This window comes from Halobellus captivus (assembly GCF_003697845.1).
Lineage (GTDB): Archaea > Halobacteriota > Halobacteria > Halobacteriales > Haloferacaceae > Halorubrum > Halorubrum glutamatedens.
Map to the genome: position 1 here is coordinate 166581 of NZ_RDQE01000004.1, position 55215 is coordinate 221795.

Genomic DNA, 55215 nt, shown 5'->3' on the forward strand with positions numbered 1-55215 from the left:
TCCCGCGAGCAGGCCGGCCGTCGGGAGGATCGGGGCGATCGTCCCGTCGCCGATCGAGTAACCGAAGACGACGACCCCGAACAGCGCGAGCGGCAGGTACCCGACGGCGACGAGGCTCCCGGCGAGAGCGCCCTCGGTCGGCTCAGCGGTCGACGCGAGCCGCCCCGCGAGGAGGCCGGCGGCGAGCAGGAGAACCGGCGGAACGAGGTACATCGCCGTCAGCGACCCGGCGTCCGCCTCGGCGACGAAGTTCACCACTCGGGTTCCGCCGAGCGGGGCCGGCACCTCCGTGGCGACGAGGTGTGCGTTGTAGAACACCCACCCGACCGCCTTCCACGCAGGGATCGGGTCGCCGCCGAAGAGGTCGGCGAAGACGTTGAAACCCCGGAGCTGCTCGCCGACGCGGCCCCGCTGGGTCGCGTACACGACCAGGTAGCCGAGGACGTACGCCGCGAGTCCGCTCGCCGCACCGACGAGGAGACGCCGCATCGTATCCGAACGCTCGGTGGTGGACATGGTCGCGAGTCGTCGCGGACGCGGTAAGTGCTTGGTGGACCGACGGCGTCGATGACCGGGATCAGTGACGTCGGCGACCGGGGTCGGCGTCGTCGACGAGCGAGGTCAGTCGCCGGTCGCCACCGTCTCCGAGGGGTCGACGACGGAGCCGCCGAACTCGTCGACGCCCACCCGGTCGCACAGGTCGTACAGCGGACACGCCTCCGGGTCGTCGAGACAGGCGGGATCGCGCGCGGAGCAGTACTCCCGGCCGAACTGGATCATCGCGGTGTGTCCGAAGCCACACTTCTCCGGTGGCACCTCGGCCTCGATGGCCTCGCGGACCGCCTCGTGGTCGGCGTCGGGCGGGGCCAACCCCATCCGTCGGGCGATCCGGTGAACGTGAGTGTCGACGGGAAAGACGCCGCCGCGGCCGCCCGCGAAGAGCAGGACGCAGTCGGCCGTCTTCGGGCCGACCCCGTCGACGGACAGCAGCGTCTCACGCACCTCGCCCGGGTCACCCTCGGCGACGAACCGGTCGAACGATCCGGTGGAGTCGAACTCCCGGAGCACCCACGCGGCCGCCTCCCCGATGACCGTCGACTTCCGGTTGTACAGTCCGGCGGACGCGATCGTCTCGGCGAGCTCGTCCCGGTCGGCGTCCGCGAGCGTCCCGGCCAGCCGCTCGGCGGGACCGTACCGTTCCATCAGCGAGTCGTGTGCGGGCTGGCTCGCCTTGTCGGACGTATTCTGTGAGAGGATCGTCCGGACGAGACACTCGAACCCGTCACGGCCGCCGTACGCCTTCCGCCAGTACAGCTCGCCGAGTTCGTCGACGACGGCCTCGGCACGGGAGTCGCCGTCGCCGGGCTCGAACTCGTCTATCTCGCCCCCGCCGCCCGGGCCGCCGCTGATGTTCTCGACCGGTTCGTCGGGCATGGTCGTCGGTTGTGCGTGATCGGGCAAAAGGCTCGCGTCCGTGCCGGACCGGAGATCCGGGATCCGTCCCGGGCTCCGATTCAGGATCCGGCTCGCGATCCGCCCCTCCGGCAGGTTGAAACCGATCGCCCCGTAACGGAAACCATGAGCGTCGAACAGGCCCCCATCGAGGAGCTCGGACGAGAACTCGGCGAGCGGATCGCGGCGACCCCCGAGTACGAGCGCTTCGAGGAGGCACGCGAGGCGGTCCAGCACGACGAGGACGTCCAGGAACGGATCGACGAGTTCGAGCGGATCCGCGCCGAGTTCATGCAGGCGCGCCAGACCGGTGACGCGACGCAGTCCGACCTCCACCGCGTCCAGAACACCCAGGAGGAGCTCCACTCGATGCCCGCGATGAGCGAGTTCCTCGACGCACAGGACGACCTCTCCGACCGGCTCGAGTCGGTCAACGAGGCGATCTCGGAGCCGCTCGCCGTCGACTTCGGCGGCGAGGCCGGCGGCTGCTGTCAGGACTAGCCTCCCGGCCGACCGCTTCTCCGACCGTCCCTTTATCTCCCATAGCGACCCAGCCCGTCGCGTGATAGCCGTCGCCGGCGGAAAGGGTGGAAGCGGAAAGACGACGACGACCGTGGGACTCGCGCGGGCGTTCTCGCGACGCGGCGCTCCGGTGGTCGCCGCGGACGCCGACTGGGACCTCCCGAACCTCGCGGAGCTGGCGGACGAGACCGGAACGCCGGTCGCGACGCCGGAGTCTGCTCGTTCCGGAGCGGTCGAGTCCGAAACGCTCGAGGCGGAGCCCGTCGGGAGGGAACCGGTCGGGTCGGGGAAACACCTGACGGTCACGCGGGTCGCCCGCGGGAAGCGGCCGGTCCCGGTCGATCGTCGCGAACCGGTCGTGCTCGACGCACCGGATCGGCCGCGGGAGCACGACGCGGCCGTCGTCCTCGCCGATCTCGACGACGTGGTTCCCGAGGACGCCCCGCTCCTCCTCGACTGTCCGGCGGGAGCGTCACCGGACGTGGCGGCACCGCTGCGCGCGGCCGACCGGTGCGTGCTGGTGACGCCGCTTCGCCGGCCCGCGCTTCGGGACGCCGCGAAGACCGCGGCGATAGCTCGACGGCTCGAGTGTCCGCCCCTCGGGATCGTCGTCACCCGTACGCGATCGGTCCCGGACGCGGTCTCGGAGCTGTTCCGCTGTCCGGTTCTCGGCCGGATCCCGGCGAAGTCGCCCGTACCGCTCGAGGACGCGGCGGTCGAGGCGGCGTACGACTCGGCCGCGGAGACGCTCGTCGAGACGTACGGTCGCGACCGGTGGCGGATAGCGTGAACCGACGGCGGAGCGTCGAGTCGGGTCGTCGTCGGGTCCGGGTCACCGACAGAGCCAAACGTCCGGGCGAGTCAGTTGCGCGCATGGAGCGGCTGCCGACCGGGATCCCGGTCCTGGACAGGGAACTCGACGGCGGGCTCCCCGCCGGGAGCGTGGTGACGTTGAAGGCCGACCCGGCCAGCCAGTCCGAGCTGTTCTTGAACACCTTCGCGGGCGTCCGGGAGAGCCTGTATCTGACGACCGTCCGGTCGGCCGGGGCGGTCGAGAGCGGCCTCTCCGCGTCGTCCGTCGAGACCGGCGACCCGGTCGTCGAGACCGTCGACGGCGAGGATCCGATCGAGAGCGTGCGCACGTACCTGCCGTCGATCCCGGACGACGGAACGGTGATCGTCGACTCCACGGAGCCGCTCGAGAACGCGGACCCGGTCCGGTATCGGTCGCTACTGACGGACCTCGGTGATCGAGTGGTCGAGACGGAGGCGACGGCCGTACTCCACGCGCTCAAGAGGGGCGGCGAACGGTCTCGAAACCGGCTCGCGACCGAACAGGTCGCGGACGTCGTCTTCGACCTCCGGACGGTCGTCACGGGGACCGCCATCGAGAACCGCCTCGCGGTGCCGAAGTTCCGTGGCGGGGCGGCACTCGAGGAACCGGTCAAACTCAAGCTCACCGACACGGTCTCCGTCGACACGAGCCGCGACATCGCCTGAGCGACCGGTGGGGACGGGGACGAGGGACGGCCGCGCGGTCGATCTCTACAGAAGGCCGACCACGAGCACGACGACCCCGACGCCGAGTGCGGCCGCCGCCCAGTTGCGCGGTGTGTCCCCCGGCCCGTACGGCCCGCCCTTCCGCGAGAAGAGGTACGCGGCGTACACTCCGAGCGGCGCGAGCGACGGTAGCGTGCCGACCGCTATCCCCGACACGACGCTCGAGAGGACGGCGACGACGATCGTCGCGGCACCCGCGGCGGCGGCGACGACGAGGTCCTCGCGTGCCCGTTCGATCTCCATACTCGCGAGTGACGGTCAGGGTACCCAAAAGGATCGGTTCGATTCGACGAGCGCGCGACTCGGCGGACGCTTACTCTTCGTCGAGTTCGTCGTCCAGTTCCTCGGCGATCTCGTCGGCGTCGACGTCGATGTCCTCCAACGCCTCCTCGATGTCGCCGGCACCGGCGCCGCCCATGCCGCCCATCATGCCGCCGAGGCCGCCCATGCCGCCGCCCTCGATGACCTCCTCGACGACGACGCGGTCGAGGTCGAGACGGCCCATGAGGTCCTGGGCGATCTGCTGTTTCTGGAACATCCACTGCTGGTTCATCTGCATCGCCTGGGTCGCCGTGACGTAGAGCACGTCCTTTTCGACCTCCTCGGTCTCGACGACCTCCTCGCCGTCGTCGTCCTCGGTGACGGTCTCTTCCTCCTCGGTAACGGTCTCGATCCGGACCTCGGGGGCGTCCTGGAGGTACATCCCGAGCATGCCGGCGGCCTTCTCCTCGCGGTCCTCGATGACCTCGAGCACCTCGTACTCGTACTCGAGGTCCTCGCCGGCCAGCGGGTGGTTGAAGTCGACGCGGGCGCGGCCGCCGATGATCGTCTCGAGGTGGCCCTGGCGGTTGTCGATCTGGACCTGCGCGCCGGGGTATCGGCTGTCCTCCGGGATCTTGTCCGCCTTGACCGTCTCGACCTCGTCGGGGTCGTACTCGCCGAAGGCGTCCTCGGCGGGCACGTCGACGGTCCCCTCGTCGCCGACGGACTTGCCGATCAGTTCCTCCTCGACGGACGGGAAGACGTGGCCGGCACCGAGCGCGACGATTCGAGGCTCGAAGTCGTACTCGTCGGTGTCGATCTCGGCCTCCTCGGCGACGTCCTCGTCGGTCGTGTCGATGACGTCGCCGTCGTCGGCCGTCCGGATGGTGTAGGCGAGTCGGACGAAGTCGCCGTCGGCGAGTCCGGCGTCCTCGGTCTCCGGTTCGGCGTCCGATTCGGCGTCGGCCTCTTCGGCGCTCTCGGCCGCGTCCGCCTGCTCCTGATCGCTCATAGCGGAACATCACCCGTTACACTCTTAAGGCGCACGGTTCGGGTCGGAACCGTCCCGTCGACCTTTTCACGGCCCCCGGCGACGCGGACGTATGTACGAGGTCGAGATCAAGGTCCCGGCGTCCCTCGAAACCGTCCGGGACCGGCTCCGCGAGGTCGACGCCGACCCCGTCGAGATCCGCCGGCAGCGGGACGTCTACTACGACGCGCCCCACCGCGACTTCGCCGAGACCGACGAGGCGCTACGGATCCGACGGGAGACGGCTCTCGAGGGACGGAACGGAACGGGTGAGGGATCCGGCGGCGGGGAGTCCGTCCGTCTCACCTACAAGGGGCCGTTGGTGGACGACGGGTCGAAGACCCGATCGGAACACGAGACCGGAGTCGACGACGGCGAGGAGCTCGCGGGCGTCCTCGACGGGCTCGGATTCGAGCCCGCGGCGACCGTCGAGAAGCGCCGTGAGTACTGGCGCTTCCGGGGGTTCACCGTCGCGCTCGATTCCGTCGAGCGGGTCGGCGAGTTCGTGGAGATCGAACGGGAGGTCGAGGCCGCGGACGCCATCGATCCGACTCGGGAGGCCGCGGTAGAGACACTTTCGACGCTCGGACTCGACGCGGAAGACCAGGTCCGGACCTCGTACCTCGGGCTGCTGCTCGCGGAAGACTAGGCGCCCGCCTCGTCGTCCTCGGGTCGCTTCAGCGAGAGGGCGGTCCGCTCGAACGAACAGACGAGTACGTCGTCGTCGTCTCCACCGTCGTCCTCGACGTCGCCGTCGTCGCCAGCGTTTGCGACTTTGAACGCCTCGACGCGCATGGTGACGATCCCACGGTCGCCGTCGCTCGTCTCGCGTTTGTCGGTCACCGTCGATCGCGCCCGGATCGTGTCGCCGTGGAAGACGGGGTTCGGGTGTTCGACGTCGTCGTACGAGAGGTTGGCGACGATCGTTCCGTCCGTCGTCTCGGGGATCGAGACGCCGACCGCGAGCGACATGGTGTAGAGGCCGTTGACGAGCCGTTCGCCGAACTGCGTGTCGGCCGCGAACGCCGCGTCGAGATGGAGCGGCTGCTGGTTCATCGTCATGTCACAGAACCGCTGGTTGTCGGCCTCGCTCACCGTCCGCCGCCGTCGGTGTTCGATCGTCTCGCCGACCTCGAACTCCTCGTAGTAGCGTCCCGTCATACCGAATTCCTCCACGGGCGGTCACATATCGCTGTCGACCGCGCCGGTCGTCTACCATCGAATCGGTGACCGCCGGTCCCGCGATCGATTTATTGTCCGACCGTGAGGAGGCACCGACATGTCTCGACGGAGTCTCCTGTTCTCGCCGGGCGACCGACCGGATCTGATGCGGAAGGCCCCCGAAACGGACGCGGACGTGCTGTGTTTCGACCTGGAGGACGCGGTCGCGCCAGCGCGCAAGGACGACGCCCGCGAGGCGGTCCGCTCGGTCCTCTCGGATCCCGCCTTCGATCCCGACGCGGAGGTATGCGTGCGTCTGAGCGCGGGCGAGCCCGACACCGATCTCGACGCGCTCGTCGATCCGAACGGGACGGACGGCGGGAGCGGTCGGGACGGCGGGGGCGGCGGCTCCGAGACGGGGGACGATCTCCGACTCGACGCGGTCATGCTCCCGAAGGTCGAGGCCGCCGCGGCGGTCGATCGGGTCGCCGATTCGTGTGCCGACCGCGGGATCGATCCCGTCGTCTTCGCGCTCGTCGAGACCGCGGAGGGAGTCCTCGCCGCCGGAGACATCGCGAGTGCCGCGGCGACGACGGCCCTCGTCTTCGGCGCCGAGGACCTCGCCGCCGACCTCGGCGCGACGCGGACCGCGGAGGGAACGGAGATGCTCTACGCCCGCGAACACGTCGTCCTCGCGGCCAGCGCCGGGGACGTCGACGCGCTCGACACCGTTCACACCGACTTCACCGACGAGGCGGGGCTCCGCGAGGAGGCCGAGTTCGCGGCCACGCTCGGATACGACGGCAAACTGGCGATCCATCCGGACCAGATCGACCCGATCAACGGGGCGTTCACGCCGTCCCCCGATGAGATCGCGTGGGCCGAGGCGGTCCTCGACGCCCGAGACGCCGCGGACCGGGCGGATCGGGGGGTGTTCGCGGTCGACGGCGAGATGATCGACGCGCCCCTCGTCGTCCAGGCGGAGCGCGTGCTCGAGCGCGCCGCAGCCGCCGGGATCCGAGGGGACGACGGGGATGGGTGACGGACCGTGATCGGGGCGGCGTCCGCAGCCGCCACCGTTAACTCACGCGGTTGGGATGGTCCGGTATGAGCGAGGAGGCGAACCCGTACGAGAGCCTGAAAGAACAGATCGATGACGCCGCGGCGTACCTCGACGCCGACGAGGGTGTCATCGAGCGGCTGAAGAACCCCGAACGGGTGCTGGAGACCAACCTGACGTTCGAACACGACGACGGCTCGCTGGAGACGGTCCGTGCGTACCGCTCGCAGTTCAACGGCGACCGCGGCCCCTACAAGGGCGGGATCCGGTATCACCCCGGCGTCACCCGCGACGAGGTGAAGGCGCTCTCCGGCTGGATGGTGTACAAGTGCGCGGTCGTCGACGTCCCGTACGGCGGCGGGAAGGGCGGGATCGCGATCGACCCGGCCGACTACTCGACCGACGAGCTCGAGCGGCTCACGCGGAGCTTCGCGACGGAGCTCCGGCCGCTGATCGGCGAGGACCGTGACGTCCCCGCACCGGACGTGAACACCGGCCAGCGGGAGATGAACTGGATCAAGGACACCTACGAGACGTTGGAGAACACGACCGCGCCGGGCGTGATCACCGGGAAGGCGCTCGATTCGGGCGGAAGCGAGGGACGGGTCGAGGCGACCGGTCGGTCGACGATGCTCGCGGCCCGCGAGACGTTCGACTGGCTCGACCGCGACATCGAGAACGCGACCGTCGCGGTTCAGGGATACGGCAACGCCGGCTCGGTCGCGGCCGCCCTCATCGAGGACCTCGGCGCGACCGTGGTCGCCGTCTCGGACTCGAGCGGCGGGATCTACGACGCCGACGGCCTCGACGCACGCGGGGTCAAAGACCACAAGGCCGAGACGGGGTCGGTCTCGGGGTACGGCGACGCCGAGCCGATCACCAACGAGGAGCTGTTGACGCTCGACGTCGACGTCCTCGTGCCCGCCGCCCTGGAGAACGCCGTCGACGCCGACCTCGCGACGGACCTCGAGGCGGACGTCGTCGTCGAGGCGGCGAACGGACCCCTCACGCCCGGCGCGGACGACGTGCTCACCGAGCGCGGGACCTGGGTCGTCCCCGACGTGTTCGCGAACGCGGGCGGCGTCACAGTCTCGTACTTCGAGTGGGTTCAGAACCGACAACGGTTCCACTGGACCGAGTCGCGCGTCAACGAGGAACTCGAGCGCACCATCACCGATGCGTTCGACGGGATCGTCGAGGCCTACGAGCGTGAGGAACTCCCGAACCTCCGGACCGCCGCGTACGTCGTCGCGCTCCGGCGGGTCGTGAACGCCTACGAGCAGGGCGGCAACTGGCCCTGATCCGGACGCCGGACGCGCCGCAGCGTTCGCTCAGACGTCGAACAGCCGCTCGGCGTCCGCCGACTGGCGGCGGTAGATACCCCGTCCCTTCAGCCTGGGGACCGGGTGCGTGTGGAGTTCCTCGGCGTTCGTGTCGTATACCAGCGGGAACACGTTCGTCCGCCGCTCGGCGACGGTGTACGACGTCGCCGTCGACACGACCGCGTCGTCGGGGGAGCCGACGGCGAAGGCGACGTAGCCGATCGGGGTGGTGCCGTCCCGTTCGCCGAGCCGGGAGAGGATCTCGTCCCGGAATCGGTCGGCCACCTCGACGACGTCGTCGGGGTCGTAGTCGTCCGCGTCCGCGACGGCCGCGAAAAGGGAGACGCTCCCGACCGTCGGGTCCTCCTCGCGCGTTCGCCAGAGTCCGTCGAGCCCGGAGACGTCGCCGTCGATGAGGTCGAACCCGTGTTTCCGTCGGTTCGCAGCGACCGCCTCACGGTACCGATCGAAGTCCATGTCACCGACGAAGGGCCTACGTGGTAAAAAACGACATACATGGTGGCAGGACTCCCGTGTCGGAGTCGTGTGACCCGCGGCCGGTGTCCGGTCAGACCAGCTCGGCGTCCGTCACCTCGACGTGGCCGCGGTCGCCCTCCCAGACCGTCCGGTACGAGAGGTCGATCCGGCGGTTCATGTGGGGTCCGCCGACCACGAACGTCTCGAACTCCCCGCCCTCGCCGAGCGGATGGACGCCGTACTCCTCTCGAAGGTCGAGCAGCTCGTCGAGGGCGTCGGCGTCGTAACGCCGCCCGAGCCACGACTCGTCGAGGCCGTAGGCCGCCACCTGGACGATCCGGATCTCGAAGCCCGCCTCGAACATCGCCTCGGCGAGCGCGACGGGGTCTTTCCCCCAGAGCGGCGCGAAGAGGTCGATCCCGAGCCGGTCACACATCGCGCGGATCCGGCTGGTCTGGAACTCGCTCTCGACGGCCCCGGCGGTGACGCCCGCCAGACCGAACCCGTCGGTCGCGGCCAGCTCGCGGAGGGCGACCTCCATCGGCTCCAGCTCGGCGTCGCCCTGGGCGCCCGCGTCGTCGACGTCGTCGGCTCCGAAGTCGTCCGGTTCGACCTCCACGAGGTCGATCCCGACGCTCTCGGCGGCGAGTTCGGCCAGGTGCGTCGCCGGCGTGTGGTACATGTAGGAGTCGCCGGCGGGGTGAACGGTGAGGAGTCGCGAGACGTTCAGTCCCTCCTCGAGCGCTCGATACAGCGCCCACGAGGAGTCCTTTCCGCCCGAAAAGAGGCTCACCCAATGGTCGGTCATACCGTCGGTAGGGCGGGCGACGCTTAAAACGTCGAGGAAACGCGAGCACGCGGGCAGAACGGACGAGATACACGAGAGAACGGACGAGAAAACCGAACGCGGGAGACGGCTCGCCTCAGTCGGCCGGCCGTGGCGTGTCGCCGCCCCAGACGCCCGCGGTGAAGTCGACCGCGCCGTTCCACTTCGCGACGACCGTCGTCACCGCGAGGTCGCCGGAGATGTTCGTCATCGTCCGCAGCCGGTCGAGGATCGGGTCGACGCCGGCGACGAAGCCGACGACCTCGAGCGGGAGTCCGAGCTGGGTCAACACGAGCGTCAGCATGATGAGCCCCGTGCCGGGAACGCCGGCCGACCCGATGCTCGCGAGAACGGCGATGAGGACCACGGTCAACTGCTCGACGAGCCCGAGCTGGACGCCGACCAGGTTCGCGGCGAACACCGCGACGACGCCCTGGTACAGCGCGGTCCCGTCCATGTTCACCGTCGCGCCGAGCGGCAGCGAGAAGCTGTAGACGCTCTCGTCGATCTTCAGGTACTCGTCGGCGTTCGACATCGTCACCGGGAGCGTCCCGCTCGACGACCGGATGCTCAACGCGGTCACGAGCGCGTCACGACCGCCGACGAGGAAGTCGACCGGCGACTGCCGGGAGAGGAGGACGATCAGGATCCCGAGATGTACCACCGCGATGTGGATCGCGACGGCGAGCACCAGCGTGAGGATCAACAGCGCGAAGGGGACGATCGCGTCGACGCCCGCCTGGCCGAAGACCGCGGCCATCAGCGCGAACACGCCGAGAACCCCGAACTCGAGGACGCCCCAGACGATCTTGAACATCGCCTCCGCGCCCGCCTCCGCGAGGTTGAAGAAGGACTCGACGCCCTCGGCAACGTTCTCGCTCACGTCCGACTCCTGGACGACCGCGAGCGCGTACGCGAACACGATGACGAAGAAGATCAGCGGGAGGATGTTCCCCTCGGCCATGGCGGCGAAGGGGTTCTCCGGAACGATCCCGAGGATCACTTCGACGGGGTCCGGCGCGTCGGCCGGGTCCACCTCGGCGTCGCCCAGCGTCAGGCCCGTGCCCGGATCGATCAGGTTCGACACCGCGAGCCCGATGAACACGGACAGCGTCGACGTGAGAGCGAAGAGCCCGACGGTCTGTCCGCCGACCCGTCCGAGCTTGCTCGGCGTGAGCCGGCGGGCACCCATCAGCAGGGTGAACACCACGATGGGAACGATGAGCATGCTCAACAGTCTGACGAAGAGATCGCCGAGAGGACGAAGCGCCGTCGCCGGCTCGCCGAGACCCAGCCCCAAGAGCGAGCCGAGAAGGAACGCGACTCCGATCCGATACACGATCGGGACCGACCGGTACCTCGACCACGCGTCCGAAACGAGACTCATTTCGTCGGTACTCCGAGAAGGGGATAATAAAGTCTGTTCGTGTGGCGTCGGGAGGAAAACAGCGCGCCGTCGCGTCGTCTCGATCGCGTCGTGGACTCAGTCCGAGATGAACTCGTTGTCGCGCCAGTTCACGCCGCCGTCGCCGTCGCCAGCGCCCTGCGGGCTCTCGACGACCTCGATGCTCGCGGGGCGGGACTCGCCCTCGACGATCCGGGTCGCCTCGAGATCGCCGTCGGCCTCCGTGATGGCCGTGAGCGTCCCCTTCTCCGCGCGGGTGGCGATCTCACGGAGCACGAGGAACATCGGGTACTGGAGCGCGGTGTTCTGGAGGACGGTCTCGCGGTCACCCTTGAAACACGCGAACTCGACGAGCTCGGAGGGGATCTCCTCCTCCTCGTCGTCCATCCACTGGGGGCCGCCCGCTCGCGGGGGCTCCTCCTCGTACACCCGGGTCTCCGTGACCGACGCCTTCAGCTGGGCCGTCGGGGTGTACTTGCTGATGCTCTCGTCGTCGGACAGGGCCTTGATGATGAGGGTGTTGTTTCGACGCGTGATGTCGATGTCGTCGATCTCCGCGGGGAGGTCGGGGTCTTCGTCGAAGTACGCCTCTACGTCTTCGAGTGGCAGTTCGAGCGTCGAATGAAGTCGGAACACGCGGCCTGTCATTGTTTGGGTGGGTGTGGGTCGGACCGGTCGTCGCGACGCGGGCGGTAAGCGACTGCACCTACTCCGCCTAGGTGACGTAGGCTTATATGGGCTACTCTTCGGGTGGCACGGACGAGGCCGGGTCGGTTTCGACCGACAGCGCGGCTACTCGGCTCCGAGCTCGGCGGCCAGCTCGCCGCGCTCCTCGAGCTCCGCGAGCACGTCGCTGCCGCCGACGAACTCCCCGTCGACGAACGTCTGTGGGATCGTCTCCCACCCGCTGTGGTCCGCGAGCGCCTCGCGGTAGGCCGGCAGCGCGGGCAGCACGTCGACCGTCTCGAACTCCTCGACGTGCCCGCTTATCAGCTCGATGGCACGCTGTGAGTAGCCACACTGCGGCATCAGCCGGTTCCCCTTCATGAAGAGCACCACGTCGTTGTCGGCTATCGCCTCGTCGACGCGCTCGCGCACCGCGTCCTCGTCGATGTCGCTTTCGGGCTGGAACGTCATGAGGACCGTTAGGCGGCGACGAGGCAAAGGGGTTCCGGCCGTCCACCGCGAGGGCGACTCGCTCGCGACTCCCCCGCGGTGGACTGGCTCACTCCCCCGCTCACGGCTCGCTCACTTCCTCCACCTGCGGTTCACTCACTCGCGGTCGACGCTGACGACGTCGACCAGCGAGTGGACCGGAACGCCGTCGAGCTCGTCGTAGCCGACCTTGTCGACGAGCACGACGCACGCGACCGGCTCGCCGCCGTGTTCGCGGATCGCGTCGATCGATTCGCGCATCGTCGTCCCCGAAGTGACGATGTCGTCGACGACGTAGCAGTCGCGGTCGCGGATCGCGGCGAAGTTTCTGGAGAATCCCCCGCCGTGGTCGGCGATGTCACCCTCCTCCCACTGGTGTTTCGCCGGGGCGTACGTCCCGAGATCGGTGTCGAGCTCGCGAGCGACCGCGGTCGCGAGGGGCGCGCCGGCCTTCTCGATGCCGACGGTGAGGTCGACGGACTCGCCCTCCTTCGTGAGGAGGTCGGCCATCGCCCTCGCGGCGTAGGTGAGCCGCGTGGAGTCGCGGCCGAGCGCCGACCAGTCCACGTGGATGTCGGCGGTCGTTCCCGCGTCCGTCTCCGGTGCCCCCCCGTCGTTTCCGCCGGCGCGCTCGACGAGCCAGCTCGCCGTCTCCCGCGAGACGTTCAGCTCGTCGGCGATCTCGCCCTTCGAAAGCCCGTGTTCGGCGAGCTCGGCCGCGCTGTCGATCAGGTCGTCAACGTTCTTCATATGCGGCGAATTCGACCGCCGTTTTAATAGTCGTGTCGTCATCCACGAAGGCCGCCTCGAACGACTCGAGCGGGTGGACCCCGGTGACCAGATCCGAGAGAAACGGCTCCGAGAGCCCCGAGAGCGACTCGACGGCGGCCTCGAAGTGTTCGTATCCGGAGTTGACGCTGCCCACGAGCGCCTTGTTGTGTAAGACGAGCTCACGGTGGAGCCGGCCGCCGTCGACCTCGAACGTCCAGTCGTCGGGCACGCCGAGCAGCGCCGCGACCCCGTTCGGCGCGAGCGCCTCGATCGTCTCGAAGGCGTGGGGCGCGTACCCCGTCGCCTCGTAGACGAGGTCCATCGGCTCGTGGACGTCCGGAACGTCCGGGACCGACGTGTCGTTCGAGTTCACGTACGTCGCCCCGAGCGACTCGATCACGTCGATCGTCGGGTCGGGACGCTCCCGGCGGCCGAGACAGTAGACCCGGTCGAGGTCCGCGTCCAGCATCGCGACGGTGAGCAGTCCGAGCGACCCGTTCCCCAACACGAGCGCCGAGTCGGGCTCCCAGTGGAACGCGGACCGGCTCGCGAACGCGTGTTCGAGCGCCTTCTCCGTGATCGACGCGGGCTCGACGAGGAAGCCCCACTCGGCGAGTTCGGGCGGGATCTCGACGAGGAACTCCGCGGGGCTCGTGAAGTACTCGGCCATGAAGCCGTGCGCGCCCACGATCCCCCGCTCGTGGTACTCGCCGTCGGGGGCCATGTCCGGCTCGCCGCGCGCGAAGTACTCGTTCGCGCCGTTCGGGGGCCGGCGGACCGTCGGGACGACCACGTCGCCGACCTCGAACGGCGTGTCGTTCGGCTCCTCGACGACCCCGACCGCCTCGTGACCGAGGACGAGATGGTCCTCGCCTTCGGGCTGGCCGCCGTGGCTGCCGGCGATGACCTCGTGGTCGGTCCCGTCGACGCCGACGCGCAGCGTGCGGACCAGCGCCTCACCGGCCTCGGGCTCCGGACGTGGTTTCTCGATCACGACCGGCTCGGTTCCGTCCTCGTACACGGCGATCGCTTTCATACTCGGACCGAGAACCCCAGTGAACAAAAGATTTCTTTTATCGCGAGTAAACGTATGTTCCCGGCGGGCCGCGTCGGCGTCGGCCTTTTCACCCGGCCCGCCCCACTCGGAATCGTGTGCACGCTCACGCTCGCCTGGCGGGTCTTCCCGGAGGTCCCGGTGGCGCTGGCCGCCAACCGCGACGAGTCGCTCGGGCGCGCCTCGGAGCCTCCTTCCGTCCGGGGAGACGACCGGCGGTTCATCGCGCCGCGCGACGCCGAGGCCGGCGGCACCTGGATCGGAACCAACGACGCCGGCGTCGTCGTCGCCGTCACGAACCGCTGGCTCGAGGTCGACCGCGAGGGAGACCGCTCGCGGGGGCTGCTCGTCGAGGACTGCATGCGGGAGCCGTCCGCGGAGTCGGCGGTTCGAGCGGTCGAACGGGAGGTCGCCGACCGCGACTACGACGGTTTCAACCTCGTCCTCGCCGACGGCGCGGCGGCCTTCCTCTGCTCGTACGACGGCGGGCTGGCGGTTACCCGCCTCGATCCGGGAGTTCACGTCGTCGGCAACGTCGGCGGCGTGTTGAACGGCGAGGCCCGGTTCGCGATACCCGATCGTCGCGAGGAGGTCGGCAGGGAGCGCGCGGAGAGCGTCCGCCGGATCACGGACGCGCTCGTCCCGGAACCGGGGGAGTCCGGCGAGGCGTGGCTCGATCGCGCGAGCGACGTCCTCGCCGACCACGCGTACGGCGCGTGTATCCACGGCGACGGCTATGGAACGCGCTCGTTCACCCGGATCCGGACTGGCCCCGAGCCGGCGATGGCGTTCGCCGACGGTCCCCCCTGTGAGACGGCGGCCGAACCGATCGCGATTCCGGCGGGCTTCCGGACGGAAAGCCAGTTTTAAGCGACTCGCCGGCGGCTGTGTGGGTATGAGCGTTTCCGAACTCGAGTCCGAGCTGTCGGCGGACGAGCTCGCCGGCCTCGAGCTCATCCGCGAGACCGGCGGGATCCACCAGAGCGACTTCTGGAAGGAACTCGACGTCTCCTCGCGAAAGGGGAGCCGAATCGCGGAGGCCTTACAGGAGTCCGGGCTGATCCAGCGCGAGAACACGGTGTACGACGGCCACAACACCTACTACCTGGAGCCGGCCCCACGCGACCTCGACTTCTCGCTGCTGATGGCCGGAGACATGCTCTCGCCGTTCATCGGCGAGGAGGAGATCGACCCGCAGTCCGACGCGTTCTCGCAGTGGCTGATGAACCTCGCGTACGAGGAGTACTGAGCCGATCCTTCCGAGACCACTGAGCCGATCCCTCCGGCTGCGTCGTTTCTCTCCCGCATTCGGGCCCGTTCCCCCGACCCCTCGCTCCGGGTCTATCCTCGCCGATCGTCGACGATCGCCCGCGCGACCCGCACGGCGTTCGCGAGCCCGACCTCCACTCCCGTCTCGGTGAGCGACGTCTCGAACGACTCGCGCGAGGAGGTTCCCGGCTCCGGCCGGTCGTGGTTCGAGACGCCGCGGACGCTGAGGTACCGGTCCCCGAGGCCGAACCGTCGGAGCGCCGCGGCCGTGCCGTAATCCTCCATCTCGGTCGCCCGGTACGGCCCCCGTCCGACCGCCTCGACGAACCACGACACGTGCTCGGCGACGGTCCGGCCGTGCCACAGCTCGTCCGCACAGACGTTGGTCCCGACGACGACGGTCGGATCGCTCCCCTCCGCGGCGTCCTCGAGGTCGGCGTGGGTCGTCAGATCGACCGCGTCGTCCGCCGCTTCGGTCGCAGTCGAGACGAGGTCGGGATCGAGATCGAAGACCCCCTGCCCCTCCGTGTAGGGGTCCGGCGCGACCGGCACGCCGCCGGTCCCGTCCTCGTCGTCCGGATCGAACCGGCACTTGTCGTCCCAGTCGACTATCGCGTCCGCGATCACGACCGATCCGACCGGGAGGTCGGGTGGCGCGCCGGCGATCCCGACCGAGAGGACGAGCGCGTCCGTCAGGTCGACCGCGTCGCCGGCGCGGAGTGCGGCGGTCGTCGTCGCCGCCGCGGTCTTGCCGATCCCCGTCGGGACGACCCCGAGTCCGTCGCCGTCGTGACGCAACGGGGCGGGAACCCCCGGGACGTCGATCCGCTCCGTGAGGTCGTAGGCGTCCTCCCACGGACCAACCTCGCCCGCCGACGGCAGCGGGTCGAGCTCCTCGAACGCCGGCAACACGAGCGCGTCCAGCGCGACCGACATGCGAATCCGGTCACCCCAGAAGCAACGCGAAGAGCGTGACGGCCGCCGTGAGCGTCAAGAACAGCACGCTCCGGCCGATCCCGGCTCGAATCTCGGCGTCGACGCCGGCGTTCGCGAGCAGCTGCCGCGGGTTCATCGCGACCCACTTCGCGCCCGCGACGAACCGCATCGTCGCGCGGTCGACGGCGGCCCATCCCTCGGTCACGCCCCACACCGACCACCGCCCGGCGTAGAAGGCGGCCGGGAACAGGACGGCGTCGACGTCGCGCATGTGGTGGGCGAGCCACCCCAGCGGCCGCTTCAGCGCGAAGAAGCCGACGAAGCCGGCGACGAGCAGCGCGGCGCTCTCGGTCAGGTGGCTCGTGCTGTACGGGTTGAAGTAGACCTCGTCGCTGCGGATGATCTCGGTGAACGGCATCAGCTCGATCAGCTGTCCGTAGAAGACGCCGAAGAAGACGCACGCCCCCGCGGCCAGCAGCATGCCGGCGGTCTGGAAAGCGGTGGCGTCGTCCGGCGACAGCGTCGCCGACCCGTGGAAGAACACGTAGTAGCCGAGCTTGATGAACGACATGAACGTGCCGACGCCGCCGAGGACGAGCAGCCACCAGAGCAGCCCGCCGTCCAGGAGGAGCACGTAGTTGTGCACCTCGTGGGCGGAGTCGAGCACCATCCCCTTCGAGATGAACCCGTTGAACCCGGGAACGGCGGTGATCGAGGCCGCCCCGACGACGTACACGAGGAAGGTGACCGGCATCACCCGCCAGAGCCCGCCCATCTCCCTGATGTCCTCGAGGCCCGTCCGATAGATCACGACGCCGACCGCCATGAACAGCAGGCTCTTGTAGAGCACGTTGTTGAACAGGTGCGCGAAGCCGCCGGTGACGGCGAACTCGCCGACGGCGGTCGCGAGCCCGAGCCCCGCGAGCATGTAGCCGACCTGCGCCTGGATGTGGTACGACAGCAGGCGTCGCGGGTCGTACTGGAGCAGCGCGAAGAACGCGCCGTAGACCGCCATGAAGCCGCCGAGGTACGCGAGCCACATGCCCCCCTCGGGGAACGCGCGGTACATCACGTACACCGCGGTCTTCGTCGTGAACACGGAGAGGAACACCGACGCCGCCACGTGCGGGCGCGGGTAGGTGTCGGGCAGCCAGGAGTGGAGGAAGATGAACCCGCAGTTGATCCCGATCCCGATCGCGGCCAGGAGGGTCGCGGCCGGGTGGATCCCGGTCGTCGCCGAGAACAGGAACGTCCCGGCGTTCGCGAAGTGGACGACGACCGCGGCGAGCAGGACCGTCCCGCCCGTGCCGTGAAAGAGCGCGTAGCGGTAGCCGGCCCGCACCGCCGCGCCGCCGTACTGCCACACGAGGAGCGTGCTGGTGACCGCCATCAGCTCCCAGAAGAAGATCAAGGTGAGCCAGTCGCCGGCGTAGATCGTCCCGATCGTGGTGGCGACGTAGATCAGCGCCAGCGACGTGACCCACTTCGGCGCGTCGCTGCCGTAGGCGTACAGCACCGCCGCCGTCGCGAGGAAGCCGACGACGACGCCCATCAGGAGCGAGAACGGGTCGACGTTGAAGAGGACCACGTCGAAGCCGAGGAACTCCGTCGCCAGGTGCGCGCCCGTTCCGCCGTCGCCGAGCAGGACCGCCTGTGCGAAGACGAACGCGGTCGCCAGCGCGCCGAGGCCGTGCCCGACCGCGCGCGGGAGCGCGAGCACGAGCAGCGAGGCCACGGCGACGACGAGATACGGCGGGATCGCGGTCAACGCGGCGGTCGCGCCCGTCATGGGCGAGCCACCTCCTCGGGGAGCCGCGTGTCGACGATGAGCTCGATCAGCTCCAGGAAGCCCATCTCGTAGGGGATCACGCCGAGCAGGACGGCGAGCGTCATCGCCGTGAGGATCGGCGCGAGCGTGAACCACGTGGACTCGCGGCCCCGGAGGGCCTCGAGCCCGCGCAGGTGCTCCCAGCCGCCCGGCGGCGGACCGCCGTGGTGGCCGTCGTGGTCGTCGTGATGGTCCTCGTCGTGGTGTACGTCATCGTGGTGCTCGTCGTCGTGATCGTCTCCGCCGGCGTCGACCACGTGGTCGTCGTCGGCCGTGTGATCGTCGTCGCCGTCGGCGGCGTCAGCGTCCGGGCCCTCCCGACCGACGCCGAACGGGACGTCGACGTCCGAGGGACGCTGGTCGACCGCGTAATCGCCGGTGTCGACCCGGTCGGCGGGCTCCGAGAAGTCGCGTTCGCTCGTGTTGAAGTCCGGTCGGACGACGCCCTCCTCGTCGGTCGGGAGATCGTCCATCTCCGCGTCCGGGATCGCGGACTCGTCCGTACCCTCGGCGGTCCCGGCGTCGACCTCGCCGTCGGATCCGTCGGCGTCCTCGACGATATCGTCGACGTCGACCGCGTCCTCGTCGGATGCGTCGTCATCGTCCTCGGGACGGCCCCCGTCGGTCGCGACGTCGTCGCCTGCGCCGCGACCAGCGGTCGTCGCCAGCGTCGACCGCCGCTCCCCGCCCATTCGGAAGTCGACGAGCGGCTTCGCGTCGTGGTCGTCCTCCGCCTCGAAGAAGGCGGTGTAGATCACCGGCCAGAAGTACGCGACGTTGAGGACGCCGGAGAGGAGCAGCGCGCCGACGAGGTAGTAGGCGACGGGGGTCAGTTCCATCCCCATCCGGACCCCGCCGATCAGCATGTAGTACTTGCTCACGAAGCCGGCGAGAAGCGGGATCCCGGCCATCCCGAGCGAGGCGACGGTGAACGCGCCCATCGTCAGCGGCATCCGCTTTCCGATCCCCGCCATCTCCGAGATGTAGTCGGTGTGCGTCGAGACGTGGAGGTTCCCGGCACAGAAGAACAGGGTGAGCTTCATGAACGCGTGCGCCGGGATGTGGAGCAGCGCCCCGACGAGCCCGTACCAGCCGAACAGGCCGAGCCCGAGCACGATGTAGCTCAGCTGGCTCACCGTCGAGTAGGCGAGCCGCTGTTTCAGGTGGTCCTTCCGCAGGGCGATGAGCGAGGCCGCAGTCAGCGTGATCGCGCCGATCGTCGAGAGCATCAGCCCGGCGGAGAAGCCGAACGGCAGCGAGAGGTCGAAGACGAGCTCCGGACCGAACACGTCGAGGACGACCCGCGAGACGCCGAACGCGCCGGACTTGACGACCGCGACCGCGTGGAGCAGTCCGGAGACGGGCGTCGGGGCGACCATCGCCTCGGGGAGCCACTGGTGCAGCGGCATGATCCCGGCCTTCACGCCGAAGCCGACCGCGAGCAGGAAGAAGGCGAGCATCGCCAACCCGGGGTCGGCGTTCGCCAGCTCCTCGATGCCGCCGGCGGTGAACGCGACGGTCCCCGTCAGCCAGTACACCATGACGGTCCCGGCGAGCACTAACACGCCGCCGCCGAACATCGTGTACGCGAGGTACTTCCGGCCGGCGGAGCGCGCCTCGGGCGTCTCGTCGTGAGCGACGAGCGGGTACGTCGCGATCGACAGCAGCTCGTAGAAGACGAAGATCGTCACGAGGTTGCCCGCGAACGCGATCCCCATCGTCGCCGACAGCGACACGGCGAAGGCGGCGAAGTACCGGGTCTGGTTCGCCTCGTCGAGGCCGCGCATGTACCCGATGCTGTAAAACGAGGTGACGATCCAGAGGCCGGACGCGAGGAACGCGAACAGCATCCCGAGCGCGTCCGCGCGGAGCACGAACGCGATGTCGGGAAGGAGCTCGACGACGGTCCACTCGAAGACGGCTCCCTCGAGCACGCGCGGGAGCATCGAGGCGACGATCCCGAACTTCGCGACCGCCGCGAGGATCGTCCACCCCTCGCGGACGTTCGGCGAGCGGTACGACGCGACGACGAGGACGGCCGCGACGAGCGAGACGAGGACGGCGAGCAGTGGACGTGGGTCCTGTACGATGGCTTCTGTCATGCGAACACCTCCGAGAGGTACGGGTCGAGGAGCGTCTCGAACCCGGCCCCCGCGAAGCCGAGTCCGACCGTGACGAGCGCGGCGACGACGAGCACGACGAGCGGCGCGGTCGGAACCGTTCCGGGAACCGCGGCGTCCACGCCGTCTCCGGCGTTTCCGCCGTCTCCCCCGTCGGCGACCGCGCTGCCGGCGTCACGGTCCGTTCCGTCGCCGGGACCGCCACGGTCGCCGGGGGCGGTCACACCGTGTGCCGCGGCCTCGCGGTCGACGCCCGCGAAGTACAGCTGTTCTATCACCCGGGCGACGTACGCCAGCGTGAACAGCGTGCTGGCGAGGATCACCGCCGCGAGCCCGATCCCGACGACCCCGCCGGTCGCGCCGGCGGAGCGGACCGCCCCGAGCGCGATGTACCACTTGCCGAGGAACCCGACCGACGGGGGGATCCCGACCAACGAGAGGCCGAGGACGGCGAGCGCGCCGGCGGCGAACGGGGCGTCACGCGCGAGGCTCGCGAGGTCCTCGACGCGGCGCGCGCCGTAGCCCGCGGCGAGGAGGGCGAGCCCACAGAAGAGCCCGAACTTCATCAGGCCGTGGCCGACCAGGTGAACGACCCCCCCCAGTAACGCCGTCTCGTCGGCGATCCCGACGGCGGCGGCGATCATCCCGAACTGCGCGACCGAGGAGTACGCGAACATCCGTTTGAGGTCCGACTGCATGACCGCGAGCGCGGATCCCGCGAGTATCGAGACGCCGGAGACGACGAGGATCCCCGTCGTGATCGCGTCGTTGGCGGCGAGGAAGTCGACGGTGAACACGGAGTAGCTCACCCGTATCAGCGCGTAGGCGCTGACCGTCGACACGAGCGCGGCGACGAGCGTCGTCACCGCGTCTGGCGCGCGCTGGTAGGCGTCCGGCTGCCAGGAGTGGACCGGGAACAGCGCGATCTTCAGCGCGAAGCCGACCACGATGAAGGCGTACCCCGCCCGGATCAGCGGGTCGGTATAGCTCGCCTGTTCGACGATCTGGGTGCTCACGTCGGCCATGTTCAGCGTCCCCGTCGCGAGGAAGACGTAGCCGACGCCGACGAGGTACAGCGACGCGCCGACGGTGCCCACGACGAGGTACTTCAGGGAGGCGTACGCGCTCGCGCCCGAGCGGTCGGCCGCGATGAGCGCGTACGTGGTGAGCCCGACGATCTCGAGGAAGACGAACAGGTTGAACAGGTCGCCCGTGAGCGCGACGCCGACCAGCCCGCCCGTCAGAAGCAGGTAGGCGCTGTGGAAGGCGTTCCCGCGCGGACCGATCGCCCGCGAGAGGACGAGCGTGGCCGCCGAGACGAGCGCGACGAGGAGGAACACCGCCGCCGACAGCTCGTCGGCGACGAGCTCGATCCCGATCGGCGGCGCGAACCCGCCCAACTCGTGGTCGAACGGCCCGGCCGTGTACACCTCGAGCGCGACCGCGGCGGCCGACCCGACCACGCCGAGGGTCGTGACCGCCGCGACCGGCCAGCCGACGTCGTCGTACCGGAGCCCCAGCGCGAGCGGCAGCGTCGCCGCCACGATGGGAACCGCGATCGAGAGCGGCAACAACACGTCAGTCATCGCGCTCACCTCGCTCGCGGCCCGTCGCGGACTCCGAGCCCGAGCGTCCCGACTCCGATCCCGGAAGCCCCGGGCCCGCGGGCAGCGATCCCTCCTCGCGCAGCAGCTCCCGAAGGGTGTCGACCCGGAGCGTGCCGTACTCGTCGTAGATCCGGATGCACAGCGCGAGCGCCACCGCGGTGAGGCTCACGCCGACGACGATGGCGGTGAGCACGATCACGTGCGGGAGCGGGCTGACGTACGGGCCTCCCCCGTCCGAGTGAACGATCGGGATCGACCCGCCCTCGACGTACGCCGAGGCGATGAAAAGCAGGAATATCGCGGTCTGGAACAGGTTGAGGCCGATGACCTTCTTCACCAGGTTGGGGTTGGCGATCATCATGTAGAGTCCGATACAGAGCAGCAGCGCGAACGTCACGTACGCGTGACGCGTTCCGAGCACGTCGAGTGTCGAACCGGCGGCGACCGACGACCCGGCGAGCAGTTCGACCGCGGACCGCGCGGCGGATCCGACCGAAGGCGCAGTCATCGCTCACCCCCGTCGGTGGCGACGCCGTCGCCGTCCTCCGGAGGCTCCCCGTCGGCGAACGGGCCACCCTCGCCGACGGACGCCCCCGAGTCGTCGCCGTTGAAGCCGCGGGCGAGCACGAAGAACAGCCCCATGAGCACGCCGCTCACGATGGCGGCGATGCCGACGATCTCCACGGCCTCCATCCCGTACTTCACGGGGTCGAGGATCGGCAGCGGCAGCAGGTCGTACTGGAGGAAGGCGCCGCCGAGCGCGACCGGGATCAGCCCGATCGCGGCGAACGCGAGGGTTCCGCCGACCGCGAGCGCGACGACGACCGTGTTGGCGAGCCACTGCCGGGTCGCCTCGATGCCGAACGCGAAGGCGATCATGAACACGACCGCCGCCATGATCGCGCCGCCCTGGAAGCCCCCGCCGGGCGAGCCGCCGCCGTGGAACGTGACGAACAATCCGTAGGTGAACGCGAACGGCGAGACGACCTTCACGGTCGACATGATGACCTGGCTCTCCGTGTACGGCGTTCCCTGCCTCGTCTCCGAGTCGAGCCGTCCGGTCCGTCGGGGCGGCTCGGCCGATCCGGATCGGTCGTCGTCTCCGCCGTCCCCGTCGTCGCGTCCGCCGCCCTCGTCGTCGCGTCCGCCCGCGTCGACGTCGGGAGCGTCACTCATGCGAACACCTCCCGTCGGAGGACGATGAGGGCGGCGATCCCGGCCGCGAAGACGACGACCGCCTCGCCGAAGGTGTCGAACCCGCGGAACGCGGCCAACACCGCCATCACGGTGTTCTCGACGCCGGTCTCGGCGTACGTCTCCGCGAGGTACCACTGGGTGACGTCGGGGTTGCTCCACACCGGCGCGTCCGGCGAGCCGACCGCCGGAACGTCGACCATGGTGATCGCGAGCCCGGCGAACAGCAGCCCGGCCGCGCCGGCCGCCGGGTAGTTCAGCGACTCGAAGACGGCCTCGTGGTCGATCCGGGTCGTCTTCGCGAGCGTGAGAAGCAGGAGAACGGTCGTTACACCGGCGGAGATCGCCGCCTCCGTCATCGCGACGTCGGGCGCGCGGTAGAAGGTGTACAGCGCGGCCATTCCGAGGCTGTACGCCCCGAAGACGATGACCGCGGCGAGCACGTCGCGCGCGAACGCGGTCGCGAGCGCCGTGAGCACCACGAAGACGAAGAGGCTCGCCTCGATCGCGGTGACCTGTGCGACGGCGGGCGAGAGGGCTCCCGTCATCGGCGCTCGTCCCCCTCCGTCCACGGCACGTTCCCCTGCTCGAAGGCCGCCCGCGCGATGGCGTGGGCCGCCGTCGGGTTCGTCACGAAGATGAAGAAGACCAGGAGTACGGACTTGAACCCCACGCCCTGCCAGCCGGCCGCGAGCGCGACCGCCGCGAGCGTGAAGCCGGCCCCCAGCGTGTCCGCCTGCGAGGCGGTGTGCGCTCGCGAGTAGACGTCCGGCAGCCGGATGACGCCGGTCATCGAGACGAAGGTGAAGAACAGCCCGAGCAGGCTGAACGCGACGATCAGCGCGAGCCGCGCAGGACCGATCGCGTCGATCACAGCACACCACCCCGCTCGACGGTGAACTTCGAGATGGCGATCGCCATCAGGAAGTTCAACAGCGCGTACACCAACGCGATGTCGAGGAACGTCGGCTCCGAGAGCGCGGCCCCGAGGAGCGCGAGGATGACCACGGTGTTCGTCCCGAGCACGTTGACCGCGAGCACGCGGTCCTGCATCGTCGGCCCCTTCACCGCCCGGTAGAGCATCCCGATCGCGAGGACGACGAAGCCGGCGGCCACGACGAGCAGGAAGTCGCCCACGGCGTAGCCGCCCGCGAGCGTCGCGTCGACGACGCTCATTCCGGCGTCACCCCCTCGTCGGCGTCGGCTGCGTTCGGTTCGACCGCCTCAGCGGTCGAGCCGTCCGCACCGGCGTCACTCTCCCCGCGTGTTCCGCCGTCCGAGCGCGCGCCGGGGTACTCCTCGGTCGCGTCCGGTCCCTGGAAGATCCCGACGTCGTCGCGCTCGCGGGGAGTCGGCAGCCGGGCCGCCTCCCGTCCGTAGAAGACGAACCGGGTCCAGCGCTCCAGCGAGCCGTCGAAGAGGCCCTCGCGGGCCCACGGGATGAGCGAGTGGACGTAGAGGTTCCCGTCGCGGGCGCGGACCGTCAGCGTTCCCGGCGTGAGCGTGATCGAGTTCGCGAGCGTCGTGATCGGGAGCCCGCTGCCGACGATCACGCGGACCCGGTTCAGCGTCGGGTCGATGGGCAGCCGCGGGTCGAGTATCACCCGCGCCACGACGAGGTTCGACATGAGGATCTCGTACAACAACGCGGGGACGTACACCGCACCGCGGAGCAGCCGGATCGGCGTCCGCGAGATCGACGGGTTCGCGTCGAGGCTGATCCGCGAGAGCGTGATCGCGACGATCGCCGCGCTCGCGACGCCGCTCGCGAGGTCGAACGGGTAGAGCGGGTCGCCGAGCGCGAGGTAGAAGGCGAGCGACAGCCCGAACGTCGCGGCGAACCGGATCCCCGTCGCCTCCTTGCGGAGACGCTCGCGGCGGGTCGGGCGGGTGACCGGGGCCTCCCTGACGGCCAGGTGGGTGTTCGAGAGCGCGAACTCGAGCGGCTGGAGCAGCGTCGTGTTGCCGACCGGCGTGTACTCCGGGTCCAACACCACGGTCTCCGCGCCGTGATCGTCGGCGTACGCCGCCAACTCGCGGACGTAGTCGTCCGCGCCGAAGAGGTACTCGTCGGCGCCGACGACCGCGGTGACGACCTCCACGTCGTCGACGTCCGCGTCGTCGACGTCGGCGAGGTCGGCCTCAGCCCACGTCGAGACGCGCTCGAGCAGCCGGTCGACGGCCGCCTCCCGGCCGGCCGTGTCCGGGTCGTCGCGACGCCACGTGGCGAAGACGACGAAGTGGATCGACGAGAACTCGCCGTCGGCCGCCGATTCGATGAGATGTGTGACCGTCGCGCGCAACGTCGGGGTCGACTCGACGGGCACGACGACCGAACCGCGCTTCGGGGCGGAGTCTCCGGCGTCAGCCACCCGATTCACCTCCCACGGGGTCGGGGATGGCCGTCTGGCTACACATGGGTATGTCTACCCGAGGCGTGGCCCTACCGCCCCAAAACAGTTTGTATCCCGGTCGGCTCGGCGTCGGCCGCGTCGGCCGATCCGGGAGCGTCGGATCGCTTGCGACCGGTCCGGCGAGGGGTCGGAGGAAGGTCGGCGAGGGGTCGGCATCGTCAGTCGTCGCGTTCCAGGGCCGTCGCCAGCCGGTCCGCGATCCGACCGGCGACGACGTCCTTCGATCCCGAGACGGGCTCGGCCTCGGTGCCCGCCTCCCCGACGAGCAGGACGCGGGTCCGGTCGTCGCCCATCACGCTCGCGTCGTTGGCGACGACGAACGCGAGCCCGACCCGGTCGCGGATGCGTTCCGCCTCCGCGACCATCGACGCGTCGTCGCCGGACGTCTCCGCCTTGAACCCGACGAGCGGAAGGTCCGGGTGCGCCTCTCGGACGGAGTCGAGCAGCTTCGGCGTCGGCCGAAGGTCGACCGACAGCGGCGATCCGGACCGGATCTTCTCGTCGACGGCGTCGGCGGTGAAATCGGAGATGGCCGCCGCCGAGACCAGCGCGTCCGCGGTCACGGCCGCCTCCCGACAGGCGTCGATCATCTCGTCCGCGGTCTCGACGGCGACGACGTCGGCGTAGGGGACCTCGGGACCGTCCTGGACGAGCGTCACGTGCGCCCCGCGGACGTAACACGCGCGGGCGACCGCCCGTCCCGTCTTGCCGGACGCCCGGTTCGTCAGGATCCGGATCGGGTCGATCCGCTCCTTGGTCGCACCGGCCGTGACGACGACGTGGTCACCGGCGAGCGTGTCCGGCGTCGTCGCGCGGGCGACCTCACTGAGGATCGTCGACTCCGCGGCGATCTTCGCCTTCCCCTCCTCGATCCGCGGGTCGGCGAACGTCACCCCCCACGCCGAGAGCGTGTCGAGCGCGGCGAGCACGCCCGGGTGGTCGTACATCGGCTCGTGCATCGCCGGCGCCATCACGACGGGCACGTCCGCGCCGAGCGCCGTGGTCGCACACGTGGTCACCGGCGTGTCGTCGACGGCGGCCGCGACCTTTCCGGCGGTGTTCGCGGTCGCGGGCGCGAGCAACAGCACGTCCGCCCAGCCGTCGCGACCGCAGAGTTCGACGTGCTCGACGTCGCCGGTTATCTCCGTGACGACGGGCTCGTCGGTGGCGAAATCGACCGCCCACGGGTGGACGATGTCCGTCGCGGCCGGCGTCATCACCGCGCGGACGCTCGCGCCGTGGCGGCGCAGCTCGTGGGCGAGTTCGACAACCTTCACCGCCGCGATGCTGCCCGAGACGCCCAACGCGACGTTGACCCCCGTTAACATTGTCGGCCGTTCCAGCCCCGGCGGCTTATATCACGCCCATCTCGTCGAGCCGCTCCGGGAGGTAGGTGTCGGTGACGAAGTCGAGCCCGCGGCTCGCGAGCGACTGCTGTTCCGACTTCTTGCCGATGTCGAGCTGGAGCTCGATCTGTTCCTCCCAGTAGTCGGTCTGGAACCGCGGATCCTCGAGCTCCGACTCGAGAGCGTTGACGTCGGAGTCCGCGAGCGGGTCCGACGGGAGGTCGTACTCCACGATGTCCGCCGGCTGGATCCCGATGAACCGTGCCTCCGGCGTCGCGAGGTACTTCGAGAGGTGCGCGGACTTGATCGACCCGTACGCGACGGAGCCGTAGATCCGGTAGGACCAGGGGTCGCCGTCGGTGAACACCACCACGGGGAGGTCGAGCTCGTCGCGGAATCGCTTCGTCAGCCTGCGCGTGGCGCGCGCGGGCTGTCCCCCCAGGTGGACGATCAGCGCGTCGTGTGCCTCGTCGAAGCCGTTCTCGACGAGCCGGTCGCGCATCCCGCCGGTCTCGACGCAGAGGACGAACTCCGCGTCGTTGTCGAGGAACTCGATGGTGTCGGGGTTGTTGGGGATCTGATAGCCGCCCTGCCCGACATCGAGCTGGCAGTGGATCTCGCGGTCGCCGCGGTTGGTCTGCTCGCGGAGCCGTAGCGGCCCCATCACCTTCGCGCCCGACTCCTCCGGGCGCATGTGGAAGTCCTCGCGGGTGACGCCCGTGACGATCTCGAGGTCCTCCACGAGGTCGTTCGACTCGTCCTGGCTGTTGAACTGTGCCTCGTCGTTGTCCCACGACTCGGAGAGGTAGTACAGCTCACGCAGCGTCGAGGAGCGGTCCTCGTCGAGCTGGTCCGCGAGGAACTCGATGGTGAACGCCGCCTTCAACAGCTTCCGTGCGCCGTTGACTGAGTTGGCGCTCCGGACCGACGTGCGGTCGCCGTACGTCCACACCCCGCTCTCCTCGTCGTACTCGATGTTGCTCTTCGTCCGGGTGGGCAGCTCCATCTCCGGGATCCGCCCGGCGGCGAACTGGTCGTAGAAGTCCGCGGCCAGGTCGATCAGCTCGTCTCGTGCGTCGCTTTCGGTCGTCATTGGGCGTTCTCCGTCGTCATTTACGCGTTCACCGTGAGTTTCTCCGTCTCGACGCCGCCGACGCTGACCTCGAAGTCGGCCTCGCCGTCGACGCTGTACGTCAGCTCTCGCTCGTCGCCCGAGGCGACCTCGGGCTTCCACTGGACGAACCACTCGCCGTCCATGTCCACGACGGTGCCGTCGGAGACGTCCGTCGGCTCGGTCGAGACGATGTCCGTGATCTCCAGCCGCTCGTTCACGTCCGAGTGGTTCTCGACGACGAGCCGAACCGTGCCGTCGTCGACCTCGCGCTCGAGGCTGACGTTGTTCATGATCCGCGCCAGCGCGCCGTCGATGTCGGGTCGCGGCCGGCCGGTCACCTCCGAGACCTTGTCGGCCATCTCCGGGAGGATCCGGCCGAGAACGTCCTGTTTCTCCCGGCGCTGTTGCATCGAGCGCCGCTTGTTGAGGTACGACTTCAGCTCGCGGGCCGCCTCGCGGACCGCGAGCTCTATCTCGTCCTCGATCGCGGGCACGTTCGCGATCGCGTCCTTCGACTCGCTCGTGAACGGCACGTTCGTCGACGCGACGTGGATGCTGATGACGGCCGGGCCGTTCGGCATTCCCGAGCCCCCGGGCTGGTCGAGTCCGTAGTTGCGCCAGCCGATGGTGCGGATCACGTCGGTGGTCGCACACGCCCCGCGCTGGTAGACCAGCGGGACGCGGTTCGCGAACCGCAGCAGTTCGACGGAGCCCTCCGCGGGGATCTCCCCGCCGTAGGCGATCCCGGCCTCGACGATGAACGGGTCGCCGCCGTGGACCTCGGCGTCCCGGGTCGCGGCCGCGTAGAAGTCGGCGTCGTACTCCTTGCGGAGCCCGGCCTCCACCAGCTCGGCCGTGATCGGCGCGAGACAGTCCGTCGGCGGCGCGAGGATGTCCGTGCCGCGCATGGCCTCGAGCAGGTCGGCCGCGGAATCGCGGTCCCCCGCCACGTCCCGCACCTTCGGCGGGTCGTCGGGGACGGTTCGAGCCCGCGACCAGAGCGACTCGACGACGTTCTCGCGGGCGGTCTCGCCGAACGTCGCGTCGTGCTGTTCGGCGACGAAGCTCGCCGCGTCGGCGACGAGCCGCTCGAGGTCGTCGCGAGTGATCCGGAACGCGTCCCCGTCGAGGCTCTCGAACCGGCGCGCGAGCGCCTCGGCCATCGCCCGCACCGCGGCGTCGTCCTTCCGCGTCGACGTGGCGTCGTCGACCAGGGCGTAGACGTCGGGGACGAGCGGCGATTCGGTCGCGTCGCCGTTCTCGGCGTCCTCGCCGTCGCCGGCGGCTCCGTCACCGTCCTCACCGATCCCGGTGATCGCCCGCCACGCGGCGTCGACCGCGTTCTCGCGGACGGTCCCGCCGAAGGTCTTCCCCGTGTCGTCCGCGACGGTCTCGGCGACCCCGTCGACGATCTCCGCGAGTTCGGACCGGGAGAGTCGGTCGTTGTTCGCGACCGTCCCCGCGATACCCTCCGAGAAGGCGGTCGTCGCCGCCTCGCCCTTGTTGGCGACCGCGTCCGCGACCGCGGCCGCGACGTCGCGGTCGTCGTGGGCACGCGGCGGCGACCAGGCGAGCTCCCGGCCGTAGTGGCGGTCGCGGAACTCGTCGATGACGTTGTCGGCGGTCTTCTTGCCGACCCGCGTGAACTCCTCCTGGAGGAACCCCGAGACCGAGTACGACTCCGTCGCCTCCAGCATCTTGATCAGCGCGCCGAGTTCGACGCCGTGCGGATGCGGCCGGATCTCTTCCGTCTCGGCCGGCAGCTCGTCGGTCGCGCGCTCGAACTTCCAGGGCTCCTCGAGCCCCGGCTCGCGCAGCTCGATCCTGGCGTGCGGGTTGACGACGGCGGTGTGTTTCACGTAGTCGTGGAGCTGCGAGCGCGCCCGCATGTTCGCCTCCATCTCCAACTCGATCCGCGTGCCGTGCGGCCGGTCCCAGGAGGTGGTCTCGTCGACGCTGATCTCCGGCTCGTTGGTGTCGGTGTCGATGATCAGCTCGAAGTACTGCGCGTCCGACTGGCCCTTCGGACGCGACGTGATCCTCGCCGGCTGCCCGGACGTGAGCTGTGAGTACAGGACGGCCGCCGAGATCCCTATCCCCTGTTGGCCGCGGTTCTGTTCACGTTTGTGGAACCTCGAACCGTACAACAACTTCCCGAACACTTTCGGGAGCTGCTCCTTGGTGATCCCCGGCCCGTTGTCCTCGATCACGACCCGGTAGTAGTCGCCGACCTCCGTGATCTCGACGTAGATATCGGGGAGGATCCCGGCCTCCTCGGTCGCGTCGAGGGCGTTGTCGACCGCCTCCTTGACGGCGGTGACGAGCCCGCGAGCGCCCGAGTCGAACCCGAGCATGTGTTTGTTCTTCTCGAAGAACTCGGCGATGGAGATCTCGCGCTGGCTCTCGGCCAGCTCCTCCGCGATCCCCTCGTCCTCGCCGAGACTCGACTGGAAGGACGTCATTCGGTGCCCGTACCTTTCGCCGAGGGGAATAAAAACGAACCGGCAGCGAGGTGAAAGTGGAGACCAGTCCATCGATCCATCTCTCCGCCGAGCGCGGCGGCGGGATTTATGCGTCCCTGCGGCGTTATGGCGGCCGTGATCGAGTTCACGCGTCCGGCCTACGACGCCGTCGTCGACCACGCGCGCCGCGGCGACCCGGCCGAGGTGTGCGGCGTGTTGGCGGGGAAACCCGTGGACGGAGCCGCCGACGGGGACCACGACGTCGTCGTCGAGGCGCGCCCGACCGACAACGTCGCCGAGCGGCCGGAGACGCGCTACCGGATCGACCCGGAGGAGCTGTTCGCGGTCGTCGAGTCGGTCGAGGCCGACGGCCTCGAGGTCGTCGGCTTCTACCACTCACACCCCGCGGGACCGGCGGAGCCGAGCGGGACGGACGTCGCCCGCGCGACGTGGATCGATCACTCGTACGTCGTCTGCGCGCTGGACGGCCACCCGTTCGTCGGGTCGTGGCGCTGGCGGGGAGACGACGAGGGGTTCGAGCCGGAGAAACTCGCCCTCCGGGACGAGTGAAGGGTTCGCGGGCGACAGGAGGATCCGGGGCGACTGAACCGGAACCCGTTGGTGAACCGGGGGTACCTCCGAACACCGGCGCGAACGTTTATTGGGGGACGACGTGACCGCCCATGCGAGTCACCACCCGACCCATGCCCCTTCAGACACGCCACGCGATCGAGACCGACCGTAGCGACGCGACGACCGCCCGCAACGACGCGCCGACCGCCGCCGGCGAGGTGGTCCGCGCGTGAGCGATCCGGAACCGGACGCGACGGGCGCGGCGAACCGGGCCGCGGCCTTCCGCGAGTCGACGCCGGGCGCGGACGTCGAGATGGCCTACGCCGGACTCGACACGTTCCTCAAGAGCGAACCGCGCGACCCGGGCGACCTCGACGACGTCGACGTCGCGGTCTTCGGCGTCCCCTACGACGGGGCGGTCTCCAACCGACCGGGCGCGCGGTACGGCCCGGGAGCGGTCCGCGAGGCGAGCGCGTGGTGGGCGTACCTCTCCGAGTACAAGGGCGCGCTGACGAACATGCGGACAGGCGAGGGCGTCGACTTCGACGCGTTCACCGTCGCGGACGTGGGCGACGCGCCCGTCTACCCCATGGACCACGAGGCCACCGCCGAGAGCGTCACCGCCCACGCCGCGACCCTCGCCGCGCGGGCGTTCCCGGCCATGATCGGCGGCGATCACTACTGTACGTTCCCCGCCTTCCGCGGCTTCCTCGAGGGGTCGGACCACGACCGCGTCGGCTTCGTCCAGATCGACGCCCACACCGACACGGTCTCCGAGAGCCCCGTCTTCGGCACCGACTTCCACGGGTCGAGCACCGCTCGGATCGCGGAGCTGCCCGGCGTCGAGTACGACTCGGTGAGCCAGGTCGGGATCCGCGGCTACGAGTCGCCCGACTTCTTCGAGTTCGCCGAGGAGACCGGGTTGAACCTGTACACCATGCGTGACGTCGAGTCACGCGGGATCGGCCCGGTCGTCGCCGACGCGGTCGAGGCCGCCGCGGCGGACACGGACGCGGTCTACGTCACCTTCGACGTCGACGCCGTCGACCCCGGGTTTGCGCCCGGAACCGGCACGCCGTGTCCGGGCGGGCTGACGCCGCACCAGGCGCTGGAGACGATGGAGGTGCTCGGCGCGCACGACGCGGTCGGGGCCGTCGACGTGATGGAAGTCGCCCCGCGATACGACGCCACCGAGGGGACGGAACGGCTCGCCGCGTACCTCCTCGTCACGTTCTTGGAGCGGAAGTTCGCGACGTGATCTCAGGGCGGGCGTTCGCGGCGTGAGGGCGGCCGCGGCCAGAAGGTATTTTCCTCCGCGCCGCCGAGTTCTACCATGGTTCTCCCGTTGGAGATGGGTTGGCGACACCTGCTGTTCGAGAGCTGGCCGGTCGATCCGGAGCTCGTGGCGGCACACCTCCCCGCGGCCCTCGAGCCCGACGAGCACGACGGGTCGGCGTGGCTCTCGGTGATCCCCTTCACCAACGTCGCCGTGCGACCGGAGGGGCTCCCGCGGTCGCTCGGCGTGCGGCTCCCGGAGGTGAACGTCCGAACGTACGTCGTCCGCGACGGCGTGCCGAGCGTCTACTTCTTCAGCCTCGACGCACAGGGGCTGGCGAGCGTCCTCGGCGCGCGGGCGTTCCACCATCTCCCCTACTACTACGCCCGGATCTCGCTGGAGTGGGCGGACGGCCGGGTCGCGTTCGACAGCCGCCGGCGACACCCCGGCGACCGCCCCGCCCGATACGAGGCGACCTACTGGCCGACCGGCGAGCCCTTCGAGGCCCCCTCGGACCCGCTCGCGACGTTCCTCGTGGAGCGCTACCGGTTCTACACCGAGGCCCCGGACGGGTCGGTCCGATACACCGACGTGGACCACGACCCGTGGACGCTCTACCCCGCGGCGGCGACCGTCGAGACCGACACGCTGCTCCGGGCGAACGGGTTCCGTCGGCCGGACGAGGAGCCCGTGCGCTACTACAGCCCCGGGGTGGACGTGACGGCCTCGCGGAGCCGGCGGGCCGCGGAGGTGAGCTGAGATGGCATCGGAAGGCGCCACGGACCTCCCGGAAGACGCCACGGACCCGGCCGACGAAGCCGTGGATCCCCCCGAGAGCCCGGTCGTCCTCTTCGACGGGGTCTGTAACCTCTGTAACGGGGTCATCCAGTTCCTGATCCCGCGCGACCCGGAGGGACGACTCAAGTACGCCGCGTTGCAGTCGGAGGCCGGCCAGGCGCTGCTGGAGCGACACGACTTCCCGACTCGAGATTTCGACTCGTTCGTTCTCGTCGAGGGCGAGCGGACCTACACCAAGTCGGGGGCCGCGATCCGGATCGCGGAGCTGCTCGGCTGGCCCTACCGGATCGCCGGGATCGGGCGAGCGATTCCCCGACGGATCCGCGACCGGCTGTACGAGTTCGTCGCGGACAACCGGTACGACTGGTTCGGGCGGAAGGACCAGTGTATGATCCCGGACGAGGACGTCAGCGACCGGTTCCTCTCGTGAGCGGACACGGGAGAACCGAGTGCCGCCGATAAACGTCGACCTACTCCGGCGTTCCGGCCGTCTCGACCGTCTCGTGCGTTTCCGACGCGTCGACGGTCGTCCGCTCCGCGGCGAGCCGCTCGAAGTTCTCGAAGACCCGCCCCGGCGTGACGTCCGCGAAGGAGAACTCCCGTTCGTCCCAGTCGCCCGCCTCGCGGATCGCCTCGCGGTGTTCGGCCTCGATCTCCGGGTGGAACTGCACGGTCCACAGCGGCGCGGTCCGGTGGCGGGTGCCGAAGATCCGGGCGTGGTCGGCCGAGGCGATGGCCACCAAGCCGTCGCCGAGTTCGGTGACTGCGTCGCCGTGGAGGGCGACGACGACCGGGGCGACCCCGTCGAAGATCGGGTCGTCGCCCAGGTCGGCCTCGACGAGCGCGTGGGTCGTTTCGACCTTCTCGACGGTCCCGCCGAGCGCCGAGTTCACGACCTGATGGCCGAAACAGACGCCGAGCGTCGGGATCCCTCGGTCGACGAGCTCGCGGACGAGCTCCTCCGCCTCGGCGATCCACGGGCGGTCGTCGACCTCGTAGACGCCCGCGGTGCTCCCGGTGAGGACGACGCCGTCGGCCTCCTCGAGGAGGACCCGCTCTCCCGCGACGAAGTCCACCTCCGTGGCGTCGGGGAACCACGACGCCAGCGCGTCACAGTGGTACTCCCGGTCCGGATTCGGCTCGTTTCGAACGACGTACAGGTTCGGCTTTCCCGCGTCGGCGGTGCTCATGAATGCCGAAACATCGGACCCGAAGCGTCTTAAGTTGTAACCCGATCGTCGTCTCGGACCGACGGTTTCGTGGCGACCACCGGAGACGACCGCGAAAAGACGACCGGTCGGGAACGACCGCGATCAGTCGTCGGCCGCCGCCACCGGGTCGCCGTGCGTGATCTCGTCGCCGAGGAGGGTCATGAACTCGGCGAGCCATTCGGGATGGTCCGGCCACGCCTGCCCCGTGACGAGGTTGCCGTCGCGGACGACGCCGTCGACCCACGAACAGCCGGCGGCCTCGACTTCGGGGCGCACCGCGGGGTACGCGGTCATCTCGTAGCCGTCGAGGACGCCCGCGGCCGCGAGGATCTGTGGGCCGTGACACAGCGCCGCCACCGGCTTCTCCGCCTCGAAGAAGTGCTGGACCGTCTCGATCACCTCCTCGTGGGTTCGGAGGTACTCGGGCGCGCGACCGCCCGGGACGACGAGCGCGTCGTAGTCGGCGGGGTCGATCTCGTCCATCGTCGCCGTCAGCGCGAAGTCGTGTCCGCGCTCCTCGAGGTACGTCTGGTCGCCGCGGAAGTCGTGGATCGCGGTCTTGACCGTCTCGCCTTCCTCCTTATCCGGACACACCGCGTCGACGCGGTGGCCGACCGCCTGGAGGGTCTGGAACGGGACCATGATCTCGTAGTCCTCGCCGAAGTCGCCGACGATCATCAGGATGTCCTTCGTCATTGCGTCTCGATGAGACGTCGGGAGGCGACATAAGTCTTTAACGAACGTTGCTGATCAAGGAGGGGCCGGACAGGCCTCCGTTCGTGGATCGAAACCGATGGTTCGGGACCCGAAAACACCGATCCACGTTCGGGGTCGCTACCCGATTGTTTCGACTAAACTAACTCTCGTTTTATCCAATACTTTCATATCGTTTCCACATCCTGCTGTGTGGCGTGCGGTAACTGGGTGCATAATCACGTCCAGGCCGCAACGGAGGACCCATGTTCGAGGAACACACCGACGGAGGGTCGGATCGGGGAAAAACCACCGGACGACGGGCGTTCGTCCGGTCCGCGGTCGCCGGAACCGTCCTCGCAGGCGGATCGGGTGCTGTCGCGGGCTCTCCGGGGAACGGTCCCGGAGGGAAGGGCGGCGGGAACGGACCGAACGGGAACGGTCAGGGCGGGAAGGGGTTCCCGCCGAAGGGGATCACCGAGTACGGCGACAGCGTCGATCTCGGGGACGGCGGGATGCGAACGTTCACGACCGAGACGCCGTCGGGGAACCCGAAGTACCACGGCGTCGAGTTTGACCGGGCGGCGCTGGAGGGGTTGCCGAGTGCCGACGACCTCTCGGCGGCCGACAACCGGGCCGAGACGGACAAGTACCGCGTCGGCGGACAGGCGACGAAGGTCCATTTCAAACAGTCACTGCAGTTCTTCGTCCCGTTCCCGGCAGCGGAGCGGACGCCGTTCACGTTCCTGGGACTCAACTGGAACCCGGAGGGTCACTTCGGCGGGGCGGGGGCGTGGGAGAAGCCGCATTTCGACATCCACTTCCACATGCTCGATCCGGCGACGGTCGACGCCGTCGAGGGGCCGGGACTCCCGCCGTACGACACCGGGAACGGCGAATACGCGCCCGATACCCCGGATCCGGACCCCGGCGGGAAGGTGACGGACACGAACTTCGATTACGACCAGCTCCCAGAGGGATACGCCCGGTCCCCGGAGCCGGTCGCCGACCAGCGCTACATCACGGACATGGGTGAACACACCGCGCCTGCGGACGCGCCCGAACTCCCGGACGCGCCGGGCGAGCCGGGCGACCCGGAGGCCTTCGACAACACCCTCATCCAGGGGTTCGTCGGCGACGCCGGCGGGTCGCGGTTGGCGTTCGTCGAGCCGATGATCACGCGGGAATTCCTTCGGGAGTTCGAGGGAAACGAGACGTACGAGGTCCCCCAGCCGGATGCGTATCCCCACGAACGGCAGCACCCGACCGAGTACGGCGTCCGCGACGTCCCGTCCAAGGACGCGGTGACCGTGGTGCTGAGCGGGTTCGAGGAGACCTGATCGCGGGGGATACCTGCCCCGTCCGGAGCAGTCCCCACGGGCATCGGTTCGCCCGTCGACAGGTTTCTGCCCGTGAAACCCCTACGGTCGATCATGGCTGGATGGACGGCGAACGAGATGCCACGACTGGACGGGAAGACGGTGGTCGTCACCGGAGCCAACAGCGGGCTCGGATTCGAGGGGACCCGGGCGTTCGCCGCGAATGGAGCCACGGTCGTGATGGCGTGTCGGAGCGTCGAGCGCGCCGAGGACGCCGCCGCCGAGATCCGGGCGGACGCCCGGGGTGGCTTCGACGGCGACCTCGACGTCCGCGAGTGTGACCTGGCGTCGCTCGACTCGATCCGGCGGTTCGCCGACGACCTCGCCGCCGACTACGACGCGGTCGACGTCCTCTGTAACAACGCCGGCGTCATGGCGATCCCGCGAAGCGAGACCGAGGACGGCTTCGAGACGCAGTTCGGCGTCAACCACCTCGGTCACTTCGCGCTGACCGGTCGGCTGTTCGACCTCCTGACGGCGTCCGACGGGGTCAGTGGGGTCTCCCGCGTCGTGACGCAGTCGTCGGGGGCCCACGAGACCGGCGAGATGGACTTCTCGGACCTCAACTGGGAGGACTCGTACGGGAAGTGGAGGGCGTACGGCCGGAGCAAGCTCGCGAACCTCCTCTTCGCCTACGAGCTCCAGCGTCGGATCGACGCGACCGAGTCGGGGGGCGAGGACGTCGGCGTCCGAAGCGTCGCGTGCCACCCGGGATACACGGACACGAACCTCCAGCTACGGACCGCCCGCGAGAGCCGGAATCCCCTGTTGAAGGTCGGCATGCGCGTCGCGAACGCGGTCCTCGGTCAGGACGCCGACGTCGGCGCCGAACCAATGCTGTACGCCGCGACCGCCGACGTCGACGGCGGCGCGTACGTCGAGCCGGGCGGCTTCATGAACATGCGCGGGCACCCGACCGTCGGCCGGTCGAACGACGCGTCCTACGACCGCTCGGACGCGCGCCGGCTCTGGGAGTACTCCGTCGAGGCGACCGGCGTGACGTTCCCGTTCGACGGATCGGACGGTTCGTAGGGGCTGCGACCGGCGCCGCCGCTGGCGGGCGTGATATACGCGGGACGCGTTTCGGGAACTGTCCGAGCGGTCGTCGAACCGCCGGTTACAGTCGAGTGAGGTTCTTCGCGCGCGGACCCTTGTCCGCCTCCTCGATATCGAACTCTACCTCCTGGCCTTCCTCGAGGTCCGGGCCGCCGACGTCCTCCATGTGGAAGAACACGTCCTCGTCAGCGTCGTCAGTCTCGATGAATCCGTAACCGCCGGTGTCGTTGAAGAAGTCGACCTTGCCTGTCGCCATCGCATCCGGAACCACTCGTAACGAGAATATAAGTGTTGGGTGTACCCATCTCGATCCCGACACGAGTACGGATTTATGACCCGGTTCGGTGTCCCCCCCCGTATGGGACCGATCATCACTGCGATCGAAACCGTCACGTTCGAGTACCCGGTCGACCACGTCGCGCCGAACCCGCTCGGGACCGGCCTCCAGTACCGACCCGGCGCGCGGACCGACCTGACGACGTACGCGGTCCGGATCGAGACCGACACGGGGGTCACCGGGGAGTACGTGGGCGGAACCGCACCCGGGATGGCGCAGGTCCGGAGCAGTGCGGGGGCGCTCCTCGGCCGGGACGCGCTGGAGCGCGAGCGGATCTGGGACGTACTGAAACGGACCCTCCGGAAGTTCGATGGGACGGGTATCGGGCCGATCGACATCGCGCTGTGGGACCTCGCCGGCAAGCACCACGGGGCTCCGGTCCACGAGCTGCTCGGAACGTACCGCACTCGACTCCCGGCCTACGTCTCGACACATGCGGGCGGCGAGGATGGAGGGCTCGACACGCCGGCCGCCTACGCCGACTTCGCGGTCGACGTCAGGGACCGAGGGTTCCCGGCGTACAAGCTCCACACCTGGCGGGGGTTCGACGAGGTGGACATCAAACGCGAGATCGAGACGGTTCGAGCCGTCGCGGAGCGGGTCGGCGACGACATGGACCTCATGCACGACCCGGTGTGCGAGTACGAGACGTACGGCGACGCGCTCGCGGTCGGCCGCGAGCTCGACCGTGGCGGCTACTACTGGTACGAGGACCCGTACCGCGACGGGTCGAAGTCACAGCACGCCCACCGTCGGCTCGCCGACCGGCTCGATACCCCGTTGCTCCTGACCGAACAGACGAGGTGGCTCGAACCACACGCGGACGCCATCGCGAACGACGCAACCGACTTCGTCCGCGCGGACCCGGACTTGGACGGCGGGATCACGGGGGCGATGAAGATCGCCCACGTCGCGGAGGGGTTCGGCCTCGACGTCGAGTATCACCTCGCGTCCCCGGCGTCGCGACACTGTATGGCGGCCACGCGGAACACGAACTACTACGAACTGGGCCTCGTCGCCCCGGAGTGTCCGACGCCCCACTCCGAACCGCCGGTGTACGACACGTACACGGACTCGCTCGACGCCGCCGAGGACGGCCGGTATCCCGTCCCCGACGGCGACGGGCTGGGCGTCACCTACGATCGGGAGTACATCCGGGACGCCGCGACCGCGTCCACGCGCGTGGAGAGGTGATCGGACCGCGGCGGGACGGCGAGAACGGGTTGCGGGCGGCGGACCGACCCCACCGTAGACCACCGGCGACACAACCGTTATCTTCGACGCCCCGCGTTCGTCCCCATGACCGGATCCGTTCCTGAAATCCGTGGTGACGCCCGATGACCGACGCCCCCGACGTGGTCGTGCTCCGACGAAGCGCCCACGGGATGGACACCGAGGAGTACGCGCGCGAGCTACGGGAGCGCCTCCCGGACCGGACGGTGGCGCGGGCGGCGACGCCGGCCGAGGAGCGGGACCTCGTCGAGCGGGCTCCGGTAGTGACCGGCCACCGGCTCCCGCCGGCGGTCCTGGAGGCCGCGGAGGCGATGGAGTACTTCGCTTGCGCCTCCGCCGGAACCGGCCACCTCCCGCTCGAGACGCTCGCCGAGCGCGGCGTCGCCGTCTCGAACGGGTCGGGCGTTCACGGCCCGAACATCGCCGAGTACGTCCTCGGACAGCTCCTGGTCTTCACCCGCGATTTCCACCGATCGTGGCGGCAGAACGAGAAACGGGAGTGGCGTCACCACCAGTCACGGGAGCTGAAGGGGGACACGGTGACGATCGTCGGGCTCGGCGCGATCGGCCGGGAGGTCGCCCGTCGGCTGCCGCCGTTCGGCGTGGAGACGGTCGGCGTTCGGTACACTCCCGACGAGGGCGGTCCGACCGACGAAGTGATCGGGTTCGACCACGACGCGTTCCACGAGGCGCTCTCGCGGACCGACTACCTCGTGATCGCCTCCCCGCTCACGGCGGAGACGAGGGGGCTGGTCGGAACGGCGGAGTTCGAGACGCTCCCGTCGAGCGCGGTCCTGGTGAACGTCGGCCGCGGTCCGATCGTCGACGCCGACGCGTTGCTTTCGGCCGTCCGAACGAACCGCCTCCGGGGTGCCGCACTCGACGTCACGGATCCCGAGCCGCTCCCGGCTGACCACGACCTGTGGGGGTTCGACAACGTGTCGATCACGCCCCACAACGCCGGTCACTCGCCCGAGTACTACGCCCGACTCGCGGATATCGTCGCGACCAACCTCGAACGGGCCGCGGAAGCCGGCGACTACGGGACGATCGAGAACCGCGTGGCGTAGGGGTCAGCGCGATCCGAGCGACCGGATCACCCGGGCGCTCGTCCGGATCCCGTTCTCGAAGCAGTCGACGTCGAGGTGCTCGTTCGGCGAGTGGTTCCCCTGGTCGTGGTTGGCGTACGGGACGACGAGCACGGGGACGTCCGACAGCGCCTCCACCTCGCGGAAGTAGGCGGCCGGCAGGCTCCCGCCGAGCACGGGGAGTTCGACCACCTCCTCGTTCCACACCGTTTCGAGCGCGTCGCGGACCGGCGCGGCCATCGGCGTGTCGACCGGCGTCTTCATCGGCGGGAACGTGCCGTGTTTCGCCACCTCGACCCGCGGCTCGCGCTCGCGGAGGTGGCTCCGGACCGCCTCGAAGACGGCGTCCGGGTCCTGGTTCGGGACGAGCCGGAAGTCGAGTTTCGCCGACGCCGTCGCCGGAAGGACGGTCTTCATCCCCTCGCCCTGATATCCGCCCGAGAGCCCGTTGATCGTCATGGTCGGGCGGGCCAACAGCCGCTCGTAGTAGGGGTCGTCGGTGACGAACCGGTCGACGTCCAGTTCCTCGCGGATCGCCTCGCTGTCGTCGGGGATCGCCGCCACGAGCTCGCGGTCGGCGTCGGTGATCGCGGTCCCGTCGTGGAAGCCGTCGACGTCGACCCCGTCGCCGTCGTCCGCGCGCATGGACGCGAGCAGTTCGACGAGCCGGTTCGTCGCGCCGGGGACCGGCCCGCCGAAGTTGCCCGAGTGGAGGTCGGTGTTCGCGGTGCGAAGGTCGACCTGGACCGAGAGCACGCCGCGGTTGCCGTACATCAGCGTCGGCACGCCCGCGCGGACGCCGTCCTCGCCCGCGACCGCGTGGCGCGGCCCGTCGGCGACGTACACGAGGTCGACGTCCCCGAGCGCTGCCGGCTGGCTCCGGAGGTACTCGCGGAGCCCGGCGCTCCCGCTCTCCTCGCCGCCCTCGATCAGCAGCTTCACCGTCACGTCCGGGAACGCGTCGGCCGCGAGGAGCGCGTCGACCGCGAACGCGTGGGCCGCGAACTGGCCCTTGTTGTCGCCCGAACCGCGAGCGTAGATGGAGCCGTCGCGGATCGTCGGCTCGAACGCCGGCGACTCCCAGGCGTCGACGTCCCCCGGCGGCTGGACGTCGTAGTGGCCGTAAAAGAGGACGGTCGGCGCGTCGTCCCCGGTCTCGGCGGCGTCGCCCGTGTCGTCGGCGCCGTCCTCGTCACCCGCGGGACCTCGCTCCGCGTACACGAGCGGGTATCGCTCGGTTTCGATCCGTTCCGCGTCGAGCCCGGCGTCCTCGAGGACGTCGATCACCAGATCCGCGGCGACGTCCATTCCCTCCCCGGTCGTCGAGACGCTGGGTTGGGCGAGTAGCTCGAAGAGTCGGTCGCGATACGCGTCGACCCGTTCGTCCACCGCCGCCGCGAGCGCGTCGTTCCCGTCCGATGCTCCGCCGTCCGTGCGCGCCCCGTCGGTCGCGCGTTCCTCGTCGTCCATGTCGAGTCCGACGTCGGGGCGGGTCCTCGTCCTTGCGGTCGCGGCACCCGTGTCCGGGAGGTGAGCGAGGCTTCGGTCGCTTCGCTCCCTCGGGACCGCCCTGCTTCGCGGGTCGCGTTGCTCCCCGCTCCGCCACGAGGTCTCGGTCGCTTCGCTCCCTCGGGACCGCCCTGCTTCGCGGGTCGCGTTGCTCCCCGCTCCGCCACGAGGTCTCGGTCGCTTCGCTCCCTCGACCTCGCTTACCCCGCCGGCTCCCGAAGGATTAGGTCGGGGGCGCCCCACTGGCCGGACGGACCTCCCCGTGGGAAACGACGACGCCCGGGTCGACATGACGACGGGAGCCATCTCCCCGAAGCTGTTCGACCTCGCGTGGCCGCTGGTGCTCGGTAACCTCCTCCAGACGCTGTACAACCTCGCGGACATGTTCTGGGTGGGACGCGTGAGCACCGACGCCGTCGCCGCCGTCTCGCTCATGTTCCCGCTGTCGTGGCTGTTCGTCTCCACCGCGATGGGGCTCACCGCCGCGACGATCGCCTTAGTCTCCCAGCACGTCGGCGCGGGCGAGGACCGCCGGGCGGACGAGATCGTCGCCCAGACGGTGTTGCTCGCGATCGTCGTGAGCGTCGTCCTCGCGATCATCGGCTTCGCGGCGCGTCACTGGCTGCTCTACTGGATCGGCGCGCGCGACGCGGTGTTCACGGAGTCGCTCGCGTACATCGAGGTGATCTTCCTCACGCTGCCGCTCACCTTCCTCTTCTTCGCGTTCCGCGCGTCGCTCCAGGGAGCCGGCGACACGCGGACCGCGATGTGGCTCGTCGCGATCTCCGCGGCGCTCAACATCGTCATCGACCCCGTCTTCATCCTCGGCTGGGGCCCGGTTCCGGCGCTGGGAACGCAGGGCGCCGCGATCGCGACGTTCATCGCCCGCCTGTTCGCGACGGCGGTCGGGATCTGGATCCTGCTCCGGGGCGACTGGGGCGTGAAGCTGTACGTCCGCGACCTCCGGCCCAACCCCGAGATCCTGCGGAAGCTGATCGACGTGGGTTACCCGGGCACGCTCGACGGGTGGGCTCGGTCGTTCGCGGCGGTCGCGATGGCGGCGCTCGTCGCGCGGTTCGGCCCGGCCGCGACGGCCGCGTACGGCATCGGCGTCCGGCTGATGTCGATCTCGTGGGGCGTCGCCGGCGCGGTCGGCCAGGCGACCGCGACCGGCGTGGGACAGAACCTCGGCGCGGAAACGCCCGACCGCGCGGTCGCCGTCACGCGCGCGGCCACCGCGGGAACGATGGGACTGCTCGCGGTGGCCGGCGGGCTCGTCTGGGTGTTCCCGGGCGTCGCGATGGGCGTCTTCGTCGACGACCCGGCGACGATCGCCGAGGGGATCGGGTTCCTGCGGATCGTCGCGCTCTCGTGGGCGTTCTTCGGCGGCCTCATGGTGATCCAGGGCGCGTTCCGCGGCGCGGGCCACACCAAGGCGGCGATGGCGCTTTCGCTGCTCTCGCGGTGGATCTTCAGGATCCCGGTCGCCGCACTCTTAGCGTTCGGAGCCGTGAGCGTCACACTCGGCGGGTTCTCCGTCGGCCCCGTTACGGTTCCTGCCCTCGAGGTCGGTTACACGGGACTCGACTGGGGTGTCGAGGGGCTCTGGTGGGCGTACACGACGGCCGCGGTCGTCTCCTTTTTCCTCGGCACGGCGTGGTTCCTGCGCGGGACGTGGACGGAGGGAGTCATCGACGAGTCCGGAGGGGCGGCGGTCGACCCGGACGCGGACGCCTCCGTCGCGGTCGGAGAGGACGAAGGGAGCTCCGAAGCGTCCGCCGAGACGCTCGACGATTGAAACCGAGGCGTGACTACCGCCGTTCCTTCGCCATCTCCAGCGAGACGAAGAAGCCGAAGTACGCCGGGATCCCGGCGATCAGGAACATGTACAGCACCCACTGCGGGGCGCTCGCGAACGCGAAGTCGTAGAGGAGGGAGGTGAGCGTCACCCACACGACCGCGAACACGAGGTCCTGTAGCATGCCGTTCCGATTCTCGCGGACGTGCGACCCGACGCGGTCGAGGAGGGTGTCCCCGTCCGGTTCGTCGCTCGGTTCGGTCCCGGTCATGCGTGAGCGTGTCGGTCGGGGTACGTCGGTGTTCCGGAAGCGAAACGCGTCGACGGCGGGAGACGGATCGACGCCCGGTCGCGGGGCGAGACCCGTCCGGGGCCGCGAGTCAGTCCTCGTCGGCGTAGTCGACGACGAGGACGGGGACGTGCGTCGAGCGCAGCGTACGCTCCGTGACGCTCCCGAGGAGCGCGCGCCGGACGCCGGCCCGGCCGTGGCTCCCCATCACGATGAGATCGATCCCGTGGTCCTCGGCGTAGTCGGCGATCACCTTGTGCGGCCGGCCGCCCGAGACGTGTTCGACGACGTCGACGCCGCGGTCGGCTCCGCGCCCGGCGACCACGCCGGTCGCCTCGTCCGCCCGCTCCTTCAGCTCCTCCATCTCGTCGAACCGGCCCTGTCTGAGCCGGTCGACCTGTTCGGTTCCGAGACTGAAGTTCACGGAGTCGATGTCGACCACGTACAGCGCATGAACCTCGGCGTCGTACCGCTCCGCGAGGTCGAGCGCGTGGTCGACGGCGGCCTCCGCGACGTCGCTTCCGTCCGTGGGAACGAGTATGCGTTCGTACATGATCACTCCTCCGTGGTCGCGTCGTCAGTTTCGCGGCCCGCGTCGTCAGCTGCGTGGTCACCGTCGGTCCCCGCGTCGTCAACTGCGCGGCCCCCGTCGGTCGCCACCTCCTCGCCGCCGTCGGCGACGACGTCCTCGGCGGTCTCCTGTTGTCCCATCGGCTCGGGGCTGTGACACTGTCGGACGATCCGCTTCGTCTCGAGCGACGGGTCGTCGGTCGCCATCGAGACGACGATGGTGACGACGAACACGACCGGGAGGGTGACCAGCGCCGAGCCGATGGCGGGCATCCACTGGGCCAGCCCCGCCGACAGCGGCGCCTCGAGCGATCCGATGTACGTCGGGACGATCTCGTTGATCATCGGGATGGACCAGAGCGTCAGTCCGGTCGTCATGCCGGCGAGCGCCCCCTGTCGGTTGGCGTTCTCCCACCACATTCCGAGGAAGAACATCGGGAACAGGACGGATCCGGCGAGCGAGAACGCGTATCCCACGAGCGCGGCGATCGACGACGCGGGGTTGAGCGCGGCCAGCGTTGTCAGCGCACCGAGCGCGACGATCGAGAGGCGGCCGACGAGGATCTGCTGGCGCTGCGTCGCGTCCTCGTTGATGATGTTCATGTAGATGTCGTGGCTGATCGCCGACGATCCGGCGATGAACAGGCCGGCGACCGTCGCGATCGCCGCGGCGATACCGCCCGCCGCGACGATGCCGACGAACCAGTCCGGTAGTCCGGACAGCTGTGCCGCCAGCACGACGATGACCTCGCTGGCCGCGCTCGTCATGCCGGGATCGCCGTACGTCGGGTTGACGTTCTGACTGTAGAGGTCCGTACCGAACGCCGCGAACGCCGGCGCGCTCCAGTACAGGATACAGATGAAGAAGAGGCCCCAGACGGTCGACCATCGGGCCGTCCGTTCGGTTTCGACCGTGTAGAACCGGACGAGCACGTGCGGCAGACCGCAGGTACCGAAGATGAGCGAGAAGGTGGTGGCGACCCAGAGGTAGTAGCTCGAGGAGGCGAACGGCTCGGAGAACTCGCTGCCGAGCTGACTGATCAGCGCGCCGTACTCGAGCTGTGGCAACACCGTGGAGTAGCCGTTGGTGTAGCCGACGACGAACAGCCCGACGGTGAACGCCAGGATGAGGATGACGTACTGGACCGCCTGGTTCTTCGTGGCGCCCAGCATGCCGGACAGCGTCAGGTAGCCGACGGTGACGACCATCATCGCGACGACCATCACCTGGTACCCGTCCAGGCCGGGGACGAGCCCGCCGTAATCGCCGAAGATGTACAGTCCGACGAGCGCCATCCCCTTCGCCTGCCCGATGGCGTAGACGAAGCCGATGAGGAACGTCGTCACGGCCGCGATGGCGCGTGCGGTGTCGGAGTTGAATCGGTCCCCGACGAAGTCCGGCGCCGTGTACTTCCCGAACCGGCGCAGCTGCGCGGCGAGGAAGATGAGGAGGATGAAGTACCCCGTCGTCCAGCCGACGACGTACACGAGCCCGTAGAACCCCGCTAACGCGATCGACGCCGCCATGCCGAGGTACGAGGCGGCCGACATCCAGTTCGCTCCGATCGCCATCCCGTTCTCGACGTTCCCGATGGATCGGCCGGCGACCCACATGTCGTCGGTGTCGGCGACGCGAAAGACGAACCCGATCGTGAGGAACAGCCCCAACATCGCGAGCACGAGGATCGACGGCGCCAGCTTGAACGAGATGTCGAGCGCCTCCGGAAGGAGGTCGCTCTGTAGGAGGATCGAGCCTCCCGTCATTCCTCGGCCCCTCCGTCGGTCGCGGTGACCTCGGAACCGCTCTTCGTCTCCGCCGCCTCCGTGTCGGCGGCGTGATCGATGCCGTACTTCTCGTCGAGCGCGTCACGCTTGCGCGAGTACCAGAACGAGAGGATCAGTGCGCTGGTCGGGGCACCGAACGCGACGAGGAAGTAATGGAGCGGGAACCCGAGGATCGGCATCTCTCCCGTCATCGGACCGGGGGCGAGCCGAGTCAGGGTCACCGGTCCCCACACTGCGAGGACCCAGACGGCGAATCCCGTCCAGACGATCCGGAGGTGATCGCGCATGTACGGGGTGCTCGGACTCAGGATGTTCACCTCCGATCCGAGGTAGTCGGTGTCGTTGTGCTTCTGTGCCGCGGTCGCCGCGACACCGCCGTCGGTCTCGACGGCGTTCGCTCGGTCGTGCGTGTCGTTATCTGTCATGATATCGTCCGTGCGTTTTCTCGGATGGTCGTCGTAAGTCGGTGCGTCGTCGAGGGAAGGGTGGGATCGTCCGTGGACCGCCGACGTACGTCGTCGATCCCGGACCGGTCCGGGCCCGTCCGGCCCGGAGAAACGTGCCTCAGTCGTTCGCCTTGGCCTGGATCTCCTCGACGATCTCGGGGTTCCGAAGCGTGCTGGTGTTGCCGATCTCCTCGCCGTCGGCGATGTTCTCGAGCAGTCGGCGCATGATCTTGCCGGAGCGGGTCTTCGGGAGGTCCGGGCTGAAGACGATCCGCTCGGGGCGGGCGATCGGACCGATCGCGTCCTCGACGCCCGCGACGATCCGCTCGCGGAGTTCGACGTTCCCCTCGTAGCCGTCCTCCGTGATCACGTAGGCGTAGACGGCCTCGCCTTTGATCTCGTGGTTCCCGCCGACGACGGCCGCCTCGGCGACCCCTTCGACGCCGACGATCGCCGACTCGATCTCCATCGTGCCGAGCCGGTGACCGGAGACGTTGATCACGTCGTCGACGCGGCCGAGAACGGTGATGTAGCCGTCCTCGTCGATCTTCGCCCCGTCCTCGGGGAAGTACACCCAGTCGTCGGGATCGTTCGAGTCCGTGTCGGAGTACTCCGCCCAGTACTCCTCGATGAACCGCTCGTCGTTCTTGTACAGCGTCCGGAGCATCCCCGGCCAAGGCTTCTGAACCGTGAGGTAGCCGGCCTGTCCGGCCTCGATCTCCTCGCCCCTGGTGTCGAGGATATCGACGTCGAGCCCCGGCAGCGGCGGACCCGCGGAACCGGGCTTCATGTCCTTGACGCCCGGCAGGGTGGTGATCATCATTCCGCCCGTCTCGGTCTGCCACCACGTGTCGACGACGGGACACTCCTCGTCGCCGATGTGCTTGTAGTACCACTTCCAGGCGCGCGGATTGATCGGCTCGCCGACGGTCCCGAGCAGTCGGAGACTCGAGAGGTCGTGCGCGTCCGGGTACTCCGAACCCCACTTCATGAACGCGCGGATCGCGGTCGGCGCGGTGTACAGCTGGGTCGCCTCGTACTCCTCGACGATCTCCCAGAGGCGATCGCGGTCGGGGTGGTCGGGCGTCCCCTCGTACATCATCGTCGTCGTTCCGAGCGCGAGCGGTCCGTAGACGATGTAGGAGTGACCCGTGATCCAGCCGATGTCGGCCGAACAGAAGTACGTGTCCTCGGGTTTGACGTCCAGTACCGCCTGCGAGGTCCACGAGACCCACGAGAGGTAGCCGCCCGTGGTGTGTTTCACGCCCTTCGGTTTCCCGGTCGTCCCGGAAGTGTACATCAGGAAGAGCATGTCCTCGGCGTCCCGGGTGACGGGGTCGACCTCGGCTCCGGCGTGCTCCTCGACGAGGTTCCCGTAGTCGAGCTGGTCGTCGCCGAGGTCGTGGCCGAAGTCGTCGCCGTTGGGGCCGAGCCGGTCGACGACGACGGTCGTCGTGTCCTGTTCGACGTCCCCGAGTCCCTCGTTGGCTTTCTCGAGGTGGTCGAGCGGGTCGCCGCGCCGGTAGTAGCCGTCACAGGTGATCAGGTACTCGGAGTCGGCCGAGTTCATCCGCGTCGCGAGCGCCTCCGCGGAGAAGCCCGCGAAGACGACGCTGTGGGGCGCGCCGATGCGCGCACACGCCAGCATCGCGATCGGCAGCTCCGGGATCATCGGCATGTACATCGTGACCACGTCGTCCTCCTCGACGCCCGTGTCCCGGAGCGCGGCCGCGAACTCGTTGACCTCGCGGTGGAGCTCCTCGTAGGTGTACGTGCGGTCCTCCTCGTCGACGGGCTCGCCGACCCACTCGATGGCGGCCTCGTCGCCGCGCTCCTCGAGGTGTCGGTCGAGACAGTTCGCCGAGGCGTTCAGCTCCCCGCCCGTGAACCACTCGTAGAACGGCGGGTTGCCGTCGTCGAGCACCTGGTCGTAGTCCGTCTCCCAGTCGAGCAGCGACGCGGCGGCCTCCCAACACTGCGGCCAGTTCTCGTCGAACGTCTCGTAGATGCCCGGGTCCGATACGTTCGCCTGCTCGACGAACGAGTCGGACGGTTCGAACACCTCCTGTTCCGCCAGTCTCGCTTCCAGTTGTCCGTCTTCCTCTGTCATGGGTCCGATCGTATACTCCGAAAGGGCCTACATAAACAACCACCCTAAATACGAAAAATCGTGAAGGATACGGACGAGAACGCGGGCTCGAAACCGGAGCGGTTCACGCGCGGTCCCGTACGTCGCGCTCCTCGAACAGCGTCTCGAGCAGGGCCCGCTCCGCCTTCCGGAGGTGGTTGTGGAACGTCGGCGAGGAGACGTCCATGGCGTCCGCGACCTCCTCGGCCGTGCTCCTCCGGGGCCAGTCGAAGTAGCCGCTGTGATACGCGGCCGACAGCGTCGCCCACTGGCGATCGGTGAGCCGGTCGGCGACGCCCTCGCGTAACGCCGACTCGGTCCGGGGCGAACGCGCAACCGACTCCTTGCTTACCAGCCGCGCGTCCGGGAACGACTCCCGGAGCCCGTCCGCGATCCGGCGAACGTCGGTGCCGTCAGGGAGGTCCGCGACGACCCGGAGCTCCCCCTCGGTCGCGATCGCGTCGTCGACCGCCGCGCCGCGTTCGGTCAACGCCCGGACGAACGACCCGCCGGTCACCCGGACCGACACGGAACACCCGTCCTCGCGGGTCTCGATCACCCGTATCTCCGACGCGCCCGTCGTTCCCTCGACCGCGTCGGCGACCGCCCGGGTACCGGCTCTCGTCACGTGGAGATACCACCGGGAGGCCGCCTCCGAGACCGCGACCGTCGACTCGAGCTCGATCCGGCAGTCGAGCGTGGCGCTCGTCGACGCGAGGAACGCTGCCGACGACGACGTGCGGAACTCGACTTCCGTGACCGCGTCCGAGTGGAGCAGTTCCCGCCACCGCCCGGCCGCGACCGCCCAGCCGAGACAGCGTCCGAGCGCCCCGACCGTCCGTCGTTCCGCCGGCGTCACCGGCGCGCCGGCTGCGAGGAGACACAGCGTTCCGTAGGCGGTCCCGCGATACGCGATCGGGGCCGCGATCCAGGCCGCTTCGTCTCCCTCCGTATCCCCCTCCTCGTCGACGACCGGCTCGACGGCATCGGCGGTCGTCCCCTCCCGATCCGCGATCGTCGCGTTCCACGGCGGATCCGAGCCGTCCGTCTCGGCCGGCACGGTCACCGCCGCCGGAACCGAGCTCGACTCCACGTCCCCGGCAGCCGCGAGGAAGTCGTCGCTCCGTCCTCCCGTCGATCGGCCGCGGACGACGCACGCCCCCCGCCAGCGTTCCCCGTCGGTCACCCGCTCGACGACCGCCTCGAACGACGCCTCTCCGCCGGGAGCGTCCACGATCGTCTCGAATGCGGCGAGGAGCGGGGATTCCCCGCTGAATCCGGATCGATCGGCGCGCGACCCTTCGTCGCCGTCGATCCGAGCGCTCCCATCGATCCGGTCGGCCCCGGAAACTCGATCGCCCCCGGCGACCGCCGCGGCGATCGCCTCCCCGTCGAGCGGGTCCAGGTGGGGATCCAACGCGTCCATCGTCCTCCACCCGCCCGCCTCGCGGACCACGTGCGGGTCGACCCCCCGGTCGACGAGCAGCCGTCGGGCGAAGACGCGCCGCAGATCCCGGGGCGTGACCGACGCCAGGGACGGGTCGTTCCGACGCTCGCCGGCCCGCTCGGCGGTCTCGCGTACCAGCATCTGGACGCGGCGCGCGGAGACGTCCACGAACGGCTCGCCGGGGTCGAGTCCCTCGCTTTCGGCGTACCGTCGAAGCGCCGCGGAAAGGGACGCCGGGATCACGGTCTCGCGGTCGATCCGTCCGTCGTGCGGGTCGCTTCCGGGTTCGTCGTCTCCGGCCGTGCCGCCCGAACCCTCCGCCGCCGGGACCGCGAGCAGGAAGGTTCCCGGAACGGACTCGGATTCTCGCCGGTCTCGAGGCCTAACACGCGTTACCTCGGCGGTCCGGAGGCCGGCCTCCCCCGCGAGCCGAACGACGATAGCCGCCCGATGCGTCTCCGCCGCCGTCACCAGCGCGTCGTACGCCTCGGAGGGGATCGGGTCGGCCATCCGTTTCGTATATCCCTAAGTTCCCGAAACTAGGTTCTTGCGGTAACCGGTCGGTTCGTGGCCGATGAACGTGGATCCGACGCCGCTTCGATCGGTGTTCCCCAGGAAGGGGTGACGCTTCTGCGTCTCGTTTCGGCTTTCACGATATGCGCGAAATCACTCCTCGTCGCGGACGGTGGACTCGATCTCGCCGACGACCTCGGGGTTCCGCAGCGCGCTCACGTCCCCGAACTCCTCGCCGCGGGCGATGTCCTCCAGCAGTCGACGCATGATCTTGCCGGACCGGGTCTTCGGGAGCTCGGGGGTGAAGACGATCCGGTCGGGCCGGGCGACCTCGGCGACGATGCCGGCGACCTCCGCCGTGATCGCCTCCCGGAGGGCGGCGTCGGGGTCCACGTCGCCTCGGGTCGTCACGTACGCCACGACGCCTCCGTCGTCGTCGCCGACGACCGCCGCCTCGGTGACGCCGTCGACGGCGACGATAGCCGACTCCAGTTCGGCGGTGTTGAAGCGATGGGCCCGGACGTTGATCACGTCGTCGACGCGACCCAGGATCGTCACGTAGCCGTCCTCGTCGACGGTCGCGCCGTCGCCGGTGCGGTAGCGCCACCCGTCCTCGCTTTCGACCCAGTACTCCCGCCGGTACCGCTCGTCGCCCTCGCGCAGTCCGCGGAGCATGCCGGGCCACGGCGACGCGAGCGTCAGATAGCCGGTCTCGCCCGGCTCGACGGGGTCGCCGTCGCGGTCGACGACGCGGGCGTCGATCCCCGGCAGCGGCGGGCCGACCCTCCCGGGCTTCATCGGCGTGACGCCCGGCAGCGTCGCCAGCGTGATCGCGCCGGTCTCCGTCTGCCACCAGGTGTCGACGACGGGGACGTCGCCCCCGCCGACGTGCTCGCGGTACCACCGCCACGCCTTCGGCGTGATCGACTCGCCGACGGTTCCGAGCAGCCGGATCGATGAGAGGTCGTGTGCTTCCGGGTACTCCACCCCCCACTTCATGAACGAGCGGATCGCGGTGGGAGAGGTGTAGAAGACGCTGACCGCGTTGCGTTCGATCAGGTCCCACACGCGGTCGCGGTCGGGGTAGTCGGGCGATCCCTCGTAGAGCACCGTCGTCGTCCCGACCGAGAGCGGGCCGTACACCCCGTAGGAGTGGCCGGTGATCCAGCCGATGTCGGCGGCACACCAGTAGGTGTCGTCCGGTCGGACGTCCAGGACGTTCCGGGTCGTCCACGTCACGTGCGAGAGATAGCCGCCCGTGGCGTGCTCGACACCCTTCGGTCGCCCGGTGGTTCCCGAGGTGTACATCACGAAGAGCAGGTCGGTCGCGTCGCGGGCGACCGGCTCCACCGTCTCGCCCTCGTGTTCTCCGATCAGCGTCCCGTAGTCGTGTTCGTTCTCGCCGAGGGGAATCTCGAACTCGTCGCCGAGGCGGTCAACGACGACCGTCGCCGCGAGGTCGGCGTCGGCCCGGAGTCGGGCGTTGTCCGCGCGGGACTTCTGGTTGAACGCGTCCTCCCGCCGGTAGTAGCCGTCACAGGTGATCAGGTATCCGGAGTCGGCCGAGTTCATCCGCGTCGCGAGCGCCTCGGCCGAGAGTCCGGCGAAGACGACGTTGTGGGGCGCGCCGATTCGCGCGCACGCGAGCATGACGATCGACAGCTCCGGGATCATCGGAAGGTAGAGGGTGACCACGTCGTCCTCGCCGACGCCCAACTCCCGGAGCCCCGCGGCGGCGGCGTTCACCTCGCGATGGAGGTCCGCGTAGGTGTACGACCGGCGCTCGCCGCGCTTGCCGAACCAGCGGATCGCCAGCTGGTTGCGCCGCTCCGCGAGGTGGCGGTCGAGACAGTTGACCGAGGCGTTGAGCCGGCCGTCGGGGAACCACTCGTAGAAGGGGGGATCGCCGTCGTCGAGCACCGTCTCGGGGTAGCGGTCCCACTCCAGCAGGTCGGCGGCCGCCCGCCACGCGTCGGGCCAGTCGGCCGCGAACGAGTCGTACACGTCGGCGTCGGCGACGGCGGCCGATTCACGGAACGCCTCCGGCGGATCGATCGTCTCCCCGCCGCCGGACGGCTCCCCCGCGTGCCGGCCGTCGGCCCCGGCGTCGTCCATACGGGTACTCCAGACCGGAGGACCGTATACTTTGTCCGCCCTTCCCCGTCCGCCTCCTCCTCCGGGTCGAGACCTCCTTTCCCCACCTACCGCACTGGACCGGCCCCTCCTCTCCCCCGTCCACGCCCGTCGTCGAACCCGAGCCGATCGTGTGGCTCCGGTGCTTTCGTACCCAACATTTATTGCCGCTAGTTTCGCATGTTAACACATTATGAAACGGAGCGGCAGGTACGTCGTCGTCAGGGTACGGAACGACCACGACGCGATGACGGTCCGGGATCCCTCCCGGAACAGCACGTTTCACGTGGTCGAATGCGATGGCGAGGAGCTCGAGGACTTGCTCGACGAGGTCGACCTCGGGGACGTCGTCAGTCTCGACCTCCGCCGGGTCGGGCGTCGCGGGAACGCCTGGTGTGCAGTGGACGCGAGCCCCGCGAGCGACGCGACGCCGGTCGTCGGCGAGGAGGAGAAGCCGCTCTCCGAGGGCGAGGAGGCGGACCCGGTCGTCGGCTGTTGAGGGGACGGCTGCCGCAGCGGGCGACGAGGTCGATACGGTCACGACCGCACCCCGCAATCGTCCGCCGTGACTACAGGCCGCTATCATCCGCTGCGACCGCACGTCCGTCCCGCCGACTACAACCCCTCGACCCGCCGGAGCGTCGTCCGGACTTCCCCGGGGGTCGCGTACGGGCCCCCCTCCACGCGGTGGTCCGGGAGGACGATCGGGAGCGGGTTCTCGCGGAGCGCCCGCGTCACCAGCTCGAGGTCCTCGGCGTCGTTGTCGTCGAGTCCGGCCAGTCGCGTGAGCCGACTCACGGACGAGGACTCCCCGACGGGGAGCTCGCGGAGCGCCTCGAGCACCCGTCGCTCGTCGGTCGGGACGGTGAGCCCGATCTCGACGTCGTCGAACCGCTCGTCGCCCGCCGCGAGGTGGTCGCCGATCCGGTCGAGAACCGGGTGATCGTCCTCGGCGTCCTCGGGGACCCGATCGGGGAACGACACCGCGATCAGCTTCCCGCCGGCGAAGCCCGCCTCGACCGCTCGCCCGATCGCGTCGTACTCGCGCGCGAAAACCCCGGAGGTACCGGTCGTGGACATACGTCCCGGTGTGCGCCCGCGACGGTTAAACCGACCGAGGCGCTTCGTCGTCGGGAACCCGTCCCCGCAAGTCTTATGTACAGATACGTTCATTAGTGTACAGTAATGAACGATACGGCGGAGTTGGATCCGGCGGTACGGTCGATCCTGGCTGCGGCCCGCGATCGAGCGGGTGCGGGCGGACGGGACGACGAAGCGAACGGGCGAGACGACGGGACGGATGGGCGAGACGACGAGGTGGCCGGAGGGGCCGGGAGGGACCGCGTCGCCGCCGATCCGCGTGACCTCCGCGCGGCCTTCGAGCGCTCGGAGGCCGACGGTCGCGTTCCCGTGATCGCCGAGGTCAAGCCGACGAGTCCGACCACGGAGGGAACCCGGAAGGACGACCCGGTCGAGCTGGCCGAATCGATGGTCGCCGGCGGCGCGGCCGCGTTGAGCGTGCTCACCGAGCCGGAGCACTTCGGCGGGAGCACGGAGACGCTCGAGCGCATTCGCGAGGCGGTCGACGTGCCGGTCCTCCGGAAGGACTTCCTCGTGGCGGAGTCCCAGCTTGACGACGTCGAGAGCGACGTGGTGCTGCTCATCGCCCGGTTCGTCGGCGACGACCTCCCCGAACTGCTCGCGGCCGCCCGCGACCGCGGCTTCCAGGTCCTCGTGGAGGTCCACGACCGGGAGGAGCTCGCCGCCGCCGTCGACGCGGGCGCGACGACCATCGGCGTGAACAACCGCGACCTCGCGAGGCTGGACGTCGACCTCGGGACCTTCGAGTCGGTCGCGCCGGAGGTCCCCGATGACGCCACGCTGATCGCCGAAAGCGGGATCGCGACGCCAGCGGACGCGCGCCGGATGCGGGCGGCGGGCGCGGACGCGCTGCTCGTCGGGAGCGCGATCATGGACGGCGACGTCGAGGCGAACACGCTGGCGCTGACCCGGGCGGAAACCGACACCCACTCCACTGACGACGCCCCGGGGACACGTACATGAGCGAGACCGAACCCACGACGACCGACGCGGCCGAGCTCTCGCGTCGCCCCGGCCGACGGCGCGGCCGCGACGACGGGAAGTTCGGCCGCTACGGCGGCCAGTACGTCCCCGAGGCGCTGATGCCCGCCATCGAGGAGTTGACCGACGCCTACGAGCGCTACGTCCTGGAGAACGAGGACGGCTTCATGGACGAGTTCCGCGAGCGACTCGCCGACTTCGGCGGCCGGCCGACGCCGCTCCAGCGCGCCGAGCGGCTCTCCGAGCGTTACGACCGGGAGGTGTACCTCAAACGCGAGGACCTCCTTCACGGCGGCGCACACAAGCTGAACAACGCCCTCGGCCAGGTGCTGCTCGCGAAGTACATGGGCAAGGAGCGGATCGTCGCGGAGACGGGCGCGGGCCAGCACGGCACCGCGACCGCGATGGCCGCGGCCCACCTCGACGTGCCCTGTGAGATCTACATGGGCGAGCGCGACATCAACCGCCAGCGCCCCAACGTCTTCCGGATGAAGCTCAACGGCGCGGAGGTGAACCCGGTCACCG

Annotated in this window: 57 protein-coding genes (2 of these 57 running past the window's edge); 20 read left to right on the plus strand and 37 right to left on the minus strand. The window is 69.5% G+C overall.

The window, feature by feature from the left end:
* On the minus strand, window positions 1-516 hold the 5' portion of the coding sequence (locus tag EAO78_RS06245; protein WP_122104985.1) for a transporter. 66 nt of this gene lie to the left of the window's left edge; 516 of the gene's 582 nt are visible here — the first part of the coding sequence; the start codon lies at window positions 514-516; the stop codon falls past the left edge of the window.
* A 105-nt stretch (window positions 517-621) separates the two neighbouring features.
* Window positions 622-1434: an endonuclease III domain-containing protein gene (locus tag EAO78_RS06250; protein ID WP_122104986.1), complete on the minus strand. Its 813-nt coding sequence runs from the start codon at window positions 1432-1434 to the stop codon at window positions 622-624.
* Between the two features lie 144 nt (window positions 1435-1578).
* Between EAO78_RS06250 and EAO78_RS06255 the strand changes: the two genes are divergently transcribed.
* The 3 genes from EAO78_RS06255 (at window position 1579) to EAO78_RS06265 (ending at window position 3474) form a co-directional block, all read left to right on the plus strand.
* Window positions 1579-1953, plus strand: coding sequence for a YlbF/YmcA family competence regulator (locus EAO78_RS06255; RefSeq protein ID WP_122104987.1), 375 nt, complete (start codon window positions 1579-1581; stop codon window positions 1951-1953).
* Window positions 1954-2014: 61 nt separating this feature from the next.
* The gene (locus EAO78_RS06260) at window positions 2015-2764 is read left to right on the plus strand and encodes a MinD/ParA family ATP-binding protein (RefSeq protein WP_122104988.1); all 750 of its coding nucleotides are present in this window, start codon (window positions 2015-2017) and stop codon (window positions 2762-2764) included.
* A gap of 83 nt (window positions 2765-2847) precedes the next feature.
* Window positions 2848-3474, plus strand: a complete 627-nt coding sequence (locus tag EAO78_RS06265) for an RAD55 family ATPase (protein ID WP_122104989.1) — start codon at window positions 2848-2850, stop codon at window positions 3472-3474.
* 45 nt (window positions 3475-3519) lie between these two features.
* On the opposite strand, the gene EAO78_RS06270 is transcribed toward EAO78_RS06265, so the two are convergent.
* On the minus strand, window positions 3520-3777 hold the full coding sequence (locus EAO78_RS06270) for a hypothetical protein (RefSeq protein ID WP_122104990.1): 258 nt from the start codon (window positions 3775-3777) through the stop codon (window positions 3520-3522).
* A 70-nt stretch (window positions 3778-3847) separates the two neighbouring features.
* Complete coding sequence (locus EAO78_RS06275) at window positions 3848-4807, minus strand: FKBP-type peptidyl-prolyl cis-trans isomerase (RefSeq protein ID WP_122104991.1); 960 nt, start codon at window positions 4805-4807, stop codon at window positions 3848-3850.
* 91 nt (window positions 4808-4898) lie between these two features.
* On the opposite strand from EAO78_RS06275, the gene cyaB reads away from it, so the two are divergent.
* Window positions 4899-5474, plus strand: a complete 576-nt coding sequence (cyaB, locus tag EAO78_RS06280; RefSeq protein WP_122104992.1) for a class IV adenylate cyclase — start codon at window positions 4899-4901, stop codon at window positions 5472-5474.
* On the opposite strand, the gene EAO78_RS06285 is transcribed toward cyaB, so the two are convergent.
* Window positions 5471-5986, minus strand: coding sequence for a MaoC family dehydratase (locus EAO78_RS06285; RefSeq protein ID WP_122104993.1), 516 nt, complete (start codon window positions 5984-5986; stop codon window positions 5471-5473). The genes cyaB and EAO78_RS06285 overlap by 4 nt on opposite strands.
* A 118-nt stretch (window positions 5987-6104) precedes the next feature.
* Between EAO78_RS06285 and EAO78_RS06290 the strand changes: the two genes are divergently transcribed.
* Window positions 6105-7028 carry an HpcH/HpaI aldolase/citrate lyase family protein gene (locus EAO78_RS06290; RefSeq protein ID WP_122104994.1) on the plus strand — a complete coding sequence of 308 codons (924 nt, stop codon included), beginning with the start codon at window positions 6105-6107 and terminating at the stop codon, window positions 7026-7028.
* A 65-nt stretch (window positions 7029-7093) separates the two neighbouring features.
* On the plus strand, window positions 7094-8347 hold the full coding sequence (locus EAO78_RS06295; protein ID WP_122104995.1) for a Glu/Leu/Phe/Val family dehydrogenase: 1254 nt from the start codon (window positions 7094-7096) through the stop codon (window positions 8345-8347).
* Between the two features lie 30 nt (window positions 8348-8377).
* Here EAO78_RS06295 and EAO78_RS06300 read toward each other — a convergent pair whose 3' ends face one another.
* The 7 genes from EAO78_RS06300 to EAO78_RS06330 form a co-directional block, all read right to left on the minus strand.
* Window positions 8378-8845: a hypothetical protein gene (locus tag EAO78_RS06300; protein WP_122104996.1), complete on the minus strand. Its 468-nt coding sequence runs from the start codon at window positions 8843-8845 to the stop codon at window positions 8378-8380.
* A gap of 91 nt (window positions 8846-8936) precedes the next feature.
* The gene (locus EAO78_RS06305; protein ID WP_122104997.1) at window positions 8937-9653 is read right to left on the minus strand and encodes a diphthine--ammonia ligase; all 717 of its coding nucleotides are present in this window, start codon (window positions 9651-9653) and stop codon (window positions 8937-8939) included.
* 115 nt (window positions 9654-9768) lie between these two features.
* A complete protein-coding gene (locus EAO78_RS06310; RefSeq protein ID WP_122104998.1) occupies window positions 9769-11058 on the minus strand; it encodes a dicarboxylate/amino acid:cation symporter in 1290 nt (429 codons plus the stop codon).
* Between the two features lie 96 nt (window positions 11059-11154).
* On the minus strand, window positions 11155-11724 hold the full coding sequence (locus EAO78_RS06315; RefSeq protein WP_122104999.1) for a DUF7110 family protein: 570 nt from the start codon (window positions 11722-11724) through the stop codon (window positions 11155-11157).
* Window positions 11725-11868: 144 nt separating this feature from the next.
* Window positions 11869-12213: a glutaredoxin family protein gene (locus EAO78_RS06320; protein WP_122105000.1), complete on the minus strand. Its 345-nt coding sequence runs from the start codon at window positions 12211-12213 to the stop codon at window positions 11869-11871.
* A 135-nt stretch (window positions 12214-12348) separates the two neighbouring features.
* The gene (gfcR, locus tag EAO78_RS06325; RefSeq protein WP_122105001.1) at window positions 12349-12981 is read right to left on the minus strand and encodes a transcriptional regulator GfcR; all 633 of its coding nucleotides are present in this window, start codon (window positions 12979-12981) and stop codon (window positions 12349-12351) included.
* Window positions 12968-14038, minus strand: a complete 1071-nt coding sequence (locus EAO78_RS06330) for a glucose 1-dehydrogenase (protein WP_122105002.1) — start codon at window positions 14036-14038, stop codon at window positions 12968-12970. The genes gfcR and EAO78_RS06330 overlap by 14 nt, the downstream gene beginning before the upstream one ends.
* A 114-nt stretch (window positions 14039-14152) precedes the next feature.
* Here EAO78_RS06330 and EAO78_RS06335 point away from each other — a divergent pair, with 114 nt between their 5' ends.
* Together EAO78_RS06335 and EAO78_RS06340 are read left to right on the plus strand one after the other, a co-directional pair.
* Window positions 14153-14926, plus strand: coding sequence for an NRDE family protein (locus tag EAO78_RS06335; RefSeq protein ID WP_122105102.1), 774 nt, complete (start codon window positions 14153-14155; stop codon window positions 14924-14926).
* Window positions 14927-14951: 25 nt separating this feature from the next.
* Window positions 14952-15305, plus strand: coding sequence for a helix-turn-helix transcriptional regulator (locus tag EAO78_RS06340; RefSeq protein WP_122105003.1), 354 nt, complete (start codon window positions 14952-14954; stop codon window positions 15303-15305).
* A gap of 92 nt (window positions 15306-15397) precedes the next feature.
* Here the strand turns inward: EAO78_RS06340 and EAO78_RS06345 are convergent, their stop codons facing one another.
* The 13 genes from EAO78_RS06345 to EAO78_RS06405 all read right to left on the minus strand — a co-directional run bounded on the left by EAO78_RS06345 (window position 15398) and on the right by EAO78_RS06405 (window position 30346).
* Entirely contained in the window at window positions 15398-16261 is an 864-nt protein-coding gene (locus tag EAO78_RS06345; RefSeq protein ID WP_122105004.1) for a phosphorylase family protein, read from the minus strand.
* Between the two features lie 10 nt (window positions 16262-16271).
* A complete protein-coding gene (locus EAO78_RS06350; protein WP_122105005.1) occupies window positions 16272-18050 on the minus strand; it encodes a Na(+)/H(+) antiporter subunit D in 1779 nt (592 codons plus the stop codon).
* Entirely contained in the window at window positions 18047-20191 is a 2145-nt protein-coding gene (locus EAO78_RS06355) for a cation:proton antiporter (RefSeq protein ID WP_122105006.1), read from the minus strand. The genes EAO78_RS06350 and EAO78_RS06355 overlap by 4 nt, the downstream gene beginning before the upstream one ends.
* A complete protein-coding gene (locus EAO78_RS06360) occupies window positions 20188-21795 on the minus strand; it encodes a proton-conducting transporter transmembrane domain-containing protein (RefSeq protein ID WP_122105007.1) in 1608 nt (535 codons plus the stop codon). Before EAO78_RS06360 ends, EAO78_RS06355 begins: the two co-directional genes overlap by 4 nt.
* On the minus strand, window positions 21788-22324 hold the full coding sequence (locus tag EAO78_RS06365) for a cation:proton antiporter subunit C (protein ID WP_122105008.1): 537 nt from the start codon (window positions 22322-22324) through the stop codon (window positions 21788-21790). Before EAO78_RS06365 ends, EAO78_RS06360 begins: the two co-directional genes overlap by 8 nt.
* Complete coding sequence (locus EAO78_RS06370; RefSeq protein ID WP_122105009.1) at window positions 22321-22992, minus strand: MnhB domain-containing protein; 672 nt, start codon at window positions 22990-22992, stop codon at window positions 22321-22323. The genes EAO78_RS06365 and EAO78_RS06370 overlap by 4 nt, the downstream gene beginning before the upstream one ends.
* Complete coding sequence (locus EAO78_RS06375; RefSeq protein WP_122105010.1) at window positions 22989-23558, minus strand: DUF4040 domain-containing protein; 570 nt, start codon at window positions 23556-23558, stop codon at window positions 22989-22991. The genes EAO78_RS06370 and EAO78_RS06375 overlap by 4 nt, the downstream gene beginning before the upstream one ends.
* Entirely contained in the window at window positions 23555-23881 is a 327-nt protein-coding gene (mnhG, locus tag EAO78_RS06380; RefSeq protein WP_122105103.1) for a monovalent cation/H(+) antiporter subunit G, read from the minus strand. Before mnhG ends, EAO78_RS06375 begins: the two co-directional genes overlap by 4 nt.
* On the minus strand, window positions 23881-24186 hold the full coding sequence (locus tag EAO78_RS06385) for a cation:proton antiporter (RefSeq protein WP_122105011.1): 306 nt from the start codon (window positions 24184-24186) through the stop codon (window positions 23881-23883). Before EAO78_RS06385 ends, mnhG begins: the two co-directional genes overlap by 1 nt.
* Window positions 24183-25382: a monovalent cation/H+ antiporter subunit E gene (locus EAO78_RS06390; protein ID WP_238987638.1), complete on the minus strand. Its 1200-nt coding sequence runs from the start codon at window positions 25380-25382 to the stop codon at window positions 24183-24185. Before EAO78_RS06390 ends, EAO78_RS06385 begins: the two co-directional genes overlap by 4 nt.
* A gap of 200 nt (window positions 25383-25582) precedes the next feature.
* Window positions 25583-26752, minus strand: a complete 1170-nt coding sequence (coaBC, locus tag EAO78_RS06395) for a bifunctional phosphopantothenoylcysteine decarboxylase/phosphopantothenate--cysteine ligase CoaBC (protein ID WP_122105013.1) — start codon at window positions 26750-26752, stop codon at window positions 25583-25585.
* A gap of 25 nt (window positions 26753-26777) precedes the next feature.
* Window positions 26778-27863, minus strand: a complete 1086-nt coding sequence (locus EAO78_RS06400) for a DNA topoisomerase IV subunit A (RefSeq protein ID WP_122105014.1) — start codon at window positions 27861-27863, stop codon at window positions 26778-26780.
* A gap of 20 nt (window positions 27864-27883) precedes the next feature.
* Window positions 27884-30346: a DNA topoisomerase VI subunit B gene (locus EAO78_RS06405; RefSeq protein WP_122105015.1), complete on the minus strand. Its 2463-nt coding sequence runs from the start codon at window positions 30344-30346 to the stop codon at window positions 27884-27886.
* A gap of 135 nt (window positions 30347-30481) precedes the next feature.
* On the opposite strand from EAO78_RS06405, the gene EAO78_RS06410 reads away from it, so the two are divergent.
* The 4 genes from EAO78_RS06410 to EAO78_RS06425 all read left to right on the plus strand — a co-directional run bounded on the left by EAO78_RS06410 (window position 30482) and on the right by EAO78_RS06425 (window position 33423).
* Window positions 30482-30916, plus strand: a complete 435-nt coding sequence (locus EAO78_RS06410; protein ID WP_122105104.1) for a desampylase — start codon at window positions 30482-30484, stop codon at window positions 30914-30916.
* Window positions 30917-31232: 316 nt separating this feature from the next.
* Window positions 31233-32177 carry an agmatinase gene (gene speB, locus EAO78_RS06415; protein WP_122105105.1) on the plus strand — a complete coding sequence of 315 codons (945 nt, stop codon included), beginning with the start codon at window positions 31233-31235 and terminating at the stop codon, window positions 32175-32177.
* A gap of 75 nt (window positions 32178-32252) precedes the next feature.
* Window positions 32253-32954, plus strand: coding sequence for a YqjF family protein (locus tag EAO78_RS06420; protein ID WP_122105016.1), 702 nt, complete (start codon window positions 32253-32255; stop codon window positions 32952-32954).
* 1 nt (window position 32955) lies between these two features.
* Window positions 32956-33423, plus strand: coding sequence for a thiol-disulfide oxidoreductase DCC family protein (locus EAO78_RS06425; protein ID WP_122105017.1), 468 nt, complete (start codon window positions 32956-32958; stop codon window positions 33421-33423).
* 40 nt (window positions 33424-33463) lie between these two features.
* Here EAO78_RS06425 and EAO78_RS06430 read toward each other — a convergent pair whose 3' ends face one another.
* Entirely contained in the window at window positions 33464-34183 is a 720-nt protein-coding gene (locus EAO78_RS06430; protein WP_122105018.1) for a type 1 glutamine amidotransferase, read from the minus strand.
* A 123-nt stretch (window positions 34184-34306) separates the two neighbouring features.
* Window positions 34307-34900 carry a DJ-1/PfpI family protein gene (locus EAO78_RS06435; RefSeq protein ID WP_122105019.1) on the minus strand — a complete coding sequence of 198 codons (594 nt, stop codon included), beginning with the start codon at window positions 34898-34900 and terminating at the stop codon, window positions 34307-34309.
* A 263-nt stretch (window positions 34901-35163) separates the two neighbouring features.
* On the opposite strand from EAO78_RS06435, the gene EAO78_RS06440 reads away from it, so the two are divergent.
* Complete coding sequence (locus tag EAO78_RS06440) at window positions 35164-36237, plus strand: hypothetical protein (protein WP_122105020.1); 1074 nt, start codon at window positions 35164-35166, stop codon at window positions 36235-36237.
* Window positions 36238-36330: 93 nt separating this feature from the next.
* Entirely contained in the window at window positions 36331-37308 is a 978-nt protein-coding gene (locus tag EAO78_RS06445) for an oxidoreductase (protein ID WP_122105021.1), read from the plus strand.
* 85 nt (window positions 37309-37393) lie between these two features.
* Here EAO78_RS06445 and EAO78_RS06450 read toward each other — a convergent pair whose 3' ends face one another.
* Window positions 37394-37588 (minus strand): cold-shock protein, encoded by a 195-nt coding sequence (locus EAO78_RS06450; protein ID WP_007999482.1) that lies wholly within the window; start codon window positions 37586-37588, stop codon window positions 37394-37396.
* Between the two features lie 102 nt (window positions 37589-37690).
* On the opposite strand from EAO78_RS06450, the gene EAO78_RS06455 reads away from it, so the two are divergent.
* Together EAO78_RS06455 and EAO78_RS06460 are read left to right on the plus strand one after the other, a co-directional pair.
* Window positions 37691-38863, plus strand: a complete 1173-nt coding sequence (locus EAO78_RS06455) for an enolase C-terminal domain-like protein (RefSeq protein WP_122105022.1) — start codon at window positions 37691-37693, stop codon at window positions 38861-38863.
* A gap of 143 nt (window positions 38864-39006) precedes the next feature.
* The gene (locus EAO78_RS06460; RefSeq protein WP_122105023.1) at window positions 39007-39972 is read left to right on the plus strand and encodes a D-2-hydroxyacid dehydrogenase; all 966 of its coding nucleotides are present in this window, start codon (window positions 39007-39009) and stop codon (window positions 39970-39972) included.
* Window positions 39973-39975: 3 nt separating this feature from the next.
* On the opposite strand, the gene EAO78_RS06465 is transcribed toward EAO78_RS06460, so the two are convergent.
* Window positions 39976-41460, minus strand: a complete 1485-nt coding sequence (locus EAO78_RS06465; RefSeq protein WP_122105024.1) for a M20/M25/M40 family metallo-hydrolase — start codon at window positions 41458-41460, stop codon at window positions 39976-39978.
* 328 nt (window positions 41461-41788) lie between these two features.
* On the opposite strand from EAO78_RS06465, the gene EAO78_RS06470 reads away from it, so the two are divergent.
* Complete coding sequence (locus tag EAO78_RS06470) at window positions 41789-43297, plus strand: MATE family efflux transporter (protein ID WP_122105106.1); 1509 nt, start codon at window positions 41789-41791, stop codon at window positions 43295-43297.
* A 13-nt stretch (window positions 43298-43310) separates the two neighbouring features.
* Here EAO78_RS06470 and EAO78_RS06475 read toward each other — a convergent pair whose 3' ends face one another.
* The 7 genes from EAO78_RS06475 to acs (EAO78_RS06505) form a co-directional block, all read right to left on the minus strand.
* Complete coding sequence (locus tag EAO78_RS06475; protein ID WP_122105025.1) at window positions 43311-43568, minus strand: hypothetical protein; 258 nt, start codon at window positions 43566-43568, stop codon at window positions 43311-43313.
* A 109-nt stretch (window positions 43569-43677) separates the two neighbouring features.
* A complete protein-coding gene (locus tag EAO78_RS06480; RefSeq protein WP_122105026.1) occupies window positions 43678-44139 on the minus strand; it encodes a universal stress protein in 462 nt (153 codons plus the stop codon).
* A gap of 2 nt (window positions 44140-44141) precedes the next feature.
* Entirely contained in the window at window positions 44142-45920 is a 1779-nt protein-coding gene (locus tag EAO78_RS06485; protein WP_122105027.1) for a VC_2705 family sodium/solute symporter, read from the minus strand.
* On the minus strand, window positions 45917-46366 hold the full coding sequence (locus tag EAO78_RS06490) for a DUF4212 domain-containing protein (RefSeq protein WP_122105028.1): 450 nt from the start codon (window positions 46364-46366) through the stop codon (window positions 45917-45919). Before EAO78_RS06490 ends, EAO78_RS06485 begins: the two co-directional genes overlap by 4 nt.
* A gap of 139 nt (window positions 46367-46505) precedes the next feature.
* A complete protein-coding gene (gene acs, locus EAO78_RS06495; protein WP_122105029.1) occupies window positions 46506-48497 on the minus strand; it encodes an acetate--CoA ligase in 1992 nt (663 codons plus the stop codon).
* A gap of 103 nt (window positions 48498-48600) precedes the next feature.
* Window positions 48601-50472: a bacterio-opsin activator domain-containing protein gene (locus EAO78_RS06500; RefSeq protein WP_122105030.1), complete on the minus strand. Its 1872-nt coding sequence runs from the start codon at window positions 50470-50472 to the stop codon at window positions 48601-48603.
* Between the two features lie 156 nt (window positions 50473-50628).
* The gene (acs, locus tag EAO78_RS06505) at window positions 50629-52590 is read right to left on the minus strand and encodes an acetate--CoA ligase (protein WP_122105031.1); all 1962 of its coding nucleotides are present in this window, start codon (window positions 52588-52590) and stop codon (window positions 50629-50631) included.
* 211 nt (window positions 52591-52801) lie between these two features.
* On the opposite strand from acs (EAO78_RS06505), the gene EAO78_RS06510 reads away from it, so the two are divergent.
* Window positions 52802-53107, plus strand: coding sequence for a hypothetical protein (locus EAO78_RS06510; RefSeq protein WP_343032406.1), 306 nt, complete (start codon window positions 52802-52804; stop codon window positions 53105-53107).
* Between the two features lie 116 nt (window positions 53108-53223).
* On the opposite strand, the gene EAO78_RS06515 is transcribed toward EAO78_RS06510, so the two are convergent.
* A complete protein-coding gene (locus tag EAO78_RS06515) occupies window positions 53224-53688 on the minus strand; it encodes an MGMT family protein (RefSeq protein WP_122105032.1) in 465 nt (154 codons plus the stop codon).
* A gap of 105 nt (window positions 53689-53793) precedes the next feature.
* Between EAO78_RS06515 and trpC the strand changes: the two genes are divergently transcribed.
* Window positions 53794-54672 (plus strand): indole-3-glycerol phosphate synthase, encoded by an 879-nt coding sequence (gene trpC, locus EAO78_RS06520; protein WP_122105033.1) that lies wholly within the window; start codon window positions 53794-53796, stop codon window positions 54670-54672.
* Window positions 54669-55215: the 5' end (the start) of a tryptophan synthase subunit beta gene (trpB, locus tag EAO78_RS06525; RefSeq protein ID WP_122105034.1), read on the plus strand. It continues 758 nt past the right edge of the window; 547 of the gene's 1305 nt are visible here — the first part of the coding sequence; it begins with the start codon at window positions 54669-54671; the stop codon falls past the right edge of the window. Before trpC ends, trpB begins: the two co-directional genes overlap by 4 nt.

Excerpts from the sequence above, each read along its gene's own strand:
- EAO78_RS06250 (WP_122104986.1), bottom strand. The coding sequence starts at position 1,434 with ATGCCCGACGAACCGGTCGAGAACATCAGCGGCGGCCCGGGCGGCGGG.
- EAO78_RS06255 (WP_122104987.1), top strand. The coding sequence starts at position 1,579 with ATGAGCGTCGAACAGGCCCCCATCGAGGAGCTCGGACGAGAACTCGGC.
- EAO78_RS06265 (WP_122104989.1), top strand. The coding sequence starts at position 2,848 with ATGGAGCGGCTGCCGACCGGGATCCCGGTCCTGGACAGGGAACTCGAC.
- EAO78_RS06270 (WP_122104990.1), bottom strand. The coding sequence starts at position 3,777 with ATGGAGATCGAACGGGCACGCGAGGACCTCGTCGTCGCCGCCGCCGCG.
- EAO78_RS06275 (WP_122104991.1), bottom strand. The coding sequence starts at position 4,807 with ATGAGCGATCAGGAGCAGGCGGACGCGGCCGAGAGCGCCGAAGAGGCC.
- cyaB (WP_122104992.1), top strand. The coding sequence starts at position 4,899 with ATGTACGAGGTCGAGATCAAGGTCCCGGCGTCCCTCGAAACCGTCCGG.
- EAO78_RS06285 (WP_122104993.1), bottom strand. The coding sequence starts at position 5,986 with ATGACGGGACGCTACTACGAGGAGTTCGAGGTCGGCGAGACGATCGAA.
- EAO78_RS06290 (WP_122104994.1), top strand. The coding sequence starts at position 6,105 with ATGTCTCGACGGAGTCTCCTGTTCTCGCCGGGCGACCGACCGGATCTG.
- EAO78_RS06295 (WP_122104995.1), top strand. The coding sequence starts at position 7,094 with ATGAGCGAGGAGGCGAACCCGTACGAGAGCCTGAAAGAACAGATCGAT.
- EAO78_RS06300 (WP_122104996.1), bottom strand. The coding sequence starts at position 8,845 with ATGGACTTCGATCGGTACCGTGAGGCGGTCGCTGCGAACCGACGGAAA.
- EAO78_RS06305 (WP_122104997.1), bottom strand. The coding sequence starts at position 9,653 with ATGACCGACCATTGGGTGAGCCTCTTTTCGGGCGGAAAGGACTCCTCG.
- EAO78_RS06310 (WP_122104998.1), bottom strand. The coding sequence starts at position 11,058 with ATGAGTCTCGTTTCGGACGCGTGGTCGAGGTACCGGTCGGTCCCGATC.
- EAO78_RS06315 (WP_122104999.1), bottom strand. The coding sequence starts at position 11,724 with ATGACAGGCCGCGTGTTCCGACTTCATTCGACGCTCGAACTGCCACTC.
- EAO78_RS06320 (WP_122105000.1), bottom strand. The coding sequence starts at position 12,213 with ATGACGTTCCAGCCCGAAAGCGACATCGACGAGGACGCGGTGCGCGAG.
- gfcR (WP_122105001.1), bottom strand. The coding sequence starts at position 12,981 with ATGAAGAACGTTGACGACCTGATCGACAGCGCGGCCGAGCTCGCCGAA.
- EAO78_RS06330 (WP_122105002.1), bottom strand. The coding sequence starts at position 14,038 with ATGAAAGCGATCGCCGTGTACGAGGACGGAACCGAGCCGGTCGTGATC.
- EAO78_RS06340 (WP_122105003.1), top strand. The coding sequence starts at position 14,952 with ATGAGCGTTTCCGAACTCGAGTCCGAGCTGTCGGCGGACGAGCTCGCC.
- EAO78_RS06345 (WP_122105004.1), bottom strand. The coding sequence starts at position 16,261 with ATGTCGGTCGCGCTGGACGCGCTCGTGTTGCCGGCGTTCGAGGAGCTC.
- EAO78_RS06350 (WP_122105005.1), bottom strand. The coding sequence starts at position 18,050 with ATGACGGGCGCGACCGCCGCGTTGACCGCGATCCCGCCGTATCTCGTC.
- EAO78_RS06355 (WP_122105006.1), bottom strand. The coding sequence starts at position 20,191 with ATGACAGAAGCCATCGTACAGGACCCACGTCCACTGCTCGCCGTCCTC.
- EAO78_RS06360 (WP_122105007.1), bottom strand. The coding sequence starts at position 21,795 with ATGACTGACGTGTTGTTGCCGCTCTCGATCGCGGTTCCCATCGTGGCG.
- EAO78_RS06365 (WP_122105008.1), bottom strand. The coding sequence starts at position 22,324 with ATGACTGCGCCTTCGGTCGGATCCGCCGCGCGGTCCGCGGTCGAACTG.
- EAO78_RS06370 (WP_122105009.1), bottom strand. The coding sequence starts at position 22,992 with ATGAGTGACGCTCCCGACGTCGACGCGGGCGGACGCGACGACGAGGGC.
- EAO78_RS06375 (WP_122105010.1), bottom strand. The coding sequence starts at position 23,558 with ATGACGGGAGCCCTCTCGCCCGCCGTCGCACAGGTCACCGCGATCGAG.
- EAO78_RS06385 (WP_122105011.1), bottom strand. The coding sequence starts at position 24,186 with ATGAGCGTCGTCGACGCGACGCTCGCGGGCGGCTACGCCGTGGGCGAC.
- coaBC (WP_122105013.1), bottom strand. The coding sequence starts at position 26,752 with ATGTTAACGGGGGTCAACGTCGCGTTGGGCGTCTCGGGCAGCATCGCG.
- EAO78_RS06400 (WP_122105014.1), bottom strand. The coding sequence starts at position 27,863 with ATGACGACCGAAAGCGACGCACGAGACGAGCTGATCGACCTGGCCGCG.
- EAO78_RS06405 (WP_122105015.1), bottom strand. The coding sequence starts at position 30,346 with ATGACGTCCTTCCAGTCGAGTCTCGGCGAGGACGAGGGGATCGCGGAG.
- speB (WP_122105105.1), top strand. The coding sequence starts at position 31,233 with ATGGCCTACGCCGGACTCGACACGTTCCTCAAGAGCGAACCGCGCGAC.
- EAO78_RS06420 (WP_122105016.1), top strand. The coding sequence starts at position 32,253 with ATGGTTCTCCCGTTGGAGATGGGTTGGCGACACCTGCTGTTCGAGAGC.
- EAO78_RS06425 (WP_122105017.1), top strand. The coding sequence starts at position 32,956 with ATGGCATCGGAAGGCGCCACGGACCTCCCGGAAGACGCCACGGACCCG.
- EAO78_RS06430 (WP_122105018.1), bottom strand. The coding sequence starts at position 34,183 with ATGAGCACCGCCGACGCGGGAAAGCCGAACCTGTACGTCGTTCGAAAC.
- EAO78_RS06435 (WP_122105019.1), bottom strand. The coding sequence starts at position 34,900 with ATGACGAAGGACATCCTGATGATCGTCGGCGACTTCGGCGAGGACTAC.
- EAO78_RS06440 (WP_122105020.1), top strand. The coding sequence starts at position 35,164 with ATGTTCGAGGAACACACCGACGGAGGGTCGGATCGGGGAAAAACCACC.
- EAO78_RS06445 (WP_122105021.1), top strand. The coding sequence starts at position 36,331 with ATGGCTGGATGGACGGCGAACGAGATGCCACGACTGGACGGGAAGACG.
- EAO78_RS06450 (WP_007999482.1), bottom strand. The coding sequence starts at position 37,588 with ATGGCGACAGGCAAGGTCGACTTCTTCAACGACACCGGCGGTTACGGA.
- EAO78_RS06455 (WP_122105022.1), top strand. The coding sequence starts at position 37,691 with ATGGGACCGATCATCACTGCGATCGAAACCGTCACGTTCGAGTACCCG.
- EAO78_RS06460 (WP_122105023.1), top strand. The coding sequence starts at position 39,007 with ATGACCGACGCCCCCGACGTGGTCGTGCTCCGACGAAGCGCCCACGGG.
- EAO78_RS06465 (WP_122105024.1), bottom strand. The coding sequence starts at position 41,460 with ATGGACGACGAGGAACGCGCGACCGACGGGGCGCGCACGGACGGCGGA.
- EAO78_RS06470 (WP_122105106.1), top strand. The coding sequence starts at position 41,789 with ATGACGACGGGAGCCATCTCCCCGAAGCTGTTCGACCTCGCGTGGCCG.
- EAO78_RS06475 (WP_122105025.1), bottom strand. The coding sequence starts at position 43,568 with ATGACCGGGACCGAACCGAGCGACGAACCGGACGGGGACACCCTCCTC.
- EAO78_RS06480 (WP_122105026.1), bottom strand. The coding sequence starts at position 44,139 with ATGTACGAACGCATACTCGTTCCCACGGACGGAAGCGACGTCGCGGAG.
- EAO78_RS06485 (WP_122105027.1), bottom strand. The coding sequence starts at position 45,920 with ATGACGGGAGGCTCGATCCTCCTACAGAGCGACCTCCTTCCGGAGGCG.
- EAO78_RS06490 (WP_122105028.1), bottom strand. The coding sequence starts at position 46,366 with ATGACAGATAACGACACGCACGACCGAGCGAACGCCGTCGAGACCGAC.
- acs (WP_122105029.1), bottom strand. The coding sequence starts at position 48,497 with ATGACAGAGGAAGACGGACAACTGGAAGCGAGACTGGCGGAACAGGAG.
- EAO78_RS06500 (WP_122105030.1), bottom strand. The coding sequence starts at position 50,472 with ATGGCCGACCCGATCCCCTCCGAGGCGTACGACGCGCTGGTGACGGCG.
- acs (WP_122105031.1), bottom strand. The coding sequence starts at position 52,590 with ATGGACGACGCCGGGGCCGACGGCCGGCACGCGGGGGAGCCGTCCGGC.
- EAO78_RS06510 (WP_343032406.1), top strand. The coding sequence starts at position 52,802 with ATGAAACGGAGCGGCAGGTACGTCGTCGTCAGGGTACGGAACGACCAC.
- EAO78_RS06515 (WP_122105032.1), bottom strand. The coding sequence starts at position 53,688 with ATGTCCACGACCGGTACCTCCGGGGTTTTCGCGCGCGAGTACGACGCG.
- trpC (WP_122105033.1), top strand. The coding sequence starts at position 53,794 with ATGAACGATACGGCGGAGTTGGATCCGGCGGTACGGTCGATCCTGGCT.